Genomic DNA, 57671 nt, shown 5'->3' with positions numbered 1-57671 from the left:
CAATCAGGCCGGTGCGCTGGTCCACGTCTACGCTGATGGTTCTGTCCATATGAACCATGGCGGCACCGAGATGGGGCAGGGGCTCCACCTCAAGGTGGCGCAGGTCGTCGCCGAAGAATTCCAGATTGACCTCGACAGGGTTCGCATTACCGCCACGACGACCGGAAAGGTTCCGAATACGTCGCCGACAGCCGCGTCATCTGGCGCAGACCTTAACGGCATGGCGGCGCAGAACGCGGCGCGGCAGATCAAGAAGCGTCTGATCGACTTTGCGGCGGACAAGTTCGGTGTTCCCCATGAACAGGTGGTTTTCCTTCCGAACCGTGTGCGGGTGGGAAACCAGGAAATTCCGTTCAATGAGATCGTCCGCCTGGCTTACATGTCGCGGGTGCAGCTTTCTGCTGCGGGCTTCTACAAGACACCAAAGATCCACTGGGACCGGTCTGCTGGCAAGGGACATGCGTTCTACTACTTCGCCTATGGCGCGGCGTGCTCCGAGGTATCCGTGGATACGCTTACGGGCGAATATGTGTTGGAGCGCACGGACATTCTGCACGATGTCGGACGTTCGCTGAACCCGGCGATTGACCTTGGCCAGATCGAGGGCGGGTTCATCCAAGGCGCCGGGTGGCTGACGACCGAGGAACTGGTGTGGGACGACAAGGGCCGCCTGCGCACGCACGGGCCTTCCACCTACAAGATCCCGCTTGCCTCGGACCGGCCGAAAATCTTCAACGTTGCATTGACCGACTGGTCACAGGCCTATGAGCCGACCATCCACCGGTCCAAGGCTGTCGGCGAGCCGCCTTTGCCGCTCGGCATTTCTGTTCTGCACGCTCTTTCGGATGCGGTGGCAAGCGTCTGTGACCACAAGGTCTGCCCACGGCTTGATGCGCCGGCTACGCCCGAAAGGGTGTTGATGACCATCGAGCGGCTCAAGGCAGAAGCTGGCCGGTGAAGATCGGCCACTCGGAAAGGCATAGAGCGTGGCGGAAAGTTCCGGCATGAAGCCCAAGGCGCGAAGACTTCGCGATTTTCTCGCCGCTTCGCGGAATATCGCTCTGGTTGAGGTCATTGAAGCCAAGGGGTCGACGCCGCGTGAAGTCGCGACGTGGATGCTGGTGTCTCGTGATGCGATCTTCGGGACTATTGGCGGCGGGCAGCTTGAATTCATGGCCATTGCCCGTGCCCGTGAAATGATCGAGCAGAATGTCGAGACGACCAGGCTTGACGTTCCGCTCGGCCCGGAAATCGGCCAGTGCTGCGGTGGTCACGTCAAACTTTACCTTGTGCTGCTGGACGAAGAACTGCGCGAAGCGATACCGCAGCGCATCAGTTTCGAAGAAGAAATCCAGCCGCATGTCTATCTGTTCGGCGGCGGACATGTTGGCCACGCGCTGGCGCAGGCTCTGGCGCTCCTGCCGCTGACCGTGGCGATGGTGGAGACACGCCCGGAGGAACTTCTGGGTGCGCCTGAGGGCGTCAGGACGATTGCAACGGCTGTCCCGGAGGAGATTGTGCGCGGTGCACCTGCCGGATCTGCGTTCGTCATTCTCACCCATGATCACGCGCTCGACTTCTTGATCGTTTCGGAAGCTCTGGGCAGGAATGATGCCGCCTATGTCGGGATGATCGGCTCCAAGACGAAGAAGGCGACGTTCAAGAGTTGGTATTTGCGCGAGGCAGGCGGGGGTGAAGAGGCCTTCGACAAGTTGGTTTGTCCGATTGGCGGCTCTAGCGTCAAAGACAAGCGGCCTTCAGTTATTGCAGCACTGGTCTCTGCCGAGTTGCTGCATTTCCTGCCTGGAGAGCGCCAAATCTAACCAGGCGGAACCCAAAGCCCCTCAGATTGTTTCTATGACGAACTAACTGAGGGTTATGTCATGAACAGCATCATTTACATCGTAGGCCTTGTCGTCATCGTCGTCGCCATCCTTTCATTTCTCGGCATCGGCTAAGATCTGCCCGACAGGATATCGCGAATGATCCGCTGACAGCGCTCCGACATGAAGTCGAGCAAAAGCCGGACTTTCGGATCCTGAAAGTTCTTGTGGGGATATACGGCTGCTAATTGCACCGGTAACGGAGGATTTTCCGGAAGGACGATCTTCAGTTGGCCGTCTGCCAGGTAGCGCTCAATATCGAAGCGCGGCTTGCAGATGATGCCACGCCCGGCCAGGGCCCAGCCAGTTACCACATCTCCGTCGTCGGAATCGAAAGGCCCACGTACTTCAAACTTGCGTGGGCCTTCGGGCGTCCTAAGCGTCCAGACAAACTCCTGAGCCCCGGGATAGCGGAGCATGAGGCAGTCGTGCTTGTCGCTCAAAAGGTCCTGAGGCGTTTTGGGCTCGCCGCGGTTTTCCAGATATGCGGGAGCAGCAGCCAGAACGCGCTCGCAATCCATGATACCACGCATCCGGAGGCTGGAATCTTCCAGATGTCCAAGCCGAAAGGCCACGTCGATCCCTTCCTTCATGATGTCCACCTGCCGATCGGAAAGACGCAGGCGCACCTCGATATCGGGGTACCGATCGTGAAAATCTGGAATTCCGGATGCAATCAGACGCCGGCCAATCCCGAGGGGCGCGGTAACCCGTATCGTCCCTCGCGGCTGGCCGGAAAGTGCGCTGACCGCGGCATCAGCCTGCGCAACAGCTTCAAGGACCTTGCGCGCACCTTCATAAAACACGCGGCCATGCTCTGTCGGGGATAATTGTCGTGTTGTGCGATTGAAAAGCCGGACGCCGAGATGTTTCTCGAGCTCCTTGATGCGATTGGAAGCGACTGCCGGCGAGATGCGAAGGTCACGTCCCGCCGCGGATAAATTGCCCAGTTCGACCACGCGAACGAATACGGCAATGTTTTCCAGATAAGCCATCGTTACCCCACTCCCTCTCGCGCTCCCCTACCATTTTCGCGTTTTTTTTGAAAGTCATCGCGGCTGTTCCCTCTTTCAGTTTGAACGATTGTCCGTAAGCTTGGCTGGCGAAAAAGCATCTAGGCCGGGGAACCTGGCATTCGGGGACGAAGATGAACAACTACGCGGTTTTCTGGGAATGGCTGTCATTTGGGGTGCGATGGCTTCACGTCATCACCGCGATCGCCTGGATCGGCTCATCCTTCTATTTCATCGCGCTTGATCTGGGGCTCGTGAAACGCGAGGGCATGCCGGAAGGTGCGCATGGTGAAGAGTGGCAGGTTCACGGCGGAGGCTTCTACCATATCCAGAAATATCTCGTTGCGCCTGCCCGGATGCCGGAACAGCTGATCTGGTTCAAATGGGAATCCTACGCGACATGGATGTCGGGCTTTTTCCTGCTTGCGATTGTCTATTACGCAGGGGCTGATCTTTACCTGATTGATCGCAACGTGCTCGACGTGTCGCAGCCGGTCGCAATCCTCATCTCGATCGGTTCACTCGCGCTGGGCTGGGTGCTCTATGACCAGCTGTGCAGGTCCAAGCTGGCTGATAACGACACGCTCTTGATGCTGGTTCTGTTCCCGATCCTTGTCGTTATCGCCTGGGGCTACACGCAGCTGTTTTCGGGTCGTGCAGCGTTCCTGCATCTCGGCGCGTTCACCGCGACGATCATGTCGGCGAACGTGTTCCTGATCATCATTCCTAACCAGAAGATCGTGGTGGCGGACCTGATTGCAGGCCGTAAGCCTGACCCGAAATACGGCAAGATTGCCAAGACCAGATCGCTGCATAACAACTACCTGACGTTGCCGGTCATTTTCCTGATGCTGTCGAACCACTATCCGCTCGCCTTCGCGACCGAGTTCAACTGGGTGATCGCAGCGCTGATTTTCCTGATCGGCGTCCTGATCCGGCACTATTTCAACACGGTTCACGCCCGGAAAGGCAATCCACATTGGACGTGGGGTGCCGCTACCGTTCTCTTCATCATCATCATGTGGTTGTCGACGGTTCCCGCTGCCCTGACGGGTGAGGAGAAGCCATCTGCCTCTGCTGAGCGCTACATGCAGTCCACGCATTTTGCGGCAGTGCGTGACACCGTAATGGGCCGCTGCTCCATGTGCCACGCCGCAGAGCCTGCATGGGATGGCATTCACTTCACCCCGAAATCGGTAAAGCTGGAAACCGAAATTCAGGTGGCGGAGCACGCCCGCGAAATTTACCTGCAGTCTGGACGCAGCCACGCCATGCCGCCATCCAACGTCTCCGGAATGACGAAGGAAGAGCGCGCCCTGATCGTCGCGTGGTTCGAAGAGGCGAGCAAGTGAACAGAATTGGCCGGCGTCGGAGCCGCCCCTCATCCGCCCTTCGGGCACCTTCTCCCCGGAAGCGGGGCGAAGGAAGAGGAGCGGTCTTCTCCCCGTTTACGGGGAGAGGATGCCGGCAGGCAGGTGAGGGGCAACATCACGTCTTGAGAAAAGGACCCCATCTATGACCGAACGCCTGCTTCGCGGACGTATTCTTTCGTTTCGCTCCAAGCCTGAGGCGGTGGATGACCGCGCTTCTTATTTTTATGAGGAAGACGGTGGTGTGCTGGTTCGCGACGGGAAGATCGTCGCGATTGGTGATTTTGCAGCTGTCTCGGCAAAGGCTGGTGATGCGCCGGTCGAGGATCATCGGCCCAACCTGATCCTGCCGGGCTTCATCGATGCGCACGTGCATGTGCCGCAGATGCAGGTGATCGCGTCTTATGGCGCCGAGCTTCTCGACTGGCTCAACACCTACACCTTCCCGGAAGAGACCAAATTCATCGACGCGCAGCATGGCCGCCGCATCGCGCGCCTGTTCTGTGACGAGATCATTCGCAACGGCACGACGACCGTTGCCGCCTATTGCTCGGTGCATCGCCAGAGCGTGGATGCCTTCTTCACCGAAGCCCTGTCGCGCGACATGCTGGTGATAGCCGGCAAGGTGATGATGGATCGCAATGCGCCAGATGGCCTGCGCGACACGGCGCAGTCTGGCTATGACGACACCAAGGCGCTGATTGCCGAATGGCACGGCAAAGGCCGCATCCATTATGCGGTGACGCCGCGCTTTGCGATTACCTCGACGCCCGAGCAGATGGAGATGGCGGGCGCGCTGATGCGCGAACATCCTGACCTCCACATGCAAACGCACCTGTCGGAGAACAAGGCCGAGATCGCGTTTACGCAGGAGCTTTATCCGGCCTCGAAAGACTATACCGACGTTTATGCCCGTTACGGCCTGCTTGGGCCGAAGGCGCTGTTTGGCCACTGCATCCACCTGTCGGATCGCGAGGCCGATGCGCTGTCGGAGAGCGGCTCGGTCGCGGTGTTCTGCCCGACCTCGAACCTTTTCCTTGGTTCCGGCCTTTTTGACTGGCAGGGCCATGCCAAGCGCGCCAAGCCGGTACGGGTTGCGGCAGCGACTGATGTCGGCGGCGGTACGTCCTATTCGATGCTTCGCACGATGGACGAGGCATACAAGGTCGTCGCGCTGCAGGGCGAGAAGATGAACCCGTTTGCCGCCTTCTGGCAGATGACGCTCGGCAACGCCAAGGCGCTGTCGCTCGATGCGCGTATAGGCACGCTCGACGTTGGCACCGATGCGGATCTCGTCGTTCTCGATGCCAAGGCGACGCCAGCGATGGCGCTGCGCATGGAGACGGTGAAATCGCTTGCCGAGGAACTGTTCGTGCTGCAAACGCTGGGTGACGATCGTGCCGTTAGGGAAACCTATGTCGCCGGTCGCCCGGTAAAGCGCGAACTGACGGCCTGAGAGTGATTACAGACAAACGCGAATTCTTCACCGCGCTGTTCGGCGCGGCTGTAGCTGCGGCGGACCCTGAACAGGCGATCCGCCATTTCCTGCCGCAAAAGCCCAAGGGCCGCACCATCGTGATCGGCGCGGGCAAGGGCTCGGCGCAAATGGCGGCAGCGTTTGAGAAGGCGTGGGATGGTCCGATCGACGGTCTGGTGGTGACGCGTTACGGCTATGGCTGTGATTGCGAGCGGATCGAGATCATCGAAGCCGCGCATCCGGTGCCGGATGAGGCTGGTCTCGTCGCGTCGAAGCGTTTGTTTGAAAAGCTTCATGGTCTGACGAGCGACGATCTTGTCGTCGCGCTGATTTCTGGTGGTGGCTCGGCTCTGTTGCCGTCGCCGCCGGAAGGCATGACCCTCGCCGACGAGATCGCGGTCAACGAGGCACTGCTTGCCTCAGGCGCACCGATCTCGGCGATGAATACTGTGCGCAAGCATCTCTCGGCCATAAAGGGCGGTCGCCTTGCGCTCGCAGCACATCCTGCGCGCGTCGTGTCGCTGCTCGTCTCCGACATTCCGGGTGATAATCCAGCTTTCGTCGCATCTGGCCCGACTGTTCCGGATACTGCCTCGCGCGACGATGCGCTGGCGATCGTTGATGCCTATCGGCTCGACCTGCCGGAAGCAGCGCTCAAGCATCTGCAGAGCGAAGCTGCCAGCGCACCGCTTCCGGATGACGCACGTTTTGCCGGCAACGAAATCCGCGTCATCGCCTCGGCGGCCCGTTCGCTCGAGGCCGCGGCTGCGGAAGCTGAAAAGCGCGGCATCAAGGCGGTGATACTGTCGGACTCGATTGAAGGCGAGGCTCGTGAAGTGGCCGGCGTGCATGCCGCCATCGCGCGCGAGATTGCGACGCGTGGTCGCCCGTTCGACAAGCCGATCGTGCTTCTGTCTGGCGGTGAGACGACCGTGACCATCCGCGCCAAGGGCGGCAAGGGCGGGCGCAATGCCGAGTTCCTGCTGGCGTTTGCGCTTGGCATTGAAGGCGTCGATGGCATTTATGCTTTCGCAGCGGATACCGACGGCATCGATGGCTCGCAGGACAATGCCGGTGCCTTCGCCGATTTCACCTCGGCCTCGCGCATGCGCGCTGCTTCCGAAGACCCGAAGGCTGCTTTGATGCGTAATGATGCCTGGACGGCGTTTTCGGCGGCGAGTGATCTGTTTGTACCGGGCCCAACCGGGACCAACGTCAACGACCTTCGCGCGATCCTGATCCTTTAGGCTACAGCAGCGAGCTCTGCCACTGCGCACATGTCGGTGAGAAAACGGGCGCGCTCGGCTTTTGCTTCGTCCTGATCCTGAATGCGCAGGATGAAGGACGGGTGGATCGTCAGAAACACCCGCAAACCATCGTCCCGCGTCACCACTTGCCCGCGCATCTGTGTCACCGGGATCGCTTGGCCGAGCAGCGAATGCGCTGCCGTCGCGCCCATGGCGACGACGAGGTTTGGCTTGACCATCGAAAGTTCCTGCTCGACCCACCAGCGGCAGGCGCTGATCTCGCCGACATTCGGGCGCTGGTGCAAACGACGCTTACCTCGCGGCGTGAACTTGAAGTGTTTGACGGCATTGGTGACGTAGAGCTTTTCGCGCTCGATGCCTGCTTCCTCGATGACCTCATCAAAGACACGGCCCGCTGGACCCACAAAGGGGCGACCGGCAAGATCCTCGTGATCGCCGGGCTGCTCACCGACAAAAACGACGCGTGCATCAGCCGGGCCTTCGCCAAAGACAGTCTGCGTGGCGTCGCGGTGGAGCGGGCAGCGCTGGCAAGCGGAAGCTTGGGCACGCAGTTCTGAGAGGTTCGACGCGATTTCCGGCAACTGCTCTTCTGGCTTGTTCCAGATGCGCTCCTGAATTTTGGCGTGATGCGGGGCCGGCAAGGTCGGCATCGTTTCCAGCATTTTGCGCGCGGCGGCATCTGCCCCTTTGATGAGTTCGGGGATCAGCGAGGCTTCCGGAAGGTTCTTCCAGTACTTCTTCGGCATCTCCGCCTGCATCGCCTTCACCTTGAGGCGGGCAGGGTTGAAGATGCTGGAGAAATAGGTGCGCCAGAGCGTGTTCGACGTGTCCTCACGTGGCACGTCATTGCGCATCGCGCCGGGGCCGATCGCCAGCTTTTCGCCGTCCCAGTCGGCGGAGGCGTGCGGGGTAAAGATCGTCCAGCGCATGCCAGTGAAACGGCGGATGAAGAAGGGCGCGTTGCGCACAACGATGTAATGGTCGGGTTCGAACCACGACACGTAGCGCTCCTCATCGCCTTCGCCGATGCGCACGAAGCGGACGAAGGCGCGCATCTTGTGAATGTCGCGACGGACCGATTTTGCCATGTCGCGCAAAGCGGTGACATCAAGATCGGAGGCGATTTTCAGCAGGTTTGGCTCGCTGCGTTGGCGATAGAGCAGACGATAGAGAAGGGCAAAACGGGCAGGGTCGCTGTGGCAGATCACGCCCTCCGCGCTGTCGATGAATTCGCGAGAGACGTTGAGCGTCTTGCCTTCTGGCGCTGGCGGCAAGGGCGCGCCGGATGCGCCGAAGAGATCGGTCGAGGCTTCCGTTTGCCAGACCACATCGTGCGGCGGCACGTCGTTCAGAACCAGCCGGCGGGCGGCATCGCGCCAGCCGGCAAAGTCCGTCTCTCCCGCAAGCGTCACCGAGTAGCGCGACATCAGAACAGGGACAGCTGCTTTGGCTGGGGCGCAAGGCGCTCGCGCAAGTTGAGTGCGTCAGTCGAGCCGCCGGGGCTCCAGCCATCGGCGATGATGAAGGGACGAACCTTGGAAATCGAGACGCAGAGGCGACCGACATCTTCAAGCCGCAGGCGGCGATAGCGGCGCACTTCGAGAAGGCGCTTAACGACCTTCGAGCCAATGCCTGGGATGCGCAAAAGCATCTCGCGCGGGGCGCTATTCACGTCGACCGGGAAGGCGTGGCGGTTGGCTAGCGCCCAGGCAAGCTTCGGGTCGATCTCAAGATCGAGCATGCCATTGGGCTGGGCCGCAACGATCTCATCCTTCTCAAAGCCATAGAACCGCATCAGCCAATCGGCCTGATACAGCCGGTGCTCGCGCATCAGCGGCGGGCGGATGAGGGGCAGGGCGGAAGACGAATCTGGGATCGGGCTGAACGCCGAATAATAGACGCGGCGCAGCTTGTAGCCCGAATAGAGCCGCGACGATGTCGTCAGGATTTGCGAGTCCGTCGTTGCATCTGCGCCAACGATCATTTGTGTCGACTGCCCGCCCGGCGCAAAGCGCTGCTTGCGCTTGGTCTGCAGCGTCGGCTCCGACTTTTCCTCGATCTTGAGGCGCAAATTCGCCATCGAAACGCGGATTGTTTCAGGCTTCTTCTGCGGTGCCAGCTGCTTGACGCCTTCGTCGGTCGGAAGCTCGACATTGATCGATAAACGGTCGGCATAGATGCCAGCCTGTTCGATCAGCTCATCGCTCGCCTCCGGGATCGTCTTGAGATGGATGTAGCCCTGAAACGAATGGTCGATGCGAAGTCGTCGCGCGATCTCGACCATCTCGCTCATCGTCTCATCCGGCGAGCGGATGACGCCGGACGACAGGAACAGGCCTTCAATGTAATTGCGCTTGTAGAAATCGAGCGTCAGCTTGACGACTTCGTCGATCGAAAAGCGGGCGCGGCGGACATTCGATGACGAGCGATTGATGCAATACGAGCAATCGTAAATGCAGAAATTCGTCATCAGGATCTTGAGCAGCGAAATGCATCGCCCGTCCGGCGCGTAGGAGTGGCAGATGCCACTTCCCTCGGTCGAGCCGATGCCTTTCGACTTCAAGGAATTGCGCCCCTTGGCCCCAGATGAGGCGCAGGACGCATCGTATTTTGCAGCATCGGCCAAAATGGCCAGCTTTTCGCGGAGGGGCAAACCAGACATATGTTCTATATATGTTCTGGTCTGTCCCTCGTCCAATCACAAAAATGTCGCGCGCGAAACGTCAGACCTCGTGGAGGTAGAGGTGATAGTCGAGTTCGCTGACGGTGCGGGCAACGCGCAGATATTCAGCGCGTTTGATCGCGGTGAAGGTGCGGTGCATGTCTTCGCCGAGCGCATCGCGAAGGAAGGTTGATGTTTCCGCCGCCTTGATCGCCGAGAACCAGTCGGCCGGCATTTCTGCCCCGCTGGCGCGCTCGCATTCATAGCCGTTGCCAGTCGTCTCAGGGCCCGGATCGCACTTCTCGTCGATGCCCTTGGCGATGCCGGCAAGAACCGTTGCGGCAACGAGATAAGGGTTGGCGTCGACGCCGGACGGGCGGTGTTCGATGCGGCGGGCGTTCTTGGAACCAGCCGGGACACGTAGCGCGACCGAGCGATTGTTGACGCCCCAGGTCGGCGCGACCGGTGCATAAGACTGCGAAACGAACCGACGCCAAGAATTGGCATGCGGGGCAAAGACCAGCATCGACTCGGCTATCGTTTCGGCAAGGCCGCCGAGCGAATTGAGAAGGAGCGGGTTCCACTCGCCGTCGGTGGCTTCGGTGAAGACGTTGTTGCCGTCGCCGTCCTGCATTGAGACGTGCAGGTGCATGCCGGAGCCGGCATAGGCCTCGATCGGCTTCGCCATGAAGCAGGCGGTGACGCCGTGGCGGCGGGCCTGCATGCGCACCAGACGCTTCAGCATCAGAAGGTCATCGGCGGCGCGAAGGATATCCTTGCGGTAGTTGAGCGTCAGCTCGTACTGGCCGGGCGCATATTCCGAGATGACGGTCTCGGCTGGAATGCGCTGCGCTTCTGCCGCCTTGTAGATGTCGGAGAAGAGCGGCTCCATGCCGTGCAGGTGATCGACCGAATAGACCTCGGTCTTCCCGCTGGCGCGGCCATCAAGTACCGCGCGCGCAGGCTGAACGCGGCCTTCTGAGTCGCGCTCGTTTGCGAGCAGGAAAAACTCAAGCTCGAACGCCCCTGCCGGATATAAGCCGCGTGCGGCGAAAGCCTCGACCTGGCGCTTCAGCGCATGGCGCGGATCGCTGGTCATGGGGTTGCCGTCAAGGTCGTACATGGACAGGAGAACCTGTCCGCGGGGCGGATTGGTGCCGTAAAGGGGAACCAGCGTCCCAGGGATCGGCCAGGCGCGCAAATCGCCATCGCCGGCATCCCAGATAAGGCCGGTCTCGTGAACATCCTCGCCGACGATGTCGAGCCCAAGGATAGAGATCGGCAGATGGCGGCCGTTCTCATACAGGCCTGCAAGTTCGTGGCGACGGATGATCTTGCCACGGCCGATGCCATTGGCGTCGGTCAGGACAATGTCGACGGCCTCGATTTCAGGGTGCTGGTCGAGAAATTCAAGCGCTTCACTCAGCAGCGAACCGGATGGGGATGCCGTCACTCTGCGAGCTCCGAAATAACATCCTCGAATGCCATGATGAGTCGGTCGACGTGCTTCTTCTTGGTCACAGGCGACACCAACATCATGTTGTGGAACGGTGCGATCAGGCAGCCGCGATTCACAAGGCCCAGATGGATCACCGCTTCAAGCTCTGGCGCATGGGCTGCTGCAGCCTCGGTGCCGTTTCCGAGCGGACCCTGCGCACAAACGAATTCCACACGTGCACCGACGCGCACGACGTGCCAGGCAAGGCCGTTGTCGTCGATTACCTTGGCAAGCCCTTGCTGTAACCGGTCAGCCAGATCCTCCATCCGCGCATAGGCGTTTGGCGTCATGACCTCTTCCAGCACAGCGCGCATGGCAGCGAATTGAAGGGGGTTGCCGGAGAGGGTGGTCCCCATCCCTGAGTAACCGGGCTCCTTCGCGGCTTCATAAGCTTGCCAACGCGCGGCAATATCTTCCGACATGCCCCAGATGCTCGCGGGCACACCGCCTGCAATCGGCTTGCCGAGGACGAAAAGGTCCGGCTCAAGCCCGTACGCACGGGTATAGCCACCCGGACCTGTCGAGATGGTGTGGGTTTCGTCGATCAGAAGCAGCGTGCCGTGCTTGCGCGTCACGTCGCGCAGCGCTTCATGAAAGCCGGGCTCCGGCAGAACCATGCAGGAATTGGTCATCACGGGTTCGGTAATGACGCAGGCAATGTCGCCTTCTGCCAGCGCCTTCTCGACTGCTTGAATGTCGTTGAACTCGACAACAACTGCACCGCGCGTGAGATCCCGGAATTCCCCGGCCAGACCCGCCTTGTTGACCTGCCAGCCGCGCCGGATCTGGACGAAGGTTTCGTCCACCGAGCCATGGTAACAACCGTTGAAGACGAGGATCTTCGGGCGGTTGGTGACGGCGCGGGCGACGCGCAGCGCAAAGCGGTTGGCATCCGTCGCCGTCGTCGCGATCTGCCAGTAGGGCAACCCAAAACGTTCGACCAGAAGTTCGCCGACAATCAGGGCGTCGTCGCAGGGCAGCATATAGGTAAGGCCGTGTTTCCCTTGCCGGCGAATTGCTTCAACAACCGGGGCAGGGGAGTGGCCGAACATCGAGCCGGTGTCGCCGAGGCAGAAATCAGCCAGCTTGATGCCGTCGACGTCAACGATCTTGGCGTCGTTCGCTTTTTTGACGACGAATGGAAACGGCATCGGCCAGTCCCGCATCCAGTGCATCGGCACGCCGCCGAGATAACCAGGTGCGCCGTCCCCAATCATCGCCTGGGATATTGGGCGTGCGGCGGAATAAACCAGTTCCTCTCGCTCACGTACAGCGGCGATGCGTGAGCGGCTGATACCGCCAATGGTCATGCTCATGTCGTTCACAGCCCGTCCTCCAGATGCATCTCAGTTCCTAGCGCCGCCGCAATCGGGCCGCAACCGCCAGCCACAAACAAGGTTGATGGGAAAAGGGAATAGTTTGGAATGCGCCTAATCCTCGCAGCAATGATTGCCGCACTGTCTGGCGGAACGGCCATGGCATCTGGCGGTGTCACATGTGACTTCGAAGATGAAAAAGCCCAGATCAGTATCAATGGGGGAGTTACGCGCGGGATGGGCGGCGCGCTGTTCAGCTTCGCCGGCGAAGCCAATATAAAAGATGCGGATATTGCGAAGGATCTGCAGGCGACGACATTCGATCGATCGCATGTCGCGCAGTATTGGCTGGATGAAGACGGCCTGAAGCTCAAGCTCTACCGTGAGCGCGATGGAGATTTGCCGCACGGCTTTGTCGAGGTGACGGTAACAAGCCCGACCGACGGTGAAACCCAGGGGTCTTACCGCGTCGAGATCTATGACATGACGAACCCCAGCGAAGGTGAGGCAGAAATTGCCTCATACAGTGGCCACATCACTTGCCTGGCGGAATAGTCTAGCCAGCAACGTCGATGACACCGCAATCGCCTGCTTCGGTGCCGAAAGCGATGCGGCGGCCCTCGCCATCCCAGCTCATCGAGGTGATCGCGCCTTTGCCCGGCCGACGCAGGAGAATTTCCTTCTGGTCGGCGACACGAGCTGCCATCACCATTCCGTCGGCATAACCGATGGCGAGGATCTCGTCCGTTGTGTGGAAAGCAACGGCAGTCACCATGGTGTCGGCGCGTGTACCCAGTTCCAGCGGTGCCTTGCCGATCGGCCCGTCTTTCGTCTGGAAGGGCCACACGATGGCTGCAGGGGCTCCGGAACTGGCGAGCCAGCGGCCTTTTGCACTCCATGACAGGCTTTTCACCTTGGCCGGATAGCCAGCCATGCGCATGTGCTTGCCATCGGAAAGCTTCCAGCCATGCAGTGCGTTTTCCTGCATGGTGGTCACCAGGAAATTTCCGTCCGGCGAGAAGGTTGCCGCCGCGTGCGCGCCGGCCCATTCAAGCTCGACCGGCTTGCCGGCAGCTGCCGGGAAATGAAGCGTCGCGCCGTTATAACGCGCTACGGCGATGCGCAGGCCCTTGGGGGCAAAAGCAATGCCCTCGACGGATCGCTGATGCTGGAAATCGTTGATCGTGCCGTCAGGAAGGCGCACATGCGCAGCCCGGCCTGCACCAAAAGCGATTGCACCACGCGGCCCTGTCGCCACGGTATTCACCCATTTGCGGCCGAGATTTGCAATTTCGGTGACACTTCCATCCGCAGCTATCGAGCAGACGCGACCGTCCTCGCCGCCGGTGAGCATGGACTTTTCATCCAGCGCAACTGCTGCGCAAAGAAGACCGTCATGCGCCTCGATCGTCTTGTGGCCGTTGTCGAGCCGGTGCACCTGGCCATCTGCAAGAGCGAAGAAGGGCAGGCCATCCAGCCAGCAGGCAGAAATGCAGTGTCCGTCGAGATCGAGAGGGGCGACAGTTGGCACGGATCAGTATTCCTTAGATTGCAGCGCAGTGAGCGCACTCATCGTGGGCACGAAATACGTGCGCAAGCGCGGCAGGTAAAGATACCGGGCGCGCTCAAGAGCCCGGTATCGCAGCATTTGTCAGCTTCAGGAGGCCTGGCAGGCCTCAAATGTGCGCTTTAAACGCTCGGCGTCGAGTTCGCGGCCGATGAATACCAGACGCGTTTCACGCTTCTCTTCCGCTTTCCACGGGCGCTGATGATCGCCCTCAAGGATCATGTGAACGCCCTGGACAACGTAGCGATCCGGGTCATCCTTAATTGCGATGATCCCCTTCAGACGCAGGATGTTGGGACCGTCCATCTGCGTGGTCTTCTCAAGCCAGGGGAAGAATTTCTTCGGATCCACATCACCGCCGCGCAGCGAGATCGAGGTCACGCCGACGTCGTGGATGGGTGAAACGCCGTGATGATGGTGATGTCCATGATCGTGGTGGTGATGATGATCATGATCGCAATCAGGACCGCAGACATGATCATGATCGTGGTCGTCCGCATCAAGGAAATGTGGGTCGTTCTCCAGAGCGCGTGAGAGGTCGAACGCACCACGGTCGAGCACCTCGGTCAACGGAACCGCGGAGCGCTGGGTCTTGTGGATCCGTGCCGCCGGGTTGATGGCGCGCACTGCAGCTTCGACGTCACGAAGCTCTTCCTCACTGACGAGGTCAGTCTTGTTGAGAATGACCACGTCCGCGAATGCGATCTGATCCTCAGCTTCCTTGGAGTCCTTCAGGCGCAGGGGAAGGTGCTTGGCGTCGACCAGCGCAACGACCGCATCAAGCTTCGTCTTCGAGCGCACATCCTCGTCCATGAAGAAGGTTTGCGCCACCGGTGCAGGATCGGCAAGGCCGGTCGTCTCGACGAGGATCGCATCGAAACGGCCCGGACGGCGCATCAGGCCCTCAACGGTTCGGATCAGGTCACCGCGCACCGTGCAGCAGATGCAGCCATTGTTCATCTCGTAGATTTCCTCGTCGGATTCTACGATCAGATCATTGTCGATGCCGATTTCACCAAACTCATTGACGATGACGGCATAGCGCTTGCCATGGTCCTCGGTGAGGATGCGGTTCAAAAGGGTGGTCTTGCCGGAGCCTAGATAGCCGGTGAGCACCGTCACCGGAATTTGCGCCTGCGTCATGTCCTGGCCTCTGGGCTGAATTTGGTGTTGCTGTGCATATAGGATGCTCGGTTTGGGTTTGCACCTGCCTAGCGAAGCGTCCCCACATCAAAGCGGGACACGTCCAGCAATAGCTCAACGAACCCTTTGGCGGCATGGTCCAAAAGTTCATTTCCTGCCTCGGCGCTGGCTGCGGCGGCATTGCCGACAACGCCTTGCGGTGAAAGGTCGCTCATCTTCCAGCCAAAGGCGTGCGGGCCATAGGCACCTAGGTGCTTGAAGTCAGCTTCGAAGCCGGTCTGGGCGGATGGAAAGTCGCGAGCCTTGCCCATGTCAACGAGGTCCGGCCGCAGCGCTAGCATGACGCTCGTTTCGATGAAGCCGCCATGAATGCCAAGGGCCTTTTCGTGGGGCGACACCCACTTGGCCGGATAACCGAAGCGGGTCCAGCTTGAGGCGACGGCAAGCATGGCGTGCTGTACGCGAAGTTCCGTCGCAACAATGGTCATCAGCGGAGAATTGCCGCCATGCGCGTTCAAAAAGACCAATCGCCGGATGCCGCGCGTAGCGAGATCCGCGCCAATGCCGATCCACCGGTTGATAGCCTCATCAAAGGCAAGGGTTCTCGAACCGGCAACATCCATGTGCTCTGGAGAGTATCCGACCGGTTCCACTGGCAGAAAAATCACGTTCAGATCTGTCCGCAACAGTGCTTGAACGCGAGCGACCATACCCTCGGCGATGATCGTGTCCGTCTCGAAAGGCAGGTGAGGGCCGTGCTGCTCAGTTGCGCCGAGAGGCAGAACCGCTATTTCCGGATAGCTGCCACTTACTTCGTTGGCTGTCATGTTTCTGTTATTTGGCTCTGCGATGGGGATGTGAGGGGCAAGCTAGCGCCTGGCGCAGCAAATGGGCAATCCCCACGAAGTGAAAGAGGCACTTATGGCGAAGGCAGACAAATCGGCGGTGATGGCCAAGCTCAATTCGGCAGCGCGCCTGTCGAGAACGGCGCTGGCAGCTCGCCTCCTGGGGCATGGGTTCTATGCCGGTCAAGACAAGGTCATGATCGTCCTCAACCGCGAGGATGGGCTGACACCCGGCCAGCTTGCCGCTCGCCTTGGTGTGCGCCCGCCGACCGTGACCAAGACGATCAACCGTCTGCAAACGCAGGGCTATGTCGAGAAACGGGCGTCTGATGTCGATGCGCGCCAGTCCAATGTGTTTCTGACTGATGACGGCCGCGCTACCATCGATGCGATCGAGAAGGCTGTTCGGAAAAGCGAAAAACTCGCTCTTAAAGGATTTGAGAAGAAAGAGTTGAAGACGCTCTGGAAATTCCTGACCCGGATTGAGGCGAATCTTTCGGATACCGAATTGCCTGAGCTCACAGAAGATCAGGATGAGGAGCTCACCGAGGACGCTTGAAGATTTCCCTTGCGTCGTGTGTGCGCTTGTCCGAATGGTCGTGAACACGATCATTGACCGCGGCCGAGCAAATTGAATCCCAAACATTCCGAAATCGAGACGGCAACGCCCGCCTCTGCAATCCTGATTGTTCTTTCGGCGTGTTTTCTTTTTTCGTTTCTGGACGCAAGCGCCAAATATCTGGTGATGAACGGGATGGCCGCGCCATTCGTGGCGTGGATGCGATTTGCCGTCCACCTGGTGCTCGTCCTGATCCTATTTCGCGGCTGGGCCAACCCGGCGCTCTACAGGGCCGTCAATAAACCGGCGCACGTCCTGCGCGGGATTTTCCTGTTCGGGTCGACGATTTTCAACTTTCTGGCCCTGCAGACACTGCAATTGGCTGAGACCATCTCCATCTATTTTTTCGCGCCTATGATCATCACCGCGCTGGCCGGGCCTCTTCTTGGCGAGACCGTCGGATGGCGGCGCTGGGTGGCCGTGTTGGTTGGTTTCGTCGGCGTTTTGGTGATCACGCGACCGGGTTTCGGGACATTTGGCGTCGGCCATCTGTTCTCGATCGGATCGATGCTGAGTTACAGCTTCTATGTGCTGATGACGCGCAAGATGGGCGCAACCGAAACCACGGAAAGCCTGATTTTTTATTCAGCGCTAGCCCCAACAATCCTGATTTTCCCGGCCGTTCCCCTGTACGGTTCCATGCCGGCTGATGCCATGCAGTGGATACTCCTGTTTATGGTCGGTGCGTTGGGCGGATATGGCCACTGGCTGTTGATCAAAGCCTACAAGCTTGCGTCGACCTCGGCGCTCGCGCCTTACCCGTATTCTCAGATGCTGTGGATGATCGCGCTGGGCTGGGTGGTTTTCGCGGACCTGCCAGATCTATGGACGCTCGGTGGAGCCGCGATCATTGTCTGCTCAGGCCTCTACATCATCCACCGGGAACATCGTCTGCGGGTGCGCGGTCGTACAAGTCCCGGTTGCGAGGCGGATGATCTGGCGAAAAGGCTTTGATCTGGCGGCCGGGAATGGCATAACCAAGCCTAAACAGTTTAAAGCATCATGACTGTCTCTCGGAGGGGTTTCCTGGCACAGAAGATCAAGCTGTCGACGATCGCTGAAGCGCTCGGCGTTTCGACGGCGACCGTTTCCCTGGCGCTGCGCGACAGTCCGTTGGTGGCCGATTCCACGCGCGACCGTATCAAGGAGTACGCGCGGGAGATCGGCTACATCTACAATCGCCGTGCTGCGTCCTTGCGGACGTCCCGTTCGGGGATCGTCGGCGTCGTCGTGCACGACATCATGAACCCGTTCTTCGCTGAAATCCTGCGTTCGATCGAAAGCGAGCTCGACCGGAGCCGGCAAACTTTTCTCTTGTCCAATCACTACGACAAGGTCGACAAACAACGCACCTTCCTCGACACCTTGCTGCAGCTGGGAGCTGACGGTGTCATCATGTCGCCGGCCATCGGAACTCCAAGCGATGACATCAGGATGCTGGAGGAAAACGGGCTGCCGGCGGTGCTCATTGCGCGTTCGGTGCCGGGAGCTGACGTGCCTGTTTTCCGCGGAGATGACACGTTCGGGACGGCACTGGCGACCAACCATCTTATCTCGCTTGGGCATCGGCGGATCGTGATGATCGGCGGTACCGACCAGACCTCGACAGGGCGTGACCGATATCAGGGCTATCTCAACGCCATGGAAAACGCGGGACTGGAAGTGCGACCGGACTGGCGGATTCCGGGCCCTCGCACCAAGCAGGCGGGTTTTGAGGCCTCGCAGCAATTTCTGGCACATAAAGACAAGCCGACCGCCGCTGTCTGCTGGAACGACCTTGTCGCGATCGGACTTATGAACGGCATCTTCCGCGCTGGCCTCACTCCAGGCGTTGATATCTCGGTGACTGGCTACGATGACCTTGAGGAGGCGGCAATCGCCACTCCGGCTCTCACCACCGTATGGAATGGACAAAGGGAGGTCGGACGGCGCGCGGCGCGAACGCTCCTCGACCGTCTCAACGGTGTTGAAGTGCATGGCGGTCAGGAGTTGATCAGGCCAGAGTTGCACATACGACAGTCGACCGGGAAACCGGTAGAGCGATAACACCTTGGCCGTGCGGCAGGGTTGCTCGCCAGCTCCCTGCTGCGTAGGCTCAGACACCATCCCGACCTATTAGCAAGGAGCCGGCAACTTGGCCGATACACAAGACATCACCGTCCTGATCCCCGTGAAGCTGCATCCGCATGCTCAGGAGCGCATCAACGGCTCATTCAAGGTTCTTACCTGCGAACGTCCGGACGCTTCCTTGCTGACCGAGGAAGAGAGGGCGCAGGTGCGGGCACTCGCCGTCTCAACGGTAGCGAGCTATCCGATTGACGCCGCTTACATCGACGCGTTTCCGAACCTCGAGATCATCTCCAGCTTCGGTGTCGGCTATAACCATGTCGACGCAGTTCACGCTGGAAAGAAGGGCGTTGTGGTCACCAACACCCCAGACGTTCTGACCGAAGAGGTCGCCGATACTGCGCTGGGGCTGCTCCTCAATACCGTCCGCGAACTTCCCAAGGCGGAGGCCTGGCTGCGCGAGGGCAAGTGGAAATCGGTTGGCGATTATCCGCTGACCCGCGGCACACTGCGCGGCCGCAAGGTCGGCATCTTCGGACTTGGACGCATCGGCCAGGCGATTGCCCGCCGTCTTGAAGCGTTCGGTCTTCCGATCAGCTACTACAATCGCCGTCCTGTCGAGGGCGTGAACTACACCTACTATCCGAGCCTGGTCGAACTCGCGGCTGCTGTCGATACGCTGGTTTCAATTGCTCCGGGCGGGGCTTCCACGGACAAGGCAGTCAACGCGGAGGTGCTCGCGGCACTAGGATCGGACGGTGTCTTCGTCAATATCGGCCGTGGCTCAACGGTTGATGAGCAAGCTCTTGCAAAGGCACTCGAGGAGGGGACGATCATGGCGGCCGGCCTCGACGTCTTCGCTGACGAGCCGAATGTTCCGGAGAGCCTTCTCAAACTGGAGAACGCATCGCTCCTGCCGCATGTCGGCTCCGGAACCATTCATACGCGACAGGCAATGGCGGACCTTGTTGCCGACAACCTGCTGGCGTGGTTCGGGAAGGGCAGCGCAATCACGCCTACCCCTGAGACCGAACATCTCAACCCGAAAGGTTGAGTGTATTAGGCCGCGCTGATATTAGGCATTGATTAACCATACGAGCGGTAATCTGGTTCGCTCGTATGGGCCAATCGAGGGACTACCATGAAGGTCGTCTACGCTTTCGCAGCGGCTATCACTGCCGCCTTTGTGTATCAGCAAGGTTTTCTTAATCCGACACCGGGCGTTGATCCTGTGACGGTCTCGTCGATCAGCGCCGATGCCACTGCCAGTGAGCGCTTCCAAGTTCTTGCAGGTGGTGTGAACAACGGTTGTGTCGTAACCGCGAACGGGGATGGTCCGAGGAAGGATCTCACCCTGACCCCTGCCTGCGAACGGCAGATGCCCGCGCTCGGCAAGGTGAAGTGGTGGGTTGATCGCGATGACGGTTCGGTGGCGTTCCTAAATGCGAGCGGTACCATACTTGCCGAATTTACGGCCGGTGACGGTGCCGCTCTTGAGTCTTTCGCGCCGCGTGATCCAATGCTGGCGCTTTTTGCGCTCTAATTACTCCGCTGCAATGCGGTGCATTCGAGCCTGAGAATGCTCTCGCACCGCATCTCCGAACGCCCGGAACAGGCGTGCAGACGCATCGTCGCTCTTTACCCAATATTCGGGGTGCCATTGAACGCCGACAGCGAAGGCGCGGCTCCCGATCACCGACACCGCCTCGACGGTGCCATCAGGTGCGACCGCCTCGACCTGAAGACGCTCGCCCAACACATCGACCGCTTGTCGGTGGACCGAGTTGATCAAAATTTCGCCCTCACCGAACACGCCTGCCAGGCAGCTTCCCGGCTTGATCTCGACACGTTGGCGAATTGAAAAACGGACGTCCTGATCATCACTGACAGGTGCCCGGTGGTCCCAATTGCCCTCTTTTTCCTGAATCTCGCAAGCGAGGGTACCGCCGAGGGCGACGTTCATTTCCTGGATGCCCCGGCAGATGGCGAGAAGCGGCACCCCACGCTCGATCGCCTTGCGGATGAGAGGGATCGACGTGGCGTCGCGCGCTTCATCGTATGGACCATTCTCCTCGGAGGCGGCGCCACCATAGAGTGAGGGATGGACGTTGGACTTTGAGCCCGTGAGCAGGACGCCATCGACACCCTCAAGCAGAGTGTCGAAGTCCAGTTGATCACCGAACGAGGGAACGAGGACGGGAAACACGCCTGCGACCGATATTGCTGCATCGAGATATTGATGTGGCGCGGCATGCCACGTGTAATTCTCAAAATGCCTTAGGTCGGTCGATACGGCGACGAGAGGTTGGCGCATGATGGGTTCCGGACATTCCTGACAGGACGATACATCTAATGCGGATCGTGAACCTTTCCAAGCGCTTGTAGGGGCGGGAGGCTCGTAAGATCTTCTCAGTAACTCTCGTCCTTTGTGCTTGAGAATGCAAGAATGCGAGCGCTGGACACATGATCTGCGGCGTGTATTGATACGCTCGGATAGCTTGGGGAGGGGGACAATCCACCAGAATCCACCCTCGCAACTCCTATCAGAAATCGAATACCGACAATCTTTCGGGAGGAATCAATGGATCGTCGCTCGTTCTTGAAGAAGGCCAGTGTAGCCGGTGCCGGCGTGGCTGCAGCTACAACTCTTGCGGCACCTGCCATCGCACAGGATAAGAGGACCTGGCGCATGGTTACGTCCTGGCCCAAGAACTTTCCAGGGCTGGGCGTCGGAGCGCAGCGCCTCGCGGACCGTATCACGGCGGCATCCGACGGGCGTCTTACCATTCAGGTCTATTCGGCAGGGGAACTCGTCCCGGCACTCCAGGCCCTCGATGCGGTCATCGATGGCAATGCCGAAATGTGCCATGCGACGCCTTATTACTGGCAGAACAAGAGCCAGGGCCTGAATTTTATCACCGGCGTCCCGTTCGGGATGAGCTCGCGCGAGCTCTCCACCTGGATCCGCTATCTCGGCGGTCAGGAGGTCTGGGACAAGATCTATGATCAGTTCGGCGTTCGTGCATTCCTGTCGGGTGATACCGGAACCCAGACAGGCGGCTGGTTCCGCAATGAATTGACGGGCCTGTCCGACCTCCAGGGTCTGCGCTTCCGTACGCCCGGCCTCGGCGGACAGGTCTGGCAAAAGCTTGGAGCGAGCGTCACCAACATGGCTGCCGGCGATACGTTCCAGGCTCTGCAGTCCGGTACACTCGATGCCGTCGAATTCGTCGGACCCTACAACGATCTCGCACTTGGCTATTACCAGATCACCAAGAACTACTACGTTTCGAGTTTTGTTGAATCTGGTGCAGCGACGGAACTGGTTGTCAGGCAAGACTTGTATGATGAGCTACCGTCAGACCTGCAGGAAATCATCAAAATGGTCTGTCAGGCGGAATATGACGAGATGGCTTCCGACTTTTACGCGAACGATCCCCGGGCGCTCCGCACGCTCGTGAACGACCATGGGGTCAAGGCTCTGCAGTTCCCGGAAGAAATTCTGGAGGCGGGTGCCAACGCAGCAAAGGAGATCCTCACTGAACTGCGGGAAGGCGGAGATGCGCTAACTAAGGAAATGGTCGAGAGCTATATCGCCGGCTTCAATCTCCTGCGTGAACGCACAAAGAACACCGACATCCCATTCCTGCAGGCGCGTGAAAAGTATTTCAGCCTCTAAGGCAACATCAATTGCAAAGGCCCGGAATTTTCCGGGCCTTTTCTTGTCAGCCAGATCCCAGCAAAGTGGCTAACCCGCGCCCAGCCGCCATCGCCGCATAGGCGAGAACTGAGAAATATGCGACTGTCGCGATCAGCATCGCGTAGCCACCCAGTACCAGCGCTCCGTCACGCTGCGTCATTCCTATGCACAAAAGCATGATCGCGCAGGCTGGCAGCGTATTGGAAAACGGCACAAGGCCGAGCGGCAGCATCAACAAAACTGCACCCGCTACAATAGCGAGACCGTTGACGCGGCCGGCGACGGTACCCTGGGTAAGAAGCCCCAGCCGCGGCCGGATCGCCGTTTCAATTCGAGCGACAATATCGATGCCGCGCGCCAGAACACCGCTGAGCTTGGCCGCATTGATCTTCCGGTCCATGATTTGCCGGGGCAGCCAAGGCATCCGGTTGAGCGTGATGCCAAGTCCGAGCAGCAGGATTGCCAGTCCGAACACCGTGCTGACGCCGGGGATTGAGACAGGCAACAGGAAAGGCACCGACAGCACAGCGCACAAGATAAGCGGCCCATGGTCGCCGATGGTGGCCAGAATCTCGCGCAGAGTAATGTGGGGGCCGGGCATGTTTGCTGCGCGCCTCAGCGCGTCTTGCATGGTGTCGGCCCGTCCCTCGTACGCAAGGCTCACTATTCTGTTCCTTCTAAGCAGATACCGGCAGCGTGGCGCTGCCGGGACCCTTATCATCGAATCCGGCTGTGATCAGCTATAAATCCATCGCGGCAGCCAGGTGGCCAGCGAGGGGAACGAATAGATCAGGAACACAGCAAGCACCTGAAGCACGACAAACGGGATGATGCCGCGATAGATCATCCCCGTCGACACGCTGTTCGGCGCGACGCCGCGCAGATAGAAGAGCGCAAAGCCGAACGGCGGCGTCATGAATGATGTCTGCAGGTTCACGCTGATCATCACGCCGAGCCAGACCGGGTCCACTCCAAGGTTCAGCAAGACGGGTGCAGTAATGGGCACCACGATGAAGATGATCTCGAAAGTGTCGAGAATGAACCCCAGCAGGAACATCAGGAGCATGACGACCAGGATGGCAGCGCCAACGCCGCCAGGAAGGTTCGTCAGGAACTCATGGACCAGGTTCTCGCCACCCGTCAGCCGGAAAACAATGGAAAACACCGATGCGCCAAAGAGAATGATGAAGACCATCGATGTAATCGATGCCGTGGACAGCGTGGCCTCACGCAAGACTGAAAAATTAAGGCGTCCGCGGAATGCAGCCAGCACCATCGCGCCGACGGCGCCTACTGACGATGCCTCAGTCGGCGTTGCAATGCCGCCAAGGATTGAGCCCAGCACAGCAACGATCAGGAGCAGCGGCGGAATGAGTGCGGTGACGATCTCGCGCATCAGGCCTTGCTTCTCCTCCGGCGGGATCGGAGTGGCGGGGCACGATTTCGGGTCGAAGATCGCCTTGAAGATCACCCAGGACAGGTAAAGCAGCACCAGAAGGATGGACGGGATCAGAGCGCCTGCAAAGAGGTCGCCAACCGATACGGGTACGGGCGCAAAGTTGCCTTTGGCCATCTGCACCTGGGCGTTGATGCCCGTCAGCATGTCGCCCATGAAGATGAGCACGGTCGAAGGTGGAACGATCTGCCCAAGCGTGCCTGATGCGCAAATAACGCCACAGGCGAGGCGTGGATCGTAGCCCGAACGCAGCATCGCCGGCAAAGAAATCAAGCCCATGGTAACGACGGTTGCGCCGACCACTCCTGTGGACGCGGCCAGCAATGCGCCGACGATGATCACCGAAATTCCAAGGCCACCGCTCATGTTGCCGAAAAGCTTGCCCATGGTGACGAGCAATTGTTCGGCGATCCTTGATCGCTCCAGCACAACTCCCATGAAGATGAAGAGCGGGACTGCGACCAGCACCTCATTGGTCATGAAACCGATATAGCGGTTTGCGAGCGAGCCGAAATTGGAAGGGTCGAAGACGCCGAAATACATTCCGACGAGACCGAAGCCGAGTGACACGCCAGCAAGCGAGAATGCCACCGGAAAGCCGAGCAAGAGGAAGCCGATGATGCCAAAGAACATCAGGCCGGCGAGTATCTCGCCGATAAGCACAGTATCCATCTGCAGTTACTCCTGATGCGCCGGATAGCGGTATTCTTTGGGCAGAAGTCCCTCCTGCCCCTTGAGCACCAGGATCGAGCGGAGCGCCCAGGCGATCCCCTGCAAAGCAATCAAGGCGACGAAAACAAGAATGAAGCTCTTGAGAATGAAAAGCCCTGGCATCCCCCCCACATTGCTGGACGCCTCAAACAACTTCCATGAGCGGGCAATGTAGTTCCAGCTGTAGCGGGTGACGATCCAGCAGAAGGGCAAAAGGAAGAAGATGACACCGATCAGGTCGATGATCGCCTTCGTACGAACGTTCGCCGGACGATAGAAGATATCGACCCGTACGTGGTCGTCTCGAAAAAGCGCAAAGCCGGCAACGGCGGTGAACATTGCGCCGTTCAGCCAGACGTAGAGGTCCTGCATCCACAAAGTGGTGGTCCCCAGCACGTAGCGCTGAACGACGACGATGAAGCAGATAATCACCATGAGCGGCGCCAGCCAGGCAAATACGTTCCCGATCAGCTTGTTCACCGCGCCTATCCCGCGAATGACAGCAGCAAGTATATTCATGGGTTCATCCTTCGAACCACTTCTTTAATAAGCCGCAGCGCGGCGCTCCTCCTCCGACGCTCCCCTAAAAGAGCATCAGTCAAATCTTCCACGTTTCTGTTTTGATTCAGAAGATCCGACAAATTGCGGATATCATTCAACCTGCAGGATTGAAAAGCGCAACCACAAATTAGTTTGACGGAACCATGCCTGTCGGGAAGACTGACCAAAGGCGGTCTGTCACGTGGGACGATCGCCCCTCAGGAGGCTGCTGATGACGCTGCACGATGTGTCGCTCAACGACAAATATGATCTGTCGAAGACGCGCATCTTCATATCAGGTGCGCAGGCGGTTGTTCGCATGCTGATGATGCAGCGGGAGCGCGACCGGGCTGCGGGCCTCTCAACTGCGGGGTTCGTTTCAGGTTATCGCGGATCCCCGCTGGGCGGGCTCGACCAGCAATTATGGAAGGCCAAGCGGCAGCTTGAAGAATCCGATATCGTCTTCCAGCCGGGCTTGAACGAGGAACTCGCCGCCACAGCCTGTTGGGGCACCCAGCAGGCCGAATTGCTGGGCGAGGGCAAGTACGACGGCGTCTTCGCCCTTTGGTATGGCAAGGGGCCTGGCGTTGATCGCTCGGGGGACGTGTTCCGGCATGGCAACCTGGCGGGTTCATCGCCCCGTGGCGGCGTGCTCGTCTTGATGGGGGACGACCATACAGCCGAATCCTCCACCAATGCCCATGCCACCGAATACGCCTTTGTCGACGTGATGATGCCGGTTTTTCACCCGGCCGGCGTGCAGGAGCTGATCGACTACGGACTTTACGGTTACGCGCTCTCGCGTTTCTCCGGCACCTGGTCGGCCATCAAGTGCGTCAAGGACAACATCGAATCGACCGCATCAGTCGATGTTTCACTTGATCGGTTGGACATCGTCTACCCAGAGATCGACTTGCCGCCCGGCGGGTTGAACATTCGCAACGAGCTTGACCAGATCGGTCAGGAAGCTCGCCTTCATAACTACAAGAGGGCTGCGGTCAGCGCGTTCATCCAGGCGAATGGTCTCAACCGTACCATTTATTCAGGCGGCAGCAATCCGAAGCTTGGCATCATCACGGTTGGAAAGAGCTATTTGGACGTGCGCCAGGCGCTTGATGATATCGGGATTGACGAGATCGTTGCGGACAAGATCGGCCTGAGGCTGTTCAAGGTGGCTTGCCCATGGCCGCTGGATTACGAGCACATCGCCGAATTCGCGCAGGGCCTTGATATGATCGTGGTCGTCGAGGAGAAACGATCGCTGATCGAAGCGCAGCTTCGCGAGGCGCTTTACGGCAAGCCGAGCCAGCCGCAGATCATTGGCAAGAACGACGAGCGGGGCTCGACCTTGTTTCAGGCTGCGGGCGCGCTGGACCCCAACGACATCGCCATCGCGATTGGTGAACGCGTGCTGAGGGTTCTCGGCCACTCGGAAGAGGTGGCCGCGCGGGTGTCGCGGTTGAAGCAATTTCAGGCCATGCTGGCCGGAACCACGGATGTGGCTGCGCGTATTCCGCATTTCTGCTCAGGCTGTCCGCATAATTCTTCGACCAAGGTCCCTGACGGATCCATCGCAAATGCCGGGATCGGTTGCCACTTCATGGCCTTGTGGATGGACCGTTCAACCTATGGCTTTACCGCGATGGGTGGGGAGGGCGCACAGTGGGTTGGCCAGGCACCTTTCTCTACGCGCGATCACATTTTCCAGAATCTTGGGGATGGCACCTACAATCATTCCGGCTCGCTGGCTCTTCGTTTTGCGCTCGCGAGCGGCGCGAACATCACCTACAAACTGCTCTACAACGACGCGGTGGCCATGACCGGCGGGCAGCCTCACGAAGGCAATCTTACGCTGGAGATGATGGCGGCGCAGATCCGCGCCGAAGGCGTTGAACGGATCGCGGTGGTCAGTGATGAACCTGACAAATATTCTGGCGAGGTAAGCTTCCCGAGCGGGACGACCATCCACCATCGGGATGATCTTGACGCTGTCCAGCGCGAATTGCGTGACGTGAAGGGTGTCTCGGTCTTGCTGTACGATCAGACATGCGCTGCCGAAAAACGCCGAAGGCGCAAAATCGGCACCTTCCCTGATCCGGACAAGCGGGTGTTCATCAACGAGCTCGTCTGCGAAGGGTGCGGCGATTGCAGCGTCGCTTCCAACTGCGTCTCAGTTCAGCCGGTTGAAACGGAATTCGGGCGCAAGCGACGCATCGACCAATCCTCCTGCAACAAAGATTTTTCCTGTGTGAACGGTTTTTGCCCATCCTTTGTGACGGTCCACGGTGCCAAGCTTCGACGCAGCACCGGCCTTGCAGGCCAGATCAATCCGCTCGACGGCGTTCCAGAGCCGACAGGCGGTCGGGTCAAGGGGCACGGGTGGGCCGGCATTGTTGATGGTATCGGCGGCACCGGCGTCGTGACCATTGGAGCCATTATTGGCATGGCCGCTCATCTGGAAGGCAAGGGCTGCGGCATCATTGACATGGCCGGTCTGGCCCAAAAAGGCGGCGCTGTCTTCAGTCACATCCGCATCGGACAGACACCCGAGCACATCCATGCGATCCGAGTTTCAGCAGGAAAGGCCGACCTCATATTGGGCTGTGACCTCGTTGTTTCCGGCAACAAGAAAATCCTCACGGCAGCGCGCCAGGGGGAGACGCTTTTTGTGGCCAACACGGCGGAGATCATGCCGGGCGAGTTCACCAGGAACGCGGACTTTTCCCTCCCGAGTGAGCGCCTGAAGAAGGCGATCAAGGAAGCAGTGGGGGAGGAGCGTGCGCATTTCTTCGATGCAAGCAAGGCGGCGTCGGTCCTGTTCGGCAATTCCATGGCTGCGAACATGATGATGCTCGGCTTCGCATTTCAGCATGGCGGTCTGCCGTTGAACGCAGCGGCAATTGAGCACGCGATCGAGCTGAACGGCCAGGCGGTGAAAATGAACATCAACGCGTTCCGCTGGGGTCGCCGGGCCGCACATGATCCCGCCTTCGTGCAGAAGATGATCGGCGATCAGGGCAAGGAGCGGCCGGACGAGCCGCAGGCCGAGACGTTGGAGCAGCTGATCGAGCGGCGCGCGCATTTTCTGGCCGCTTACCAGAACGAAGCTTACGCGGACAGATATCGGGAGAAGGTAGCGGCGATTCGGATCGCCGAGGAGCGTGCATGCCCTGGCTCGAGCGTTGTGAGTGAGGCGGTTGCCAAGAGCCTGTTCAAGCTCATGGCGATCAAGGATGAATACGAGGTTGCCCGTCTTTACACCGACGGAACCTTCCAAAGGAAGCTGGCGGAGCAATTCGAAGATTGGTCCCGGCTTGAGTTTCACCTCGCCCCGCCGATCCTCGGCCGCAGGCACACGGACGGGCGGCCGCGCAAATCCCGTTTCGGGCCATGGATGATGAAAGCATTCTCGGTTCTGGCAGCGATGCGTCGGCTGCGGGGAACCCCATTAGACCTTTTTGCCTATACAGCCGAGCGCAGAATGGAGCGAAGATTGCTCCGTGAATTCGAGGCTGACCTGTCCCTTATCGCAGCAAGGCTCTCGGTTGCAAATCTCGACGCAGCAACTGCGTTGGCAAGCGTCCCGATGATGATCAGGGGGTACGGCCATGTAAAGGAGAGCAATGCCAGCAAGGCCGCGGCTGAACGTCATCGTTTGCTTGCGCGTCTGAAAAAGCTGCAAGCTGATCCGGTACTGGTAGCAGCAGAATGATGCACGCCATTCTTTCATAAGCCTTTTTTAAGGCGGCGCTGGCATCCTGATAGTTCATATGGTTTCCCGGTATGCCAAGCAAGAAGAACGACGAGCTTCCGCTCGACATATACATACCGTTTGTGCAGACGCTGTTTCGAGACTGCGTTACGCTGGCGATTGGATTCGCCGCACAATTGCTTCTCGTCGGCCTCGTCTATGTGGATTCCGGCAACAATATCTATCTCCTCTTAGCGATCTCTCTTGCGGTCGTCGCTGCGGTAAGACTTCGGAGTGTCCGGGAATACTCTCAAAAGCCGGCGCCGACGACGCTGGAAGAAGCGAATGAGTGGGAGCGGACCTATATTGTCTACGGGGCGCTTCACGGCTTCCTGCTGGGTCTTTTCTGCTTTCTTACGATCTATTGGGCACCGGACACGTTCGGTGAAATCGCTGCTCTTTGCGTGACGCTTGCTTCGGCGACCTCCATTGCAGGACGCAATTACGGGTCGCCGAGAATGGTGATGATCTTCCTAACGACGATGACCTGGCCGATTTCACTCGCGTTTCTTTTTCGCGGCGATATCTACCATTTCATCCTTGGCCTTCTTTCGATCCCGTTCTTTTTCGCGATACGGACTTTCGCTGACAATGTGCGCGAGGTGCTGTTCTCGGCAGTTCAGGCGGAGAAAACAGCAAACCGGTTGGCGCAGCGTTTCGACAAGGCGCTGAACACGATGACGTCAGGCCTGATCATGCTGAGCCCTGATGGAAAAGTGGTGGTCGCGAACGCCGAAGCTGCTGCGCTGATGGGCTCCGGTGACCAGAACCTAATTTTGGGACGCACCTTGCGCGGCCTTCTGATGCGGGGCGTGGCCGGTGGAATGCTAAGCCGCAATGACGCTCGTTTTGCCGAGGCTCAGCTCACACGGGCGCTGCGGGAGGGCAAGGACCGCAAGGTACTCCTCCAGCTCAAGGATGGCCGATATTTCGAGTTCTCTGCCCGCGAGGCGCAGGACGAACTGCGTGTCCTTACCTTCGAGGAAGTGACCGCGCGCATCGCCGCAGAAGAGCGAATTCGCCACATGGCCCGGTTTGACAGCCTTACCGGCCTTCCAAATCGCGCATATTTTCATGAGCTGGTCAGCGAGCGCATTACATCTGGCGATCCCGCGCGTCGGGTTGCGCTCGTCGTGTTCGACCTCGATGATTTCAAGAGCGTCAACGACACGCTGGGGCACCCTGTCGGAGACGGCCTGATCTATGCGGTCGGTGAGCGGCTTGCGCCTTTTGCAAGTCAGGACGTCATCATCAGCCGCTTCGGCGGCGACGAATTCATGATCTACTTCGATCAGGTCGACAGTGCGGAGAGCTTCCGCGAGATGCTCGACCAGTTATTTATTGATCTGAAGGGCGATGTTGACGTCGCAGGTCATTTGTTGCGTGTCCAGGCGAGCGCCGGTGCGCTGCTCACCCTGGTAAAGGGCGCGGATGTAGATGCGATGATCGTCAAGGCAGATCTCGCGCTCTACAAGGCCAAAGAGACCGGCAAGAATGGCTGGCAGCTTTTCGAGACCGTGATGGATCAGGCCTTCCGCAACAAACAATTGCTCAAGGCAGACCTGCGCGAGGCCGTTGAGGCAAGGCGGCTACGTGTAGTCTATCAGCCGATCGTGTCGATGAGAACGATGCGGATTTCCAATTGCGAAGCCCTGTGCCGCTGGGATCATCCGGAGCTAGGCCCCATCTCGCCGGCGGTTTTCATTCCGCTCGCCGAAGAGATGGGCATCATTTCCGAGATCAGCATCTTCATGCTGGAAAGCGCGACAGCAGAGTGCATGAACTGGCCGAAGCCCGTCGGAGTGTCGGTCAACCTCTCGGCCAAGGATTTCCGATCGGAAGCCATCATTGCGACGGTTTCCCGCGCGTTGGCGGTTTCAGGTCTCGAGCCATGCCGCTTGGAGGTCGAGGTCACGGAAACGGCCCTGCTGGATGACAAATCCAGTACACGCAAATACATCGAAGAAATGAAGCGGCTTGGGGTTCGGGTCGCCCTCGATGACTTTGGAACCGGCTACTCGAGCCTCAGCTATCTCCACACGCTTCCGTTGGACAAGGTGAAGATCGACCGCTCCTTCGTTCAGGACGTGACCCGAAACCGCAGGTCGCTCGATCTGCTGCGCGGGATCGTCAACCTCTCACGTCCCCTTGGTCTTGAAGTTGCTATTGAGGGCGTCGAGACCTTCGAGCAGCTGAAGCTGCTTGCGCTTGAGGTAAAGCCGGACCTTGTACAAGGCTTCCTTTTTGGGTCTGCACTGACGGCATCTGGCATTGCCACGATGTACAATACGACTTGGCCCTTCGCCCACCAGATACGCGCTTCGGTCGCCAGCTGTACCAGCTAAGAACGATCCTGCCGTGAGCTGGCGGCACCTCCTGCGTTAACGAATTGTTAACCTTAATGGAGGGTTAACGGCGTCATCGGTATTTTCGTGTTTACTCACGTCAGGGTTCCATTAACTTCCGCTGCGGTGGGATATGGATGCGGGGGAAGTCATGTCGAGTAACGTGACGGCGCTGCGAGGAGCAGTAGCAAGTGAGCGGCCAGCGACAGCCGGTAGGTCTGCTTTCGTCGCAAACATCTTCTCTGCGCTGGAGCGTACAGAATACAGAAGATGTGAAAGTGGCGAGGATCTCGAGGATATTTATCGCCTTCGCTACAAAGCTTACCGTCGTACTGAAATGGTTGGCGATAACCAACACAGCCAGATCTACGACGACCTCGACGATCAGCAGAATTGCCACCGTTTCGGCGTTTACATTGATGGCGTGCTCGTGAGCACGTTGCGCCTGCATCACGTGAGCGCGGAGGCGGCGAGGTCCCCATCCACCATCGTCTATCCGGACATTCTGATGCCACGGGTCGACGCTGGCGAAACGTTCATCGATCCTAGCCGTTTTGCGGCGGATCCGGATTGGACGAAGGCGTTCCCGCAGATACCTTACATCACGCTGCGGCTGGCTGGCATGGCGTGCATGCATTTTGCCACGCCGTACTGCCTCTCGACCATCCGGCCCGACCACGGAGGGTTCTACCGACGGATCTACCACTCCGAACAGATTGGTGCCCTACGCGACTATCCGGGGCTCAACTATCAGGTTGTGCTCTATCAGGCAGACGTCAACGCGATCCGCACCCGATCTTTTGCCCGGTTCCCGTTTTTCCGCTCGACGCCGATGGAGCAGAGGCTGATGTTTGGCGAGACGATGCCGGGAGAGCCACGCCCGCTGACCATTCTTCCGACGGCTCAGTACGCCGCCTGACTTCTTGTCACAAGCACACAACGCGTCCTAACCTGTCCGGGTATGGACGAGGCTGCCGTTCCGAGGTCAGATGAAGGCTCGCGAAGAAATCGCCAGATCATGCATCTGGTCCGTAGAGCTCACAGATGAAGAGCTGGAGCGCGCCGCTCGCGGGCTCATTGAGCGCAGATACGCGAAGGGCGCCTATATCTGCCACAAGGACGACCGGCTGGACTACTGGACCGGCGTCCTGAGCGGCCTCGTGAAGATCAGCGCCATTTCCCGGGAGGGCAAGGCGATGACCTTTGCCGGTGCCGCCGACGGTGCCTGGGTTGGCAAGGGGTCTGTCTTGAAGGACGAGCCGCGCAAGTACGATCTCGTTGCCATCCGCGACACGCGCCTTGCGATGATGCAACGCTCGACCTTCATGTGGCTCTACGAAAACTCCACCGGCTTTAACCGGTTTCTCGTGCGCCAGCTGAACGAGCGCATGGGCCAGTTCATTGCCACAATTGAATACGACCGCATCCTTGTACCGAAAGCGCGGGTGGCACGGAACCTTTCGTGGTTCTTCAACAAGGTTTTGTACCCAAATGCGGGACCGGCGCTCGAGATCAGCCAGGAAGAACTCGGGCTGCTTGTAGGGGTGTCGCGGCAGGTGGTGAACCGCAGCCTGCAGGAACTTGAAGAGGAGGGGCTGGTGAGGGTTGAGCATGGGCGGATTACGCCGCTCAACATCAAAGCTCTCGTCAGCTACGGCGCGTGATCGCAAGCGCACGCCGCAAATATTCGTAGAACTCTGGAGAGCAACGCACCTACAAGTGCGCCCATTGAACAGACAATTTGGGAACACGTCTGTCAAGCGGGGTGTTGCGTCGGCAAGTTATTTCGTGGAATTCTGCATGAGATGACAGGTTCCAGTCAGGCGGGAGGGCTTGGAAGGAATCGGGACGCAGTTGAGCGTCTGTCTGGAGGAGGAACGAGTTGGCGCAATCCGCGAGCGCACTCGATACGTTTCCGAAATACCTGCTCCGCAATGCGGAGCATTTTGGCAGTCGGCCTGCCATGCGCCATAAGGACTATGGCATCTGGCAAAGCTGGACCTGGCAACAACAACTGGAAGAAATTCGCGCCTTCGCCCTTGGGTTGCTCAATCTGGGGTTCGAGCACGGAGACAAGGTGGCAGTTGTTGGCGCCAACCGACCGCGCCTTTATTGGACGTTCACGGCTGTTCAGTCCCTCGGCGGCATCCCGGTTCCCTTTTACGCAGACGCGGTGGCCGAGGAGATGTCCTATGTCCTTGATCACGCGGGCGTTCGTTTTGCAGTCGTGCAGGATCAGGAGCAGGTCGACAAGCTGCTTTCCTTCGCTGAGCGTATGCCCGCGCTGACCGACATCATTTATGATGAAAAACGCGGGTTAGAGGGCTATCGCTCGGAAGCGCTTCATGACTTTGCGGATACAGGCGCGGGGACGGACCCTGATCGACAAGGATGCCTCGGCAGCCTCAGCATGGGAGAAAATGGTCCGAACCGGCAGCGGTGAGGACGTCTCGATCATGCTCTACACCTCCGGCACGACCGGTCGTTCGAAGGGGGTGATGATCAAGGCCGCGGCGGCTGTGAATGCTGCTATCGACACTGCCCGGTTCGACAAACTCACGGAAAACGATAGCGTCCTTGCCTATCTGCCGCTTGCCTGGGTGGGAGACCACTATCTGAACTACGCGCAGGGCTATGTTGCAGGCTTCTGCATGAATTGCCCTGAAAGCCAGCAGACGGTCCCCCAAGATTTACGTGAGATTGGCCCGACCTATTATTTCGCTCCTCCGCGGGTCTTCGAGAGCCTGCTGACCAGCGTGACAATCCGAATGGAGGATGCCGGGCGCTTCAAAAAATGGCTGTTCCGCACTTTCATCGATGTGGCTCGAAAGCACGGCGAGGCGATCCTCGAAAAGCGCCCCGTTCCGCTTTCGGGGCGTGTTGCCTACGCCCTCGGGGAGGTGCTTCTCTACGGTCCGCTCAAGAACGTTCTGGGAATGTCGAAAATCCGCGTTGCCTACACTGCGGGGGAGGCGATTGGCGCGGATCTGTTCTCCTTCTTCCGATCCCTCGGCATCAATCTCAAGCAGCTTTATGGTCAGACAGAAGCGTTTCTTTATGTGACCTGCCAGAAGGACGGTCAGGTCAGATCGGATACGGTCGGCCCGCCCGCTCCCAACGTCGATATTCGCATCAGCGACAATGGCGAAGTCTTGTTCCGCTCGCCGGGCATGTTCGCGGGCTATTACAAGGAAGATGACAAGACGACCGAAGCGATGACCGCGGACGGTTATGTGAAGACCAGAGACGCCGGGTTCTTCGACGCTGATGGGCAGCTCAAGATCATCGACCGGGCGAAGGATGTCGGCAAGCTGCGGGACGGCTCTTTGTTTGCGCCGAAATACATCGAGAACATGCTGAAATTCTTCCCCAACATCAAGGAAGCGGTGGCTTTCGGCGATGGGCGAGACCATGCGGCCGTATTCATCAACGTCGACCTGACTGCTGTGGGAAACTGGGCCGAGCGTAACAATATCGCTTACGCGTCCTATCAAGAGCTGGCCGGGCATCCTCGCGTCTACGAGATGATCGCCAAGAATGTCGATGAGACAAACAGGCGCCTGTCGCAAGAAGCTGCGATGGCGGGTGCGCAAATCAAGCGCTTCCTTATCCTGCACAAGGAACTCGATGCTGATGACGGCGAGCTGACACGCACCCAGAAGGTACGACGGTCATTTATCGCTGAGCGCTACGGTGAGTTGATCGAAGCTTTGTACGATGGCTCGAGCGAAAAGTTCGTTTCCACCGAAGTGACATTCGAAGACGGGCGCAAGGGGCGCATCAGTGCCACGGTGCGGATCGCTGAGGCGAACACTTTTGGCAGTGCACCGAGCAAGCCAGTGAGAGAGGCAGCAGAATGAACCCACATCCGTCGTCGGCTGAGTTTTCGGGTGCCGACGATGGCATCGCCAAGGGGGACGTCCTCCTCATGGCGGATAATGTCTCGCTATCGTTTGGCGGCGTGAAGGCCATTACCGATATCTCCTTCGACATTCGCAAAGGGGAAATCAGGGCGATCATCGGCCCGAACGGCGCGGGCAAGACGTCCATGCTCAACGTGATCAACGGCTTTTATACGCCGCAGGTGGGGGTGATCACGTTTCGCGGTCAGCGGCGCCGGGCGATGAAGCCCCATCACGCGGTGAAGCAGGGTATTGCCCGCACCTTCCAGAACGTCGCGCTGTTCAAGGGAATGACAACGCTGGAAAACATCATGGCCGGACGTTCGGTGCTGATGAAGCGCAACATCCTTTGGCAGATGCTTTGGCACGGGCCCGCATTGCGCGAAGAAATCGAACATCGAAAGAAGGTCGAGGAAATCATCGACTTTCTCGAGATTGAGCATATCCGGCGGACGCCGGTGGGCAAACTGCCCTACGGGCTACAAAAGCGGGTCGAGCTTGGGCGAGCGCTCGCCATGGAGCCGTCGCTTCTCCTCCTCGACGAGCCCATGGCGGGTATGAATCTGGAAGAAAAGGAAGACATGAGCCGGTTCATCATCGACGTGAACCAGCAAAGGGGCACTACCATCGCCTTGATCGAACACGATATGGGCGTGGTGATGGACCTGTCCGACCGTGTGGTTGTGCTCGATTACGGCAAGAAGATCGCCGATGGCGTGCCCGATGAGGTCAAAAATAACCAGGCCGTGATCGACGCCTATCTGGGAGTGGCACATTGATGGACTTCATCCACCCCATCCTCATCAAGCCGTTTCAGGATATGGTCGAAGCCCCTGATTTTCTCTTGCAGGTGTTGTGGGAGGGGATCGTGTCGGGCGTTCTTTATGCGCTGATCGCGCTGGGCTTCGTTCTCATCTTCAAATCGTCCCGCATCTTCAATTTTGCGCAAGGCATCATGGTGGTGTTTGCGGCGCTGACGCTGGTTGGGTTGCACCAGAAGGGGGTGCCGGCCTGGCTCGCGCTGCCTCTGACGCTTGGCGTGATGTTTTTGCTCGCGGTGGGAATTGAGCGGATCGTGTTGCGCCCGTTGGTCAACCAGCCCGACATCATACTTTTCATGGCAACGATCGGCATCACGCTGTTCCTGATCGGTCTCGGCGAGACGATCTTCGGCGGCGAGAACAAGCGCATGATCACTGAAGAGCTCGGGATCCCGACGGGCAGCTACATCTTTGAGCCGTTTGGCGGGCTGGTGATGATCGAGCAGCGCGATATCACGGCGGTCGTGGGTGCTGTGGTGCTGGTCGCCTGCCTCCTTCTCTTTCTCAACAAGTCGAAGATGGGGCGAGCGATCCGTGCGCTTGGTGATGACCACCAAGCCGCGCTGTCGGTTGGCATTTCGCTGTCGACCATCTGGGTTCTGGTCTGGTTCATCGCCGGGATGATTGCACTTGCAACGGGCATTGTCTGGGGTGCACGAGCAGGCGTTTCATTCGCACTCGAGGTCATCGCGCTCAAGGCGCTGCCGGTTCTGATGCTTGGCGGTCTCGAATCCGTCAGCGGCGCGATCATTGGTGGGCTGATGATCGGGATTCTTGAGAAACTATTCGAGATCTATTGGGGGCAGCCACTGCTCGGCGGGAACACCGAATCCTGGTTTGCATACATGCTTGCACTGGTTGTGCTCCTGTTCAGACCCCAAGGTTTGTTCGGCGAGCGCATCATCGAGCGCGTTTGAAGGAAGAGCGAATGCTGTATCGCGTCGCAGGGCAGTACAAAACCAGCTACAAGGCCGATTATGCACTCTTCCCGGTGAAGCAGGATGCGTGGCTGCTCGGGATTATCCTACTCGTCTGCTTCGTGATCCTGCCCTTGATGGCCAACGAATTCGCCTTCAGGGCTCTGTTGATCCCGGTGCTTATCTACTCGTTGGCGGCGCTGGGCCTAAATATCCTGACGGATATGCGGGGCAGCTTTCGCTGGGCACCGGTGCCTTCATGGGGGTCGGAGCCTATGCCTGCTATAAGCTCACGACCATTTTCCCGGACCTGAATATCGTGGTCGCGCTCGCGCTGTCGGGCTTCTTTTCGGCCAGCGTCGGAATGGCTTTCGGATTGCCATCCCTGCGCATCAAAGGATTCTATCTCGCCATCGCCACGCTGGCAGCCCAATTCTTTCTGGTGTGGCTGTTCCAGAAATGGGCATGGCTTTACAATTACTCGGCATCCGGTGCGATCCAGGTTCCCAATATTCAGATGTTCGGGATCACTGTCGCCGGTGCTCGGGCTTCTGCGATGACGCAATATTACTTCGTCCTGTGCGTCGTTGTGGCCATCACATTTTTCACGATCAACATCACGCGCGGGCGGATCGGACGCATCTGGAAATCGGTGCGTGACATGGATATCGCGGCTGAACTCGTCGGCATCAATCTGATGAAGGCGAAGCTGCTGGCGTTCTTCGTTTCGTCTTACATTGTCGGCATTGCGGGAGCATTGTTCGTGTTTTTCTGGCGCGGAGCTGCGGAGGCGGAGCTGTTCGACATTCAGCTCTCCTTCCGAGTGCTGTTCATCGCCATCATCGGCGGGCTCGGTTCGGTGCTCGGGAATTTCCTTGGAGCGATGCTGATTGTTGCTTTGCCGGTCCTCATAGGATGGGTCCCGAGCGCGTTCGGGCTGCCACTCAGCTCATCCATGATCGAACATCTCAACGTCATGATTATTGGCATGTTGATCATCGGATTTTTGATACTGGAGCCACACGGACTCGCGCGGTTGTGGGGCATCATTCGGGAGAAGCTGATCATCTGGCCGTTCCCGCACTGACCTGCTGGGCCGGCAAGGAACTGAGGAAGGCCTGGAACGGGCCATAGTGGAGGAACAGGCATGAAAGCACAGATTACAGCATCGCTTCTTGCAACCGTGTTTGCGCTGGGCCTCGCGGCACCAGCTGCGGCGCAGGACGCCCTCAAGCTTCCAAATATGTCCTATCGCACCGGTCCGTTCGCCGCGACCGGCACACCTCACATGAACGGCCAGCTTGACTACATGACCATGCTCAACGAGCGCGACGGTGGCATCAATGGCATGAAGATCGAGTTCGACGAATGCGAGACCGGTTACAACACCGAAAAGGGCGTCGAGTGCTATGAAAAGACCAAGGCCGAGGGGGCCTTGGTCACACAGCCATGGTCCACCGGAATTACCTTGCAGGTCCTGCCTCGGACAGGGGTCGACGAGATCCCGATGTATGCTCCTGGTTACGGCTTTTCGGCCATGCAGGACGGAGAGACGTTCAAATGGGCCTTCAATCCGCCAACGTCATATTGGGACGGTGCATCGATGATCCTGCAGGGGATTTCCGATGGAAACCTGGATAGTCTGAAGGACAAGAAGATCGCATTCCTGCATCTGGATCATCCTTACGGCAAGGAGCCGATCCCGCTCTTCGAAACGCTTGCATCGACGCACGGCTTCACTCTTCTGCCTATCCCCGTTGGCCTGACCGAGATGCAGAACCAGTCGGCGCAATGGCTGCAGATCCGTCGCGAAAAGCCCGACTTCGTCATCATGTGGGGATGGGGTGCGATGAACGGTGGAGCGATCGCTGAAGCCGTGAAAACCCGCTACCCGATAAACCAGTTCGTTAGCGTCTGGTGGGGCGCACATGAGCCGGACCTCAAACTCGTCGGAGAGCAGGGCAAGGGATATCGCGCGCTGTCGTGGAATTTCGCGGACTCCGATTCCAAGCTGATGCAGGACGTCAAGAAGTACGTCGTTGATGCAGGAAAATCCCAGATCAACCAGCAGGGCGGCGAGTTCGACTCGACCTCCTATCAACGCGGTATCTTGATGTCGGTGATCCTTGCGGAGGCGGTGAAAGCCGCTCAAGACAAGGCTGATACGCCGAACATCAATCGCGAGCAGCTTCGCGTCGGCCTCGAAAACGTCAACATCGATGAGGCTCGGCTGGCCGAGCTGGGTGCCGAGAACATGATGGCCCCCTTTGCGATGAGCTGCAGCAACCACACGGGCCATGCCAGCGCCTGGATGATTGAGTGGGATGGCACGAAGTTTGTGAAGGTGTCGGACCTTTTGACTGCTGATCGCTCCGTTATCGATCCGATGGTGGAAAAAGCTTCCGCAGAATACGCCGCCGCCAATCAGCCTTGGCCGATGAACGACGACTGTACGCAGTAATCACTGAAATCAGGCCCGGCTTCGGCCGGGCCACTGATTGCGGGATTTTCAAATGACGACAGCCAGTACGGAATCGGTCAGCGCGCAGGACGAGTTGGTCCTTTCGGTCAACAATATTGAGGTAATCTACGATCACGTGATCCTCGTTCTCAAAGGCGTGTCGCTCGCCGTCCCTCGCGGCGGTATCACAGCACTTCTTGGTGCGAACGGCGCGGGCAAGACGACGACGCTCAAGGCGATCTCGAACCTGCTTCGGGCGGAGCGTGGCGACGTCACCAAAGGCAGCATCGTCTTCGAAGGCGAGCAAGTGCAGGCCTTGTCGCCGAACGAACTGGTCCGCCGCGGCTGCATCCAGGTGATGGAAGGGCGTCATTGCTTCGGTCACCTGTCAGTCGAAGACAATCTGATGACCGGCGCTTTCACTCGGCGCGACGGAAAAGCTGCAATCCGCGATGATCTCGAGATGGTCTACGAGTATTTCCCGCGGCTGAAGGTTCGTCGCACCAGCCAGGCGGGTTACACATCCGGAGGTGAGCAGCAGATGACTGCGATCGGCCGCGCCCTGATGAGCCGGCCGAAGATGATCTTACTTGATGAGCCCTCCATGGGCCTTGCGCCGCAGCTGGTCGAAGAGATCTTCGAAATCGTCAAGAAGCTCAACGAGGAGCAGGGCGTTTCCTTCCTGCTGGCGGAGCAAAACACGAACATTGCGCTTCGCTACGCGAAATACGGCTACATCCTCGAATCAGGTCGCATTGTTCTGGATGGAGACGCGCAATCGCTCCGTGAAAATGAAGATGTGAAGGAGTTTTATCTGGGAGTCGGAGGGGAAGGGCGCAGATCATTCCGCAACGTGAAGCATTACAAGCGCCGGAAACGTTGGCTTGCCTGATGTCTTTCCCCGGGATGCGAGCACCTTCCGCGACATTAGTCCCATTGCTCTCAAGCCGTGTTTTCGCTATCAGCGACCGGAAGTTATTCTGGAGGGGATACCCGCAATGGCTGACAACACACCAACCGGCCCCGTCGAACTGGGCGGTCAGATGGACTACCAGGAACACGAGAAAACATACGCCCTCTTCGGCAACATTGTGAAATATGGCACGGTGAGCCTCGTTGCATTGCTGGCAGCGATGGCATTCGGGTTCTTCACCGCGGCGGGCTTCTTCTCCGCTACCATTCTCTTCATTCTGCTCGTCGCTGCAGGAAGCTACCTGCTACGCTAAGGCCTCTGTCGCCGCGGCGAGATCTGAATGCCGACGCGAGCTCGTCTCGCGGCGGCTTTTAATATTTGTAATCCGAAAGGAACTTGCTGTGGGACAGAATATATTCGTGCCACGCGAGGTTGACGCAACGGAACCTCGTGTCGCCGCGTCACCGGAAACGGTGAAGCGGCTCGTTGGTCTCGGCTTTTCGGTTGTCGTGGAAAAGGATGCTGGTGCAGCATCCCGTATTCTCGATGGCGATTATGTCGGGGCTGGCGCAACCATTGGCAAAGCGGGCGATGCCGCCAAAGCGGATGTGGTGCTTAAAGTGCGCCGCCCCAGCGAGTCGGAACTCAAAACCTATAAGCCGGGCACAATTGTGCTCGCCGCAATGGACCCCTACGGCCATGAAAGCTCGGTTGCCGCAATGGCGCGGGCCGGCGTCTCCGCCTTTTGCATGGAGTTCATGCCGCGCATCACGCGCGCTCAGTCGATGGACATCCTGTCTTCGCAGGCAAATCTGGCCGGCTATCAGGCAGTCATCGATGCAGCAGCTGAATATGATCGCGCATTGCCGATGATGATGACGGCGGCGGGCACCGTCCCGGCGGCCAAGGTCTTCGTCATGGGTGCGGGTGTTGCGGGTCTTCAGGCCATTGCAACGGCTCGTCGTCTGGGAGCGATCGTGACTGCGACCGACGTGCGTCCCGCCGCGAAAGAGCAGGTTGCTTCGCTCGGTGCAAAGTTCATTGCGGTCGAAGACGAGGAATTCAAGGCGGCAGAGACTGCCGGCGGATACGCCAAGGAAATGTCCAAGGAGTATCAGGCGAAGCAGGCGGCGCTCATCGCCGAACACATCGCCAAGCAAGACATCGTCATCACCACCGCTTTGATTCCGGGACGTCCGGCTCCACGGTTGGTGTCGTCCGCCATGGTCGCGGCGATGAAGGCTGGCTCCGTCATTGTCGACCTTGCGGTCGAGCGCGGCGGCAACGTCGAGGGAGCAGTCCCGGGACAGGTGGTCTCCAGCGAGAATGGCGTCAAGATTGTCGGGCACCTGAACGTCCCTGGGCGCGTCTCGGCGTCGGCGTCCCTGCTCTATGCGAAAAACCTCTACGCCTTCCTCGAGACCATGGTCGACAAGGAAGCGAAGACTGTCGTCCTTAACCCTGAAGAGGAGTTGGTGAAGGCGACCTTGCTCACCCATGGCGGCAAGATCGTTCATCCGGCATTTGCCTCGGTTGAAGTCGAAGAAGAGGCACCGGCTGAACAGGCTGCTGAGGCGAAACCGAAGAAGCGTTCCACCTCAAAGGCTAAGGGAGACGCGTGATGGAAAACAATACCGCCCTTGAGAGAGCCATTGGCCAGCTCGAGCAGGCTACTGCCGCGATCCGTATGGCATTCGAAGACCAGCAGGCGGCTGAAACTGTTGCTTCCGGCGCTGCTGCTGCGACGGGCATCGATCCGTTCGTGTTCCGGTTCGCGATCTTCGTGCTGGCGATCTTCGTTGGCTATTATGTTGTCTGGTCGGTGACGCCAGCTCTGCACACGCCCTTGATGGCCGTGACCAACGCGATCTCCTCGGTGATCGTGGTGGGCGCACTCTTGGCCGTTGGCATTTCGGCGTCGGGCCTTGCCACGGGCTTTGGCTTCGTTGCGCTGATCCTTGCCTCCGTTAACATTTTCGGCGGTTTCCTCGTCACCCAGCGCATGCTGGCGATGTACAAGAAGAAAGAAAAGTGAGGCCGGGCTATGAGTGAAAATCTGGCTTCCTTCCTCTATCTGGTCTCCGGCGTCCTGTTCATCATGGCGCTTCGAGGCCTCTCGCACCCGACCACCAGCCGCAAGGGCAACCTCTACGGCATGGTCGGCATGGGGATCGCCATCGGCACCACGCTGCTGTTGGCCGTTCCGTCCTTCGGCGGCTTCTTGCTGATCGTGCTCGGTCTGGCCATTGGCGGTGTTGCAGGCGCAGTAATCGCCAAGCGCATCCCGATGACATCGATGCCGCAGCTTGTTGCTGCGTTCCACTCGCTGGTCGGCCTTGCGGCGGTTCTGGTTGCTGCGGCGGCCATGTACGCTCCGGAAAGCTTCGGGGTAGGCACGATCGGGAACATTCACACCCAGGCGATCATCGAGATGAGCCTTGGCGTAGCGATTGGTTCGATCACCTTTACCGGCTCGATCATCGCGTTCCTCAAGCTCGATGGCCGCATGTCCGGCAAGCCAATCATGCTGCCGATGCGCCATGTCGTGAATGCAGGCCTTGCGATTGCCCTCGTTGTACTCGTAGGAGTCCTGATCGCGACGCAGTCGAACACCGTGTTCTGGCTGATCGTTCTCTTGTCGCTGCTGCTTGGCGTTCTGATCATCATCCCGATCGGCGGCGCGGACATGCCGGTCGTCGTGTCCATGCTCAACTCCTATTCCGGTTGGGCCGCAGCTGGCATCGGCTTCACGCTGGGTAATCTTGCTCTGATCATCACCGGCGCGCTGGTTGGCTCCTCGGGTGCGATCCTGTCCTACATCATGTGTAAGGGCATGAACCGTTCGTTCCTGTCGGTCATTCTCGGTGGGTTCGGTGGCGAAACTGCAGCCGGTGGAGCAGATGATGGCATTCAGCGCACCGTAAAGACGGGTGCGGCCGACGATGCTGCGTATCTGATGATGAACGCGCAAAAGGTCATCATCGTGCCGGGCTACGGTATGGCTGTTGCCCAGGCACAGCACGCGCTGCGGGAAATGGCCGACAAGCTGAAGGCCAACGGCGTCGAGGTGAAGTACGCCATTCACCCGGTCGCAGGCCGCATGCCGGGGCACATGAACGTTCTGCTTGCAGAAGCGAATGTGCCTTATGACGAAGTGTTCGAGCTTGAGGACATCAATTCCGAGTTTGCTCAGGCGGACGTTGCCTATGTCATCGGTGCCAATGACGTCACCAATCCGTCGGCACGTGATGACAAGTCCAGCCCGATCTACGGCATGCCGATCCTCGACGTGGACAAGGCGCGCACCTGCCTCTTCGTCAAGCGCTCACTTGGCTCGGGCTATGCCGGCATCGACAACACGCTGTTCTACAAGGACGGCACCATGATGCTGCTCGGCGATGCCAAGAAGATGACGGAAGAGATCGTCAAGGCGATGGATCACTGATCCTCTGCACGCTTCCAATGATGAAAACGCCCGGTTCGACGCCGGGCGTTTTCGTATCTGGCGGGCGGTCTTCTGGCCGGGGACAGGCTTGCCCCAAGCTCCGGTTCATAAACCTTTCCTGGAAGATGTGGATGTCGACGACATGCTGAGCCGATTAATGATCCGATTGCGAAATTGTCATCGAACTGTATCATTGCGAAAATAAACGCGGGTCATACGCAACCGTACAGGGGAGAGACTTTCATGACGACAATCCAGAGACGCACCTTTTTGCGGGGCGCAGCGGCAGCAGCGGGCGTTTCGCTTGCAACGCCGTTCATTTCGCGCAGCTACGCGCAGGGCTCCTCGGGTTCGGTCAATATTTTCGCATGGGCCGGCTACCTGAATGACGATATCCTCGCAGCCTTCGAAAAGTCGACCGGCATCAAGGCCAATTTCACCCCCTACGGCACCAATGACGAGTTGCTCAACCAGCTTCGCGCCAACAATGGTGGCGGTTTCGACCTCATCTGGCCGACTGTCGACCGTGTACCGAACTACGTCGAATTCGGCCTGATCCAGCCGCTCGATGAGGCAAAGATTGAGGTTTCGAAGTGCCTGCCGAGCGCGTGGGAGAATTCCTCTAAATTCGGTGCCGTGGTTGCGGGCAAGCGTTACCAGGTGCCGACCGACTGGGGCACGGAAGCGATCGCCTTCGACAAGGAACAGGCTCCGCTCGAATATGGTACGGCATCCTACGGTGACATCTGGAAGCCGGAGATGGCGAGCAAGGCAACTGTGCGCGGCCATTCCAGCCTTGTTGGTCTCGGCCTGTGGCTGGAGGCAGAAGGCAAGCTGCCGCGTCCGCTGCTTGATGCATTTGCAAGCGAAGAAGCCCAGGTTGAGATCTTCGATGTAATCCTCGCCGAAGCGGTCGCTCGCAAAGGCAACATCATGCAGTTCTGGACCAACGAGAACGAGGCTCAGGGCGCGTTCCGCGTCAATGGTGCCGCGATCGGCCAGACCTGGGATTCCACGGGAGCAGCTCTTGCCAAGGAAGGACTGCCTGTCGGTTTCATCGCGCCGAAGGAAGGTGCGCTGGCGTGGATGGAAGGCGTGTCGATCCCGGTGGGTGCGACAAATGTCGACCAGGCCTACGCCTTCATCAATTGGTTCCTGACCCCGGAAGCGGGCGCAATGTACACCAACGCCACCTCGATCAACTCGACGGCGGTGGGCGCTGCGGATCTGCTTTCCGACGATGCCAAGGCGTTCTTCGCAGCTGCTTACCCGGGCGACGCACTCGACAAGCTGTGGTGGTGGCCGATCCAGGAAAACTGGTACATCGCCAAGCGCAATGAATATCAGGACCGTTTCCTCTCGGCCTGATGTAAGACAGGAAGGGGCTCGATGGGCCCCTTCACCCTCCCGATAGAGGTTTCAAATGAGTCATTCCGTCGAGCTGCAAGGCGTTGGCATGCGCTTTGGCGCAACGCGGGCCGTGGGCGATGTAAGCTTCACAGTCAATGGCGGCGAGTTTTTCTCAATCCTCGGTCCATCAGGCTGCGGCAAGACCACGATCCTGCGCATGATCGCCGGCTTCTTGCAGCCCACGGAAGGCCGCATCCTTATTGGTGGCAAGGACATGCAGGGGCTGGGGCCGAACCAGCGTCCCACTGCGATGATCTTTCAGTCGCTGGCCCTGTTTCCTCTGATGACTGTCTGGGAAAACATCGCATTCGGCCTTGAAGCGCGAGGAGCCTCAAAGGCGGAGCGCCGCAAGAAGGCCGATGAGCTCTTGTCCCTCATTGCGCTTGAAGGCTATGGCGACCGTATGCCGGGAGAACTTTCCGGCGGCCAGCGCCAGCGTGTGGCCATTGCGCGGGCTCTTGCGGTGGAGCCGCAGGTTCTGTTGCTAGATGAGCCTCTCTCGGCTCTGGACCTGAAACTGCGTCAGCATATGCGCGCTGAACTGCGCTCGCTTCAGCGACGCACTGGCGTCACGTTCATCTACATCACACATGATCAGTCCGAAGCGCTGGCAATGTCCGATCGCATCGCGGTCATGAGCGCAGGCGTGCTGCAGCAAGTCGGAACACCGCGAGAACTTTACGACAATCCCGCCACGCCTTTCGTCGCCACCTTTGTCGGGGAAACAAATGCGATTGCCGGGAAGGTGACTGACGTTGCCGATGGGGTCGCTTCGGTGGATACAGTCCTGGGACTTCTTCGCGGTCGCATGGCACGGTCAGTCAAAGCTGGCGACCAGGTCAAGCTTTACGTTCGGCCCGAGGCACTGTCTGGCTCAATTGGCGAGAACAGGGTCTCTGCAACGATCGACCGGATCGATTTTGAGGGTGCCTTCGGGCTGGCGCATGGCCGCCTGTCAGATGGTGCCGCACTGGTTGCGTCGATCCCGTCCACGGATCTTGCCAATGCTCCGGCGATCGGCGCAGCAACGTCCTTCGGCTTTGAGACCCGTCACGCAGTGGTGCTGCCGGATGGCTAGTCTCTATCAGCGATTTGGGGGAGGGCTGGCGACGATCTTCATCGCGCTTGTTGTTCTCTGGCTTGCGGGCATGGTGCTTGCGCCAAACCTGATGATGGTCGACTACGCGTTGCGGCCCAACCTTCCGCCGGCCCAGATCGGCGGGCCGAATGATGTCTACTCGCTGGATAATATTCTCTATCTGGCAAATGAGAGCGTACACCGCTCGATCTTCTTCAAGACGATCTGGGCAAGCGCGCTCGTTGCCTTTATCACCTTCCTTGTGTGCTACCCAATCGCCTTTTGGCTCGCGCAGCGCGCAACGATGGGGCAGGCCGCGGTCGCTATCCTGGCACTGACGATCCCGTTCTGGATCAACGAGGTGCTGCGCACGCTTGCCTGGTACATCATCCTCGCTTTCCGCGGCCCGCTGAACGCGCTGCTGCTCAATATCGGCGTGATTGATGCGCCCGTGCGCTGGAACGGCGACGGCGGAGTTCTGGCAGGTATGGTCTACGCCTACATTCTCTTCATGCTGTTCCCGATCTACAATTCAATCGAAAGCCTTGAGAAGTCGCAGATTGAAGCTGCCCGGGATCTGGGGGCCTCGACCTGGCGCATCCATTGGCGAGTTGTGATGCCGCATGCCAAGGCGGGCATCGCCACCGGCTGCGTTTTCACTTTTATGCTGGCAGCAGGCTCCTACGTCGCACCTGCATTGCTTGGCGCGCCGGGCAGCCGTTGGTTCACCGAGATCATCTATAACTGGTTCTTCGAAGGTGGCGACTGGAACCGAGGCGCTGCATATGCGCTGGTCCTGTTGGTGCTGTGTCTCTTCGTCGTTCTCGCGACGTTGAAGATTGCCCGCGTCAATCTGACGGATGTAGCCAAATGAGCACCGCAGATCGTATCGCCCGTTGGATGTTCACCGCCTATATGGTGGTGTTCTTTGCCTATCTTTTCATGCCCCTGTTGGTGATGTCGGCTGCAACGTTCAACACAAGCCGTTTCCCGACCGTAACCCCTTGGCAGGGCACGACACTCAAATGGTTCGCCGAGCTATGGGCTGATGCTGCCATGTGGCGCGCCGTCTGGACGTCAGTTGTGGTCGCTTTCTTCGTGGTACTGGTGTCGCTGCCGGTGGGAACCGCTGCCGCACTGCTTTTGACCAGTCTGCACGCGCGAGCGCGCGGGTTTTTCTATGCCTTGATGGTCTCGCCGCTTCTCACGCCAGGGGTGGTGGTTGGCATTTCCACCCTGGTGCTGTGGCGTCAGCTTAATGTTGGCGGGGGCACCTTCCTGATCGTTGTTGCGCAATCCACCTTCATCATCTGCTACGTCATGTTGATGGTTGTCGCCCGATTGCAGCGGTTCGACAGGACGCAGGAGGAGGCGGCACTGGGCTTGGGCGCATCCAGGGTCATGGTGTTCAGGCGGATAATGTTGCCTTACCTGAAGCCATCACTGATAGCGGCAGCATTCCTCGCGATCCTCCAGTCTGTCGAGAATTACAACACCACCCTTTTCGTCCGGGGATTTGAGACGCCGTTGACGGTTTTCATCGCGACGAAGGTGCGCACCGGGCTGACCCCAGCAGTCAATGCCTTGGCCCTCATCATGATTGTCATGACGGTGCTTGGTGCGATCGCCTACGAGATCGCGCGTCGCCGCCAAGCCGCGGCGAAGGACGAGCGGTCGTAACTACAACGGATGTTGGGCGTCAGGTGCGGGTACGCGCCAGACCATCCTTGGCAACTTTGAGATTGGGATCGAGACGGAGCGCTTCGCCAAAGGAGCGCATTGCCCGCGTCTTGTCGCCCTGCCTCTCAAGAACAACGCCTTGATAGGCCCAAGCCTCCGCATTGCTGCGGTCGAGCGTGATCACACGGTTGAAGTCGGACGCAGCGTTTTCGTCGTCGTTGAGGGCAAGGTAGGAGAGGCCACGAGCGTTGTAAGGCTCGGTGGCTGATGGCGACAGGGAAATCGCGGAGGCGAAGTCCTGCAGCGCAAAGTCGTGCTGCCCGCGCGCCTGATAAAGCAGGCCGCGATTGTGATAGGCGCGGGGATCCGTCGTATCCAGTTGTACCGCGCGCTCGAAATCCTGGAAGGCTTCGGACGTCCGTCCTGCCAGACGGTAGAGGTTACCACGGCCGATATAGGCAGCATCATAGCTTGGGTTCAGCTGGATCGCGCGGTTGTAGTCCTGCAGCGCGGCCTGCTGGTTGCCCATATAGCGGTGAATGAGCGCGCGGTTGGAGTAGGCCTGATGGAAGTTGGGGTTCAGGCGGATCGCGGTGTCGAAATCCTGGAGTGCTTCCTTGTAGCGACCGCCTTTTCCGTAGGCGGAGCCGCGAATATTGTACGCTTCCGCGTTGTTGGGACTGCGGCGGATCACCTCTGTTAGCGACGAGATGTTTTCGGTCGAGCTCTGAGCTACATCGACGGCGGTAACGCTGTTAAGAGCGGAGGTCGTCGTCTCGCATCCGCTCAAGGCAAGAGCCGAGCATATGGCAAAGGCAATGACCGTTGAGCTTTTCAGAAAACGCCAGTCAGTCTCGGCCGCAATCGTCATGTGAAGCATCCCCTTCTTCGCCACCAGCAACGTTTGTTCGTAGCCCCCGGTTCCCGCAGCGAGCGTTGCAGAAAACAAAAAGGTGGCGGCGATTCGCATCACCCCCACCTTACTAACGTATCGTCAGAAAAGGACGAAAACTTAGCCCGTCTTAGCGGGCGACTGCTCCGGCAGCGCGACCGCCAAGCAGGCCTTCACGCTGTGCGCGCTTGCGAGCCAGCTTCCGCGCACGGCGGACAGCTTCAGCCTTTTCACGTGCACGCTTGACCGACGGCTTCTCATAGTGGCCGCGCATCTTCATTTCACGGAAAATGCCCTCGCGCTGCATCTTCTTCTTGAGTGCGCGAAGCGCCTGGTCAACATTGTTGTCGCGGACGAGTACCTGCACGTGCGTTCCTGTCTTCCGTTGGGTTGTGACGCAATAATTTTTCTAGGTACGGCGGCGCAACACCATAACGGCCCCGCAGCAATCGCACCACGAATTGGCGCGGCTCATAGCAGACCCGCTTGCCGATGTCGAGACCCCACGGCTGGGGAAAAGAAATATCCCTTTACGGTGCGTCACCTTGGCGTGTTGCCGCCGGGTTACCTGCTTGGCGCAAAGCGGCACTCTTGGTCGCAAACAATATAGGAATTGGTGATCTGATTTCGGTAGGTATTAGGCAGACGCCGACAGGCCAATCTCTACCTTCGAATCGGGACCGAGCATTCCATGCGTAAATATTCCGCCTTCGCTATCGCCAGGGAGGCGTTTCGCGGCCACAAGGGATGGGAGCAGCAGTGGCGATCGCCCGAGCCGAAAGCCGAATACGACGTCGTCATCATCGGCGCAGGTGGGCATGGTCTCGCCACTGCCTATTACCTGGCTGCCGAACATGGCATCACCAACGTTGCCGTCGTCGAGAAGGGCTGGCTGGGCGGAGGCAATACGGGGCGCAACACCACCATCATCCGTTCGAATTATCTCTACGACGAGTCCGCCGGAATTTATGACCATGCAGTCAAGCTGTGGGAAAATCTCTCACAGGAGCTGAACTACAACGTCATGTTCTCCCCGCGCGGGGTTATGATGCTGGCGCACAACATTCATGACGTGCAGGTCTTTCAGCGTCATATCCATGCGAACCGTCTGAACGGCGTCGACAATGAATGGCTGACGCCCGAGCAGGCGAAGGAATATTGCCCGCCGCTCAATATCTCAAAGGATGCGCGTTACCCGGTGCTTGGTGCTGCGCTGCAGCGGCGCGGTGGCACGGCACGTCATGATGCGGTTGCGTGGGGCTATGCCCGCGCTGCCTCGGCGCGGGGCGTCGACATCATTCAGAACTGCGAGGTAACAGGTGTTCGTCGGGCCGCAGCCGGTCATGTCGAAGGTGTGGAAACCACTCGGGGGTTTATGAGGGCGAAGAAGATCGGCGTCGTGGCCGCCGGCCACTCGTCCGTCATCATGCAGATGGCAGATGTGCGCATGCCGCTGGAGAGCTACCCGCTGCAAGCTCTCGTCTCAGAACCGATCAAGCCCGTGGTCCCTTGCGTCGTCATGTCGAACACGGTCCACGCCTACATTTCGCAGTCGGACAAGGGAGAATTGGTCATTGGTGCAGGCACCGACCAGTACACCTCCTATTCACAGACGGGCGGGCTGCACATCCTTCAGCACACGCTGGATGCCATCTGTGAGATGTTCCCCATCTTCACGCGCATGAAAATGCTTCGTTCATGGGGCGGCGTCGTTGATGTGACGCCAGACCGTTCGCCGATCTTGTCGAAGACGCCGGTTCAGGGGCTTTACGTCAATTGCGGCTGGGGCACCGGCGGTTTCAAGGCGACGCCCGGATCGGGTCATGTGTTTGCCCATACGATCGCGCGAGACGAGCCTCACAAGATCAATGCGGGCTTTACGCTGGAGCGCTTCCGGACCGGCCGGCTGATCGATGAAGCCGCTGCCGCAGCCGTCGCTCACTAAGCCACGAATGAATATCGAATTTCAGGACCTGCCGGGTCCGGTCGAAAGACAACACAGGTAGAGCCATGCTTCTCATCCGCTGCCCCTATTGCGAGAAAGACTTGCCGGAGGTCGAATTTCGGCATGCCGGCGAGGCTCATCTCGTGCGCCCGTCAAACATCACCGAGATGAGCGACGCCGAGTTCGAGGGCTATTTTTTCATTCGCCAGAACCCAAAGGGGATTGTGTTTGAACGCTGGCGGCATGTGCATGGCTGTGGGCGGTTCTTCAACGCAGCGCGCGACTCGGTAAGCGACAAATTTCTGACGACATACAAAGCTGGCGAGCCCAAGCCGGTATTGGGGGATCGCGAATGACCGCACCGTATCGAATTGCAGGCAAGGGCCACCTCGGAACTGCTCCTGTCGCCCGGTTCACTTTTGACGGGAAATCCTATGCCGGTCTGGAGGGTGACACGCTTGCATCTGCCTTGCTGGCAAACGGGGTCCACCTAGTCGGGCGTTCGTTCAAATATCATCGTCCGCGCGGCTTTCTGTCGTCCGGAGTGGAGGAGCCGAACGCTCTCGTCGGGGTTGAGCGGGATGCGGCGCGTACGACACCCAATGTGCGCGCGACCGTTCAGGAGCTTTATGACGGTCTGCAGGCGGTCTCACAGAACCGGTGGCCGTCCCTGAGCTTCGACGTCGGGGCCGTGAACAATCTTGGCTCACCGTTCTTCTCTGCAGGCTTTTACTACAAGACATTTATGTGGCCGAAGGCGGCATGGAAGCACCTGTATGAGCCCTTTATTCGCCGGGCCGCTGGTTTGGGTGTTGCGCCGGAGCAGCCTGATCCGGACCACTATGCTGCCCGTTACGAACATTGCGATTTGCTCGTGGTCGGCGGTGGCGTTGCAGGTCTGACTGCAGCCCTTGCGGCGGCAGAAAGCGGCGCTCGGGTGGTGCTGGTCGACGAGCAGCCAGAGTTTGGCGGGTCGCTGCGTTTCGAGAGCCAGACGCGGATCGATGGTCAGGATGGCTGGGACTGGGCACAGTCAGCCGTCCACCGGCTTGCCGGCATGGATAATGTGAGGCTTCTCACCCGCACCACCGCTTTTGGCTATCACGCGCAGAACATGGTCGCGATGATCGAGCGCGTCACCGAACACCTGCCGGGGCCGCTGCCGGATCTTCCGCGCGAGAGATTGTGGCAGGTTCGCGCGAAGCAGGTCGTCCTGGCGACAGGCTCGATCGAGCGGCACATGGTGTTCCCGAACAATGACCGGCCTGGCATCATGCTCGCTTCGGCGGGGCGCACCTTCCTCAATCATTTTGGGGTCGCTGTTGGCCGCAACGTCGGGATCTACACGTCCAACGACTCGGCTTATTACGCGGCGATCGACCTTAAAAAAGCGGGGGTGTCGGTCGCGGCGATCATCGATGTCCGTGACAATCCGAAAAGCGCAATTGTCGATCAGGCACGCGCCCTCGGTATCGAGATCAAGGCCGGCCACGTCGTCAGCGGATCAAAGGGACATTTGCGCGTCTCCGCGATGATCGTGAAGCCAAGGGGTGGAGGCGCGGAGCAGACGATTGCAGTTGACGCCATGCTCACCTCGTCTGGCTGGACGCCCTCTGTTCACCTGTTCTCCCAATCACGGGGCAAGGTTGCCTATGATGAAGCGACCCAGCGTTTTCTTCCCGGCACCTACGCGCAGGCGTGTGTCAGCGTCGGCGCTTGCAACGGGAGTGATCGGCTCGAAGACCTGCTGATCGAAGCATCTCAGGCTGGGCGTGGTGCGGCACAGGCTGCTGGCGTCGATCATGACGCGGCAGGGGCTTATCCTGAGGCAAGCGCTGCCGAAGTCTGGACAGGCGGAATGCTGGGCGTTGCGCCCGGCGTTGAGGATAAAAAGGCGTTTGTCGACTTCCAGAACGACGTCACCGCCAAGGACATCGCGCAGGCGGTGCGTGAAGGCATGCGCTCGATCGAGCACGTGAAGCGCTTCACCACCAACGGCATGGCTACCGATCAGGGCAAGACCTCAAACATGCACGGCCTTGCCATCGCGGCAGAAGTGCTGGGCAAGCCTATTCCGGAGGTGGGGCTTACGACATTCCGCCAGCCTTATACGCCGGTCACCTTCGGTGCGATTGCCGGCAATGCGCGCGGGGCCCTGTTCGATCCGACACGCCGTACCGCGATCCACAGCTGGGCCGAAGAGCATGGAGCGGAGTTCGAAGACGTCGGCCAGTGGAAGCGTGCCTGGTACTTCCCGACAGCGGGAGAAGACATGCAGGCGGCCATCAACCGCGAATGTGTCACGGTCCGGCAGAATGCCGGGATCTTCGATGCGTCCACGCTCGGCAAGATCGAGGTGGTGGGTCCAGACGCCGCGACCTTCATGGAGCTTCTCTACACCAACCCGTGGCAAAAGCTCGAGCCGGGGCGGTGCCGATACGGGATCATGCTGCGCGAGGACGGTTACGTCTATGACGATGGCGTTGTCGGACGCCTGGCTGCGGATCGCTTCCATGTGACGACGACGACAGGTGGTGCAGCACGGGTGCTCCACCATATGGAGGATTACCTTCAGACCGAATTCCCGCATCTCAAGGTTTACCTGACGTCGATCTCCGAGCAGTGGGCCGTGATTGCGGTTCAGGGGCCGAAGTCGCGTGACATTATCGCGCCACTGGTCGAGGGCATCGACATATCGGATGCGGCGATGCCGCATATGTCGGTGCGCGAGGGCAAAATCTGCGGCGTTCCAACGCGTTTGTTCCGCATGTCGTTCACCGGCGAGCGCGGCTTCGAGATCAACGTTCCGGCCGATTATGGGCGCTCCGTCTGGGAGGCTGTTTGGGCGGAAGGCAAAAAGCATGGCGCGTGTGCGTACGGCACAGAGACCATGCACGTCCTGCGCGCCGAAAAGGGCTACATCATCGTTGGCCAGGAGACCGATGGAACCGCAACTCCGGATGATGTCGGCCTGGCCTGGGCGATCGGCAAGGCCAAGAAGGACTTCGTTGGCATCCGCGGACTGCAGCGTCAGGATCTTGTCGCGCCGGGCCGCAAGCAGCTCGTGGGCCTGCGAACAAAGAACTCGACCACCGTGCTCGAGGAGGGCGCGCAGCTCGTGGCGGATCCGAACCAGCCAATCCCGATGAAGATGCTCGGCCACGTCACCTCAAGCTATTGGTCAGAAAACTGCGGCAGATCGATCGCGCTGGCGATGGTCGAGGGCGGTCGAAATCGGATTGGCGATATTCTTTACGTGCCGATGCCGGACAATACGATTGAGGTAGAAGTGACAGAACCGATCTTCTTTGACGAGAAGGGGGAGCGCCTCAATGGCTAACCAGATCGCACTGCGCAGGCCGGTCCTCGACGGGCTTTCCGTTCAGCGGCAATGGGTAAGCGTGAAGCCTGCTGCCCCGGCTTCGCGTATAGCATTGCGCGCGCCCGCCGAGAGCCTGTCGCAATTGTCAGCTTCGCTTTCCCTCACGCTGCCTTCAAAGGTCCGCGCGTCAGCGACATCAGGCACTCGAACGGCACTTTGCCTGGGGCCTGATGAGTGGCTGATCATAGATGCGGATGGCGTCGATATCGCCGGCGAGATGGCAGGGGTGGAAGCCTTTTATTCTGCGGTCGACGTGTCACACCGCAATGTGGGCATCATCGTAGCGGGTGAGGGGGCCCAGGCGGCGATCTCCGCAGGGTGTCCGCAAGATCTTGCGTTGCGTGAGTTTCCCGTAAGAGCATGCTGCCGCACGATCCTCGGTAAATCCGAGATCGTGCTTCAGCGTACGGGCGACCAGGAATTCCGGGTCGAGTGCTGGCGGTCCTTTGCCGACTACGTCTTTACGTTTCTGCAGGAAGCTTCGCGCGATCCTCTGATCTGACTTAATGCTTCTGGCTGATTGCCTCTGTGGCGAGTCTGGCCAGAAGCGGCACAGCCTCTCCATATCGTCTCGCCTTTTCCGGGTTCGACGCATTGCCGTCGAGCGCGCGCTTGTAGACGCCCTGGCAGATCGCGGCCAGGCGGAAGAAGGAGAAGGCAAGGCAGAACGTCCAATTGTCGATGCCGCTCAGCCCGCGCCGCGAGCAATAGCGCTCGACATAAGCTTCCTCGGACGGAATGCCCAGCGCTTCGCGATCTATGCCGCCGAGGCCTCTGAATGAGGACGAATTCGGCAGGCGCCATTGCATGCACTGATAGGCGATGTCGGCGAAGGGGTGGCCCAGCGTCGACAGTTCCCAGTCGAGCACGGCCAAGACCTTCGGCGCGTCGGGCGCAAAGATCATGTTGTCGAGGCGGTAATCACCATGGACGAGCGAAACGCGGCCATCGTCTACGATCTCTTGCGCCTCAAGCCAGGCGATCAGCCGGTCCATCTCCGGGATGGTGTCGGTTTCGGTCGCGCGATACTGCGCGCTCCAGCGGCTGAGCTGGCGCTCGAAATAGCTGCCGGGTTTGCCGAAATCGCCGAGGCCAACGGCGGCGAAGTCGACATCGTGCAGTGCTGCGAGCACCTCGTTCATCGCGTCATAGACGGCGCTGCGGGTCTCGTTCGAAAGGTCAGGCAGGGCCGGGTCCCAGAAGATGCGACCTTCGACAAATTCCATGACATAGAACATGCGCCCGATGGGCGAGGCGTCATCTGCCAGATGCAGCATTTTCGGCACGGGAACGCGGGTCTGTTCCAGCGCCTTCATTAGGCGATATTCGCGGTCGACTTGATGGGCCGATTTCAAAAGCTCGCCGGGCGGCTTGGCGCGCAGCACATAGCGCCCGGTTTCAGCTTCGATCAGATAGGTTGGGTTCGACTGACCCGTATCAAACTTTTCGATCGTGCGAAGCGCTCGAAAACCGTCGACATGTGCTTCCAGATACGGAGCAAGGGCGGCGGTGTCGAGCGCGTTCGGATCGATCAAGCAGAGGCGTCCTTCTTGTCCAGGGCGGCCAGCGTCAGCCAGCGGGCGGTCAGAGCGGGCTTCTTAGAGCCCTCAACCTCGACTGTGACGTCGTAGTTGAGATGCATCCAGCCCGAAGGGCGCGCGGTGAATTCAGCGAGCACAAAGCGGGCGCGGATCCGCGCACCGGACTTCACCGGCGACATGAAGCGGATCGCGTCAAAACCGTAATTGACGCCAATGCCCGCGCCTTCGATCGGCGGGATTGTTTCGTAGGCGAGGGTGGAGAGCAGCGACAGCGTCAGAAAGCCGTGGGCGATCGTGCCGCCGAATGGGGTCTCGGTTGCAGCGCGCTCCGGGTCGACATGGATGAACTGGTGATCGTCGGTCGCGTCGGCGAACTGGTTGATCATCTCTTGCGAAACGACGCGCCATGGCGAGACGCCAATTTCGGTGCCGACCGCGTTTTTCGCGTCTTTGAGTGTCACCGGCTCGCGATTGTAAGTGCTCATGCGAAGCTTGATCCTTGAAATTCCGATGCAGCCGATGTCTGGCCGCGCCAGCCACAAATATCGGGTTGTGCGCGCAAAGTCATCCATTCAGCTTTCTCGTTATTGCCCGTCGCGTTCGGCAAAACTTTGCCTAGTATGATCGATGAAGCGCCTTCCGGGGCATGAGGAGGAGGATATGCATGCCGACAAACCCTGAGATGAAGCTTGGCATGACGGAGCGGCTGAAGCCGATCCACGAACAGGTTGCGCGTATGGTGCGCGACGAGATCATGCCGCTCGACGCTGAGTTTCTGGCCGAAATTGGCCGTGAAGGTGACCGCTGGTCCTACACGGCGAGGCAAAAGGAGATCCTTGAGGGGCTGAAGGCCAAGGCACGCGAGCGCGGTCTGTGGAATTTCTGGCTGACGGATTCGGAGCGTGGCCACGGGTTGACGACAGTTGAATATGCCTATCTCGCTGAAGAAATGGGCAAGGCGCATCTCGGTGCCGAAGTCTTCAACTGTTCCGCCCCGGACACAGGCAATATGGAAGTGCTGGAGCGCTATTGCACTGAGGCGCACAAGAAGCTCTGGCTTGAGCCGCTGCTCGATGGAAGCATTCGCTCGGCCTATCTAATGACCGAGCCGGACGTTGCCTCGTCGGATGCGACCAACATTTCGATGCGCTGCGAGCGCGATGGCGATGGCTATGTGCTCAACGGCGAAAAGTGGTGGTCGTCAGGTGCGGGTGATCCGCGCTGCGCGATCTACATCGTCATGGTGCATACGCCGGATGAAAACCGTTCGAAGCACGAGCAGCATTCGATGATCCTGGTGCCGGCGGATACGCCGGGGGTCACCAAGCTGCGGGCGATGATGGTTTATGGCGACGACGACGCGCCGCATGGCCACATGCATATCCGCTTCGAGAATGTGCGCGTGCCAGCCGAAAACATGATTTTGGGCGAGGGCAGGGGCTTTGAAGTCGCGCAGGGGCGTCTTGGGCCTGGCCGCATTCATCACTGCATGCGCGCGATCGGGCAGGCCGAGATGGCGCTCGAGATCATGTGCAAGCGTGCGGTGTCGCGCGAAGCCTTTGGCAAGCCGCTCGCCGAGCTTGGCGGCAATTATGACCTCATTGCCGAATGCCGCATGGAAATCGAAATGGCGCGGCTTCTTTGCCTCAAGGCTGCATGGATGATGGATCAGGGCGACCGCAAGGCCGCCGCGCCTTGGATCAGCCAGATCAAGGTCGTCGCACCGCGCGTGGCGCTCAAGGTTGCCGATGAAGCGGTGCAGATGCACGGCGCTGCCGGCATCTCGCAAGACACCCCGCTCGCAAGGCTCTGGACGCATTTGAGAACGCTGCGGCTGGTTGATGGACCTGATGCCGTCCACCGCCGCCAGATCGCACGGCAGGAACTGCGGAAATATACGCAGAGGAAGATTTGAGGGGTTCGCGCTAGCCGCCCCCTCCTGCCCTCTGGGCCACCGTTCCATCGAACCCGAACAGTCGCCTGGGCCGCTGCAAACGAAGCCCGTTTAGACAAGGATGGGACAAGATGGACGCGCATTTTGTTGGCATTGACG

Annotated in this window: 49 protein-coding genes and 2 pseudogenes (1 of these 51 running past the window's edge); 35 read left to right on the top strand and 16 right to left on the bottom strand. The window is 59.2% G+C overall.

Annotation, left to right across the window (positions count from 1 at the left end; genetic code table 11):
- Both xdhB and xdhC read left to right on the top strand, forming a co-directional pair.
- Window positions 1-958, top strand: the final stretch of a protein-coding gene (xdhB, locus tag IOD40_RS17660) for a xanthine dehydrogenase molybdopterin binding subunit (RefSeq protein ID WP_198478022.1). It extends 1400 nt beyond the left edge of the window; 958 of the gene's 2358 nt are visible here — the last part of the coding sequence; its start codon lies off the left edge, out of view; it ends in the stop codon at window positions 956-958.
- Window positions 959-1004: 46 nt separating this feature from the next.
- Window positions 1005-1823 (top strand): xanthine dehydrogenase accessory protein XdhC, encoded by an 819-nt coding sequence (xdhC, locus tag IOD40_RS17655; protein WP_198478053.1) that lies wholly within the window; start codon window positions 1005-1007, stop codon window positions 1821-1823.
- A gap of 131 nt (window positions 1824-1954) precedes the next feature.
- Here xdhC and IOD40_RS17650 read toward each other — a convergent pair whose 3' ends face one another.
- Window positions 1955-2878 carry a LysR family transcriptional regulator gene (locus IOD40_RS17650; RefSeq protein ID WP_198478021.1) on the bottom strand — a complete coding sequence of 308 codons (924 nt, stop codon included), beginning with the start codon at window positions 2876-2878 and terminating at the stop codon, window positions 1955-1957.
- A gap of 152 nt (window positions 2879-3030) precedes the next feature.
- Here IOD40_RS17650 and IOD40_RS17645 point away from each other — a divergent pair, with 152 nt between their 5' ends.
- The 3 genes from IOD40_RS17645 to IOD40_RS17635 all read left to right on the top strand — a co-directional run bounded on the left by IOD40_RS17645 (window position 3031) and on the right by IOD40_RS17635 (window position 6990).
- Window positions 3031-4248, top strand: coding sequence for a urate hydroxylase PuuD (locus IOD40_RS17645; protein WP_198478020.1), 1218 nt, complete (start codon window positions 3031-3033; stop codon window positions 4246-4248).
- A 163-nt stretch (window positions 4249-4411) separates the two neighbouring features.
- A complete protein-coding gene (gene guaD / locus IOD40_RS17640; protein WP_198478019.1) occupies window positions 4412-5722 on the top strand; it encodes a guanine deaminase in 1311 nt (436 codons plus the stop codon).
- Window positions 5719-6990 (top strand): glycerate kinase type-2 family protein, encoded by a 1272-nt coding sequence (locus tag IOD40_RS17635; protein WP_198478052.1) that lies wholly within the window; start codon window positions 5719-5721, stop codon window positions 6988-6990. The genes guaD and IOD40_RS17635 overlap by 4 nt, the downstream gene beginning before the upstream one ends.
- Here IOD40_RS17635 and IOD40_RS17630 read toward each other — a convergent pair.
- From IOD40_RS17630 to IOD40_RS17615, 4 genes are all read right to left on the bottom strand, one after another.
- The gene (locus tag IOD40_RS17630; protein ID WP_198478018.1) at window positions 6987-8438 is read right to left on the bottom strand and encodes a UdgX family uracil-DNA binding protein; all 1452 of its coding nucleotides are present in this window, start codon (window positions 8436-8438) and stop codon (window positions 6987-6989) included. The genes IOD40_RS17635 and IOD40_RS17630 overlap by 4 nt on opposite strands.
- Entirely contained in the window at window positions 8438-9673 is a 1236-nt protein-coding gene (locus IOD40_RS17625) for a putative DNA modification/repair radical SAM protein (RefSeq protein WP_198478017.1), read from the bottom strand. The genes IOD40_RS17630 and IOD40_RS17625 overlap by 1 nt, the downstream gene beginning before the upstream one ends.
- 61 nt (window positions 9674-9734) lie before the next feature.
- Window positions 9735-11126, bottom strand: a complete 1392-nt coding sequence (locus IOD40_RS17620) for a glutamine synthetase family protein (protein ID WP_198478016.1) — start codon at window positions 11124-11126, stop codon at window positions 9735-9737.
- A complete protein-coding gene (locus IOD40_RS17615; RefSeq protein ID WP_198478051.1) occupies window positions 11123-12487 on the bottom strand; it encodes an aspartate aminotransferase family protein in 1365 nt (454 codons plus the stop codon). Before IOD40_RS17615 ends, IOD40_RS17620 begins: the two co-directional genes overlap by 4 nt.
- 108 nt (window positions 12488-12595) lie before the next feature.
- Here IOD40_RS17615 and IOD40_RS17610 point away from each other — a divergent pair, with 108 nt between their 5' ends.
- Window positions 12596-13042 (top strand): hypothetical protein, encoded by a 447-nt coding sequence (locus IOD40_RS17610; RefSeq protein WP_198478015.1) that lies wholly within the window; start codon window positions 12596-12598, stop codon window positions 13040-13042.
- A gap of 1 nt (window position 13043) precedes the next feature.
- On the opposite strand, the gene IOD40_RS17605 is transcribed toward IOD40_RS17610, so the two are convergent.
- The 3 genes from IOD40_RS17605 to IOD40_RS17595 all read right to left on the bottom strand — a co-directional run bounded on the left by IOD40_RS17605 (window position 13044) and on the right by IOD40_RS17595 (window position 16024).
- A complete protein-coding gene (locus IOD40_RS17605) occupies window positions 13044-14018 on the bottom strand; it encodes a WD40 repeat domain-containing protein (RefSeq protein WP_198478014.1) in 975 nt (324 codons plus the stop codon).
- A gap of 126 nt (window positions 14019-14144) precedes the next feature.
- Entirely contained in the window at window positions 14145-15197 is a 1053-nt protein-coding gene (locus tag IOD40_RS17600; protein ID WP_198478013.1) for a CobW family GTP-binding protein, read from the bottom strand.
- A 68-nt stretch (window positions 15198-15265) separates the two neighbouring features.
- On the bottom strand, window positions 15266-16024 hold the full coding sequence (locus tag IOD40_RS17595; protein WP_198478012.1) for a creatininase family protein: 759 nt from the start codon (window positions 16022-16024) through the stop codon (window positions 15266-15268).
- 94 nt (window positions 16025-16118) lie between these two features.
- Here IOD40_RS17595 and IOD40_RS17590 point away from each other — a divergent pair, with 94 nt between their 5' ends.
- The 5 genes from IOD40_RS17590 (at window position 16119) to IOD40_RS17570 (ending at window position 20271) form a co-directional block, all read left to right on the top strand.
- Complete coding sequence (locus IOD40_RS17590; protein ID WP_198478011.1) at window positions 16119-16601, top strand: MarR family winged helix-turn-helix transcriptional regulator; 483 nt, start codon at window positions 16119-16121, stop codon at window positions 16599-16601.
- Window positions 16602-16673: 72 nt separating this feature from the next.
- A complete protein-coding gene (locus IOD40_RS17585; RefSeq protein WP_210336966.1) occupies window positions 16674-17615 on the top strand; it encodes a DMT family transporter in 942 nt (313 codons plus the stop codon).
- Between the two features lie 72 nt (window positions 17616-17687).
- Complete coding sequence (locus tag IOD40_RS17580; protein ID WP_198478049.1) at window positions 17688-18707, top strand: LacI family DNA-binding transcriptional regulator; 1020 nt, start codon at window positions 17688-17690, stop codon at window positions 18705-18707.
- 88 nt (window positions 18708-18795) lie between these two features.
- Window positions 18796-19782, top strand: a complete 987-nt coding sequence (locus IOD40_RS17575; RefSeq protein WP_198478010.1) for a 2-hydroxyacid dehydrogenase — start codon at window positions 18796-18798, stop codon at window positions 19780-19782.
- A gap of 87 nt (window positions 19783-19869) precedes the next feature.
- On the top strand, window positions 19870-20271 hold the full coding sequence (locus IOD40_RS17570) for a hypothetical protein (RefSeq protein ID WP_198478009.1): 402 nt from the start codon (window positions 19870-19872) through the stop codon (window positions 20269-20271).
- On the opposite strand, the gene IOD40_RS17565 is transcribed toward IOD40_RS17570, so the two are convergent.
- On the bottom strand, window positions 20272-21042 hold the full coding sequence (locus tag IOD40_RS17565; RefSeq protein WP_198478008.1) for a gamma-glutamyl-gamma-aminobutyrate hydrolase family protein: 771 nt from the start codon (window positions 21040-21042) through the stop codon (window positions 20272-20274). It lies immediately after the preceding gene.
- Window positions 21043-21309: 267 nt separating this feature from the next.
- Here IOD40_RS17565 and IOD40_RS17560 point away from each other — a divergent pair, with 267 nt between their 5' ends.
- The gene (locus IOD40_RS17560) at window positions 21310-22407 is read left to right on the top strand and encodes a TRAP transporter substrate-binding protein (RefSeq protein WP_198478007.1); all 1098 of its coding nucleotides are present in this window, start codon (window positions 21310-21312) and stop codon (window positions 22405-22407) included.
- Window positions 22408-22453: 46 nt separating this feature from the next.
- Here the strand turns inward: IOD40_RS17560 and IOD40_RS17555 are convergent, their stop codons facing one another.
- The 3 genes from IOD40_RS17555 to IOD40_RS17545 all read right to left on the bottom strand — a co-directional run bounded on the left by IOD40_RS17555 (window position 22454) and on the right by IOD40_RS17545 (window position 25114).
- Window positions 22454-23092 (bottom strand): exopolysaccharide biosynthesis protein, encoded by a 639-nt coding sequence (locus IOD40_RS17555; RefSeq protein WP_325099767.1) that lies wholly within the window; start codon window positions 23090-23092, stop codon window positions 22454-22456.
- A gap of 72 nt (window positions 23093-23164) precedes the next feature.
- Window positions 23165-24556, bottom strand: coding sequence for a TRAP transporter large permease (locus IOD40_RS17550; protein WP_198478006.1), 1392 nt, complete (start codon window positions 24554-24556; stop codon window positions 23165-23167).
- Window positions 24557-24562: 6 nt separating this feature from the next.
- Window positions 24563-25114: a TRAP transporter small permease subunit gene (locus IOD40_RS17545; protein WP_198478005.1), complete on the bottom strand. Its 552-nt coding sequence runs from the start codon at window positions 25112-25114 to the stop codon at window positions 24563-24565.
- Window positions 25115-25367: 253 nt separating this feature from the next.
- Between IOD40_RS17545 and IOD40_RS17540 the strand changes: the two genes are divergently transcribed.
- The 18 genes and pseudogenes from IOD40_RS17540 to IOD40_RS17455 all read left to right on the top strand — a co-directional run bounded on the left by IOD40_RS17540 (window position 25368) and on the right by IOD40_RS17455 (window position 47858).
- A complete protein-coding gene (locus IOD40_RS17540) occupies window positions 25368-28847 on the top strand; it encodes an indolepyruvate ferredoxin oxidoreductase family protein (protein WP_198478004.1) in 3480 nt (1159 codons plus the stop codon).
- Window positions 28848-28918: 71 nt separating this feature from the next.
- Window positions 28919-31231: a putative bifunctional diguanylate cyclase/phosphodiesterase gene (locus IOD40_RS17535; protein WP_198478003.1), complete on the top strand. Its 2313-nt coding sequence runs from the start codon at window positions 28919-28921 to the stop codon at window positions 31229-31231.
- 151 nt (window positions 31232-31382) lie between these two features.
- The gene (locus IOD40_RS17530; RefSeq protein WP_198478002.1) at window positions 31383-32150 is read left to right on the top strand and encodes an N-acyl amino acid synthase FeeM domain-containing protein; all 768 of its coding nucleotides are present in this window, start codon (window positions 31383-31385) and stop codon (window positions 32148-32150) included.
- A 70-nt stretch (window positions 32151-32220) separates the two neighbouring features.
- Window positions 32221-32895 carry a Crp/Fnr family transcriptional regulator gene (locus IOD40_RS17525; protein ID WP_198478001.1) on the top strand — a complete coding sequence of 225 codons (675 nt, stop codon included), beginning with the start codon at window positions 32221-32223 and terminating at the stop codon, window positions 32893-32895.
- A 299-nt stretch (window positions 32896-33194) separates the two neighbouring features.
- Window positions 33195-35091, top strand: a pseudogene (locus IOD40_RS17520) (AMP-binding protein).
- Window positions 35088-35912: an ABC transporter ATP-binding protein gene (locus IOD40_RS17515; RefSeq protein WP_198478000.1), complete on the top strand. Its 825-nt coding sequence runs from the start codon at window positions 35088-35090 to the stop codon at window positions 35910-35912. Before IOD40_RS17520 ends, IOD40_RS17515 begins: the two are co-directional and overlap by 4 nt.
- A complete protein-coding gene (locus IOD40_RS17510) occupies window positions 35912-36871 on the top strand; it encodes a branched-chain amino acid ABC transporter permease (protein WP_198477999.1) in 960 nt (319 codons plus the stop codon). The genes IOD40_RS17515 and IOD40_RS17510 overlap by 1 nt, the downstream gene beginning before the upstream one ends.
- An 11-nt stretch (window positions 36872-36882) precedes the next feature.
- A pseudogene (locus IOD40_RS17505) lies at window positions 36883-37958 on the top strand (branched-chain amino acid ABC transporter permease).
- 60 nt (window positions 37959-38018) lie between these two features.
- Window positions 38019-39332 carry an ABC transporter substrate-binding protein gene (locus IOD40_RS17500; RefSeq protein ID WP_198477998.1) on the top strand — a complete coding sequence of 438 codons (1314 nt, stop codon included), beginning with the start codon at window positions 38019-38021 and terminating at the stop codon, window positions 39330-39332.
- A gap of 52 nt (window positions 39333-39384) precedes the next feature.
- Window positions 39385-40224: an ABC transporter ATP-binding protein gene (locus tag IOD40_RS17495; protein WP_198477997.1), complete on the top strand. Its 840-nt coding sequence runs from the start codon at window positions 39385-39387 to the stop codon at window positions 40222-40224.
- 106 nt (window positions 40225-40330) lie between these two features.
- Complete coding sequence (locus IOD40_RS17490; RefSeq protein ID WP_198477996.1) at window positions 40331-40558, top strand: aa3-type cytochrome c oxidase subunit IV; 228 nt, start codon at window positions 40331-40333, stop codon at window positions 40556-40558.
- An 88-nt stretch (window positions 40559-40646) separates the two neighbouring features.
- On the top strand, window positions 40647-41867 hold the full coding sequence (locus IOD40_RS17485) for a Re/Si-specific NAD(P)(+) transhydrogenase subunit alpha (protein WP_198477995.1): 1221 nt from the start codon (window positions 40647-40649) through the stop codon (window positions 41865-41867).
- 65 nt (window positions 41868-41932) lie between these two features.
- Entirely contained in the window at window positions 41933-42280 is a 348-nt protein-coding gene (locus IOD40_RS17480) for a proton-translocating transhydrogenase family protein (RefSeq protein ID WP_407649221.1), read from the top strand.
- A 9-nt stretch (window positions 42281-42289) separates the two neighbouring features.
- Window positions 42290-43690: an NAD(P)(+) transhydrogenase (Re/Si-specific) subunit beta gene (locus IOD40_RS17475; RefSeq protein WP_198477993.1), complete on the top strand. Its 1401-nt coding sequence runs from the start codon at window positions 42290-42292 to the stop codon at window positions 43688-43690.
- A gap of 243 nt (window positions 43691-43933) precedes the next feature.
- The gene (locus IOD40_RS17470) at window positions 43934-45058 is read left to right on the top strand and encodes an extracellular solute-binding protein (RefSeq protein ID WP_198477992.1); all 1125 of its coding nucleotides are present in this window, start codon (window positions 43934-43936) and stop codon (window positions 45056-45058) included.
- A 55-nt stretch (window positions 45059-45113) separates the two neighbouring features.
- Window positions 45114-46178, top strand: coding sequence for an ABC transporter ATP-binding protein (locus IOD40_RS17465; RefSeq protein ID WP_198477991.1), 1065 nt, complete (start codon window positions 45114-45116; stop codon window positions 46176-46178).
- Window positions 46171-47052 carry an ABC transporter permease gene (locus IOD40_RS17460; RefSeq protein ID WP_198477990.1) on the top strand — a complete coding sequence of 294 codons (882 nt, stop codon included), beginning with the start codon at window positions 46171-46173 and terminating at the stop codon, window positions 47050-47052. The genes IOD40_RS17465 and IOD40_RS17460 overlap by 8 nt, the downstream gene beginning before the upstream one ends.
- The gene (locus IOD40_RS17455; RefSeq protein ID WP_198477989.1) at window positions 47049-47858 is read left to right on the top strand and encodes an ABC transporter permease; all 810 of its coding nucleotides are present in this window, start codon (window positions 47049-47051) and stop codon (window positions 47856-47858) included. The genes IOD40_RS17460 and IOD40_RS17455 overlap by 4 nt, the downstream gene beginning before the upstream one ends.
- Window positions 47859-47877: 19 nt before the next feature.
- Here IOD40_RS17455 and IOD40_RS17450 read toward each other — a convergent pair whose 3' ends face one another.
- Together IOD40_RS17450 and rpsU are read right to left on the bottom strand one after the other, a co-directional pair.
- Entirely contained in the window at window positions 47878-48729 is an 852-nt protein-coding gene (locus IOD40_RS17450) for a tetratricopeptide repeat protein (protein ID WP_198478047.1), read from the bottom strand.
- A 151-nt stretch (window positions 48730-48880) separates the two neighbouring features.
- The gene (rpsU, locus tag IOD40_RS17445; protein WP_198477988.1) at window positions 48881-49117 is read right to left on the bottom strand and encodes a 30S ribosomal protein S21; all 237 of its coding nucleotides are present in this window, start codon (window positions 49115-49117) and stop codon (window positions 48881-48883) included.
- Between the two features lie 324 nt (window positions 49118-49441).
- Here rpsU and IOD40_RS17440 point away from each other — a divergent pair, with 324 nt between their 5' ends.
- The 4 genes from IOD40_RS17440 to IOD40_RS17425 all read left to right on the top strand — a co-directional run bounded on the left by IOD40_RS17440 (window position 49442) and on the right by IOD40_RS17425 (window position 54579).
- Window positions 49442-50695: a sarcosine oxidase subunit beta gene (locus IOD40_RS17440; protein ID WP_198477987.1), complete on the top strand. Its 1254-nt coding sequence runs from the start codon at window positions 49442-49444 to the stop codon at window positions 50693-50695.
- A 65-nt stretch (window positions 50696-50760) separates the two neighbouring features.
- The gene (locus IOD40_RS17435; RefSeq protein ID WP_198477986.1) at window positions 50761-51051 is read left to right on the top strand and encodes a sarcosine oxidase subunit delta; all 291 of its coding nucleotides are present in this window, start codon (window positions 50761-50763) and stop codon (window positions 51049-51051) included.
- Window positions 51048-54035, top strand: a complete 2988-nt coding sequence (locus IOD40_RS17430; RefSeq protein ID WP_198477985.1) for a sarcosine oxidase subunit alpha — start codon at window positions 51048-51050, stop codon at window positions 54033-54035. The genes IOD40_RS17435 and IOD40_RS17430 overlap by 4 nt, the downstream gene beginning before the upstream one ends.
- The gene (locus IOD40_RS17425; protein ID WP_198477984.1) at window positions 54028-54579 is read left to right on the top strand and encodes a sarcosine oxidase subunit gamma; all 552 of its coding nucleotides are present in this window, start codon (window positions 54028-54030) and stop codon (window positions 54577-54579) included. The genes IOD40_RS17430 and IOD40_RS17425 overlap by 8 nt, the downstream gene beginning before the upstream one ends.
- Window position 54580: 1 nt before the next feature.
- On the opposite strand, the gene IOD40_RS17420 is transcribed toward IOD40_RS17425, so the two are convergent.
- Complete coding sequence (locus tag IOD40_RS17420) at window positions 54581-55612, bottom strand: phosphotransferase (RefSeq protein ID WP_198477983.1); 1032 nt, start codon at window positions 55610-55612, stop codon at window positions 54581-54583.
- The gene (locus IOD40_RS17415; protein ID WP_198477982.1) at window positions 55609-56103 is read right to left on the bottom strand and encodes a MaoC family dehydratase; all 495 of its coding nucleotides are present in this window, start codon (window positions 56101-56103) and stop codon (window positions 55609-55611) included. The genes IOD40_RS17420 and IOD40_RS17415 overlap by 4 nt, the downstream gene beginning before the upstream one ends.
- Before the next feature lie 179 nt (window positions 56104-56282).
- On the opposite strand from IOD40_RS17415, the gene IOD40_RS17410 reads away from it, so the two are divergent.
- Window positions 56283-57533, top strand: coding sequence for an acyl-CoA dehydrogenase family protein (locus IOD40_RS17410; protein WP_407649220.1), 1251 nt, complete (start codon window positions 56283-56285; stop codon window positions 57531-57533).
- Window positions 57534-57671 lie beyond the last annotated feature (138 nt).

Origin of the sequence: Aquamicrobium zhengzhouense, from assembly GCF_016124105.1 — a bacterium.
Lineage (GTDB): Bacteria > Pseudomonadota > Alphaproteobacteria > Rhizobiales > Rhizobiaceae > Aerobium > Aerobium zhengzhouense.
This window is presented reverse-complemented; position numbering and strand designations above follow the sequence as displayed.

Bases quoted from the DNA above. Each gene is read 5' to 3' on its own strand.
- IOD40_RS17495 (WP_198477997.1), top strand. From the start codon at position 39,385: ATGACGACAGCCAGTACGGAATCGGTCAGCGCGCAGGACGAGTTGGTC.
- IOD40_RS17490 (WP_198477996.1), top strand. From the start codon at position 40,331: ATGGCTGACAACACACCAACCGGCCCCGTCGAACTGGGCGGTCAGATG.
- IOD40_RS17440 (WP_198477987.1), top strand. From the start codon at position 49,442: ATGCGTAAATATTCCGCCTTCGCTATCGCCAGGGAGGCGTTTCGCGGC.
- IOD40_RS17645 (WP_198478020.1), top strand. From the start codon at position 3,031: ATGAACAACTACGCGGTTTTCTGGGAATGGCTGTCATTTGGGGTGCGA.
- IOD40_RS17465 (WP_198477991.1), top strand. From the start codon at position 45,114: ATGAGTCATTCCGTCGAGCTGCAAGGCGTTGGCATGCGCTTTGGCGCA.
- IOD40_RS17500 (WP_198477998.1), top strand. From the start codon at position 38,019: ATGAAAGCACAGATTACAGCATCGCTTCTTGCAACCGTGTTTGCGCTG.
- IOD40_RS17590 (WP_198478011.1), top strand. From the start codon at position 16,119: ATGGCGAAGGCAGACAAATCGGCGGTGATGGCCAAGCTCAATTCGGCA.
- IOD40_RS17510 (WP_198477999.1), top strand. From the start codon at position 35,912: ATGGACTTCATCCACCCCATCCTCATCAAGCCGTTTCAGGATATGGTC.
- IOD40_RS17455 (WP_198477989.1), top strand. From the start codon at position 47,049: ATGAGCACCGCAGATCGTATCGCCCGTTGGATGTTCACCGCCTATATG.
- IOD40_RS17540 (WP_198478004.1), top strand. From the start codon at position 25,368: ATGACGCTGCACGATGTGTCGCTCAACGACAAATATGATCTGTCGAAG.
- IOD40_RS17625 (WP_198478017.1), bottom strand. From the start codon at position 9,673: ATGTCTGGTTTGCCCCTCCGCGAAAAGCTGGCCATTTTGGCCGATGCT.
- IOD40_RS17435 (WP_198477986.1), top strand. From the start codon at position 50,761: ATGCTTCTCATCCGCTGCCCCTATTGCGAGAAAGACTTGCCGGAGGTC.
- IOD40_RS17430 (WP_198477985.1), top strand. From the start codon at position 51,048: ATGACCGCACCGTATCGAATTGCAGGCAAGGGCCACCTCGGAACTGCT.
- IOD40_RS17535 (WP_198478003.1), top strand. From the start codon at position 28,919: ATGCCAAGCAAGAAGAACGACGAGCTTCCGCTCGACATATACATACCG.
- IOD40_RS17595 (WP_198478012.1), bottom strand. From the start codon at position 16,024: ATGACAGCCAACGAAGTAAGTGGCAGCTATCCGGAAATAGCGGTTCTG.
- IOD40_RS17545 (WP_198478005.1), bottom strand. From the start codon at position 25,114: ATGAATATACTTGCTGCTGTCATTCGCGGGATAGGCGCGGTGAACAAG.
- IOD40_RS17610 (WP_198478015.1), top strand. From the start codon at position 12,596: ATGCGCCTAATCCTCGCAGCAATGATTGCCGCACTGTCTGGCGGAACG.
- IOD40_RS17480 (WP_407649221.1), top strand. From the start codon at position 41,933: ATGGCATTCGAAGACCAGCAGGCGGCTGAAACTGTTGCTTCCGGCGCT.
- xdhC (WP_198478053.1), top strand. From the start codon at position 1,005: ATGAAGCCCAAGGCGCGAAGACTTCGCGATTTTCTCGCCGCTTCGCGG.
- IOD40_RS17550 (WP_198478006.1), bottom strand. From the start codon at position 24,556: ATGGATACTGTGCTTATCGGCGAGATACTCGCCGGCCTGATGTTCTTT.
- IOD40_RS17560 (WP_198478007.1), top strand. From the start codon at position 21,310: ATGGATCGTCGCTCGTTCTTGAAGAAGGCCAGTGTAGCCGGTGCCGGC.
- IOD40_RS17410 (WP_407649220.1), top strand. From the start codon at position 56,283: ATGCCGACAAACCCTGAGATGAAGCTTGGCATGACGGAGCGGCTGAAG.
- IOD40_RS17450 (WP_198478047.1), bottom strand. From the start codon at position 48,729: ATGACGATTGCGGCCGAGACTGACTGGCGTTTTCTGAAAAGCTCAACG.
- guaD (WP_198478019.1), top strand. From the start codon at position 4,412: ATGACCGAACGCCTGCTTCGCGGACGTATTCTTTCGTTTCGCTCCAAG.
- IOD40_RS17630 (WP_198478018.1), bottom strand. From the start codon at position 8,438: ATGTCGCGCTACTCGGTGACGCTTGCGGGAGAGACGGACTTTGCCGGC.
- IOD40_RS17600 (WP_198478013.1), bottom strand. From the start codon at position 15,197: ATGACGCAGGCGCAAATTCCGGTGACGGTGCTCACCGGCTATCTAGGC.
- IOD40_RS17415 (WP_198477982.1), bottom strand. From the start codon at position 56,103: ATGAGCACTTACAATCGCGAGCCGGTGACACTCAAAGACGCGAAAAAC.
- IOD40_RS17525 (WP_198478001.1), top strand. From the start codon at position 32,221: ATGAAGGCTCGCGAAGAAATCGCCAGATCATGCATCTGGTCCGTAGAG.
- IOD40_RS17475 (WP_198477993.1), top strand. From the start codon at position 42,290: ATGAGTGAAAATCTGGCTTCCTTCCTCTATCTGGTCTCCGGCGTCCTG.
- IOD40_RS17425 (WP_198477984.1), top strand. From the start codon at position 54,028: ATGGCTAACCAGATCGCACTGCGCAGGCCGGTCCTCGACGGGCTTTCC.
- IOD40_RS17460 (WP_198477990.1), top strand. From the start codon at position 46,171: ATGGCTAGTCTCTATCAGCGATTTGGGGGAGGGCTGGCGACGATCTTC.
- IOD40_RS17565 (WP_198478008.1), bottom strand. From the start codon at position 21,042: ATGCGCCAACCTCTCGTCGCCGTATCGACCGACCTAAGGCATTTTGAG.
- IOD40_RS17570 (WP_198478009.1), top strand. From the start codon at position 19,870: ATGAAGGTCGTCTACGCTTTCGCAGCGGCTATCACTGCCGCCTTTGTG.
- IOD40_RS17615 (WP_198478051.1), bottom strand. From the start codon at position 12,487: ATGAGCATGACCATTGGCGGTATCAGCCGCTCACGCATCGCCGCTGTA.
- IOD40_RS17650 (WP_198478021.1), bottom strand. From the start codon at position 2,878: ATGGCTTATCTGGAAAACATTGCCGTATTCGTTCGCGTGGTCGAACTG.
- IOD40_RS17530 (WP_198478002.1), top strand. From the start codon at position 31,383: ATGTCGAGTAACGTGACGGCGCTGCGAGGAGCAGTAGCAAGTGAGCGG.
- IOD40_RS17515 (WP_198478000.1), top strand. From the start codon at position 35,088: ATGAACCCACATCCGTCGTCGGCTGAGTTTTCGGGTGCCGACGATGGC.
- IOD40_RS17470 (WP_198477992.1), top strand. From the start codon at position 43,934: ATGACGACAATCCAGAGACGCACCTTTTTGCGGGGCGCAGCGGCAGCA.